The organism is Stenotrophomonas sp. ZAC14A_NAIMI4_1 (genome assembly GCF_003086915.1).
In the GTDB taxonomy this organism is placed as follows: Bacteria; Pseudomonadota; Gammaproteobacteria; order Xanthomonadales; family Xanthomonadaceae; genus Stenotrophomonas.
In genome coordinates this window covers 794,211-849,686 of record NZ_CP026002.1, presented here as the reverse complement: position 1 = coordinate 849,686, position 55,476 = coordinate 794,211, and the positions used below count along the sequence as shown (strand labels likewise).

The following is a 55,476-nucleotide window of genomic DNA, read 5'->3' as shown; positions in this document are numbered from 1 at the left end:
TAGTCGGGCACCGGTGGGCGTCGCAGCTGCTGCCGGTGCGGCCGGCTCAGCAGTTTCGGCCCTTCCTCGGTCTGGTCGTAGCCGCCGCCGATGTTGGCATGCACGCCGGGCAGCACGATCTCGGCATGCGTCGGTGCCACCGTGGTCAGCGGGTAGTGCTGGCGGTGTTCATCGCGGGCCACCAGCTGCACCACGCGGCCGGCGATGCCGGCAGGCAGGGCCAGCTGCGGCCGCTCATCGGCACGGCCACCGCTGACCGCCACCACGGTGTCGAACAGGCCGATGAAGCGCAGCGCCGGGCGCTGTACCGCGAAATCCACCGCGCACACGAGGCCCGCCTGCTGCAGCAGCTGTCGCCAGCGCGCGCCGTCCCAGCCGTGCAGCTGGTTGGCGACATCGCGTGCGGCGGCCGCGCCACGCGAGTAGCCGAACAGGTCCACCTGCACGCTGTGCAGCGGGGTACGCCGCTGCGCGGCAAGCGCGGCCAGGGCCGCCGGCAGCAGCACCTGCAGCGCGCGCTGGACCTTGGCGCGCACGCCGCTGGCACCCACGCCGAAGGCCAGCCCGATCAGGTCGTCCTCGGCGTCATCGCGGGTGCCGACACCTTCGATGTAGATCGCCAGCGACGCACCGACGCCGGGCGTGCGCCGGCTGTCCGGGTACAGCTGGTACAGCCGCGTGATGTTGGTGGTGCCGTTGTCGTAGCTGCTGGTCAGCCGGCTCTGGTAAGTCGAGTCATCGTCGGCGCGGAGCAGGGCAGGGCGTGGCTGCGGCGACTGCGGCCGGCCGCGCGCGAGGTTGTGCGCGTTGTTGCGGGTGCCGTCGAAGAACAGGCCAATGCGCAGCACGCCGGGATCGGCGTCCGCATCTGCCTGGTGCTGTCCTGGTGCCATGTGCGTTCCCCGTCGTGGCCGCGTCACGGTGGCGCGAACGCCATGTGTTGGCGAAGTGTACTGGCGTTTTTGACCTGCCTGAACGCCGAGGCCGTGGATCACAGATCCGGATACCGACGCCTGTCCTCTATTGAATTCACATGCGCTGGACAGGCCGAATGGCCAGACCCGGCAAACCGGGTCGTGATGCATCAAGGCTGTCCACCTCACTTCCAGGAGCGACCAGAATGATGTCCAGATCGATGGGTAGAACGGCGGTTGGCGTGTTGTTGGGCCTTTCGGTGGCGGCGGCGGCCAGTGCCGCGCCGTTGTTCGAACCGGTGACCATCCTCAGCCGTGCTTCGGCCGGCAGCGATCCCGCACTGGCCCGGCTGCTGTCCACGCCGTCCACGGCCACGGTACAGGAAGTACGCATCGACGCGGCCGCCACCGCGCAGCCGCAGCTGGAATTCGAACTGCTGGGGCAGAAGGTGCAGGCGATCCGCAGCAGGGTCGAGGCGCTGCCTGACGGTGGCAGCATCTGGTACGGGCAGATCCGCGCGCCGTCGGACCGCCTGCAGAAGGCGACCTCCAATGGCCAGGACGATCCGGGCAATTCACTGATCGTGGTGCGCTCGGGCAACACGCTCACCGGCTCGATCCGCAAGGACGGCAAGCTGTACCGGCTGCGCCCGCTGGGCGATCGCCACATCCTGGTAGCGGTGGACGAAAGCCGGATGCCTGCCGACCACCCGGCCGACTACAACCAGCTGCCGAATATTCCGATGGCGGGCCAGGATCGCATCGGCATCGCCCAGGCATCGTCGGGCACGCCCGCGACCATCCGCGTGCTGGTGGTGGCCACCAATGCCGCCGTGGCGGCCTATGGTGGCAACATGCAATCGCTGGTGCAGCTGGCGGTGGCCGAATCCAACCAGGGGTATGCCAACAGCAACGTCGGCATCACCATGCAGCTGGCCGGGTATGAAACCACCAGCTATACCGAGTCGGGCAACTTCACCACCGACCTGGCCCGCTTCCGCACGACCAGTGACGGCTACATGGACAGCATCCATGCCAGCCGCAACAGCACGACGGCCGATGTCGGCGTCCTGCTGATCAACAACACCAGCTACTGCGGCCTGGCGTCGGGCATCGGCTCGACGGCGGCCACGGCGTTCGCAGCGGTGTACTGGGACTGCGCGACCGGGTACTACTCCTTCGCGCACGAGATCGGCCACCTGCAGAGTGCCCGGCATGACATCGCCAACGATCCGAGCACCTCGCCGTATGCCTTCGGCCACGGCTACCGCTACGAGCCGGCCACCGGTACCGGCTGGCGCACGATCATGGCCTATGACTGCACCCGCGGTTGCCCGCGCCTGAATTACTGGTCCAACCCGAACATCAGCTACAACGGCATCCCGATGGGCATTGCCAGTTCAGCCGACAACCAGCGCGTGCTGGTCACCACCAAGCACACGGTGGCCGGCTTCCGCTGAGGCGGTTACCGGATGGCACCCGCCGACCAGGGTCGGCGTCTACCGGCCTGCGCGCTCTGGTAGATGCCAACCTTGGTTGGCAGCCGGCAATCCGTCATTCGCGCTTGAGCGAATCCAGGCGCCAGCCGTCGGCATCCACGCGCAGCACCGAACCCTGCTCGTACCAGTCGCCCAGCACGATGCGGGTGCAGCTGCGGCCACCGGCCTGCAGCGTGTGGATGGCCGGGCGGTGGGTGTGGCCGTGGATCATCGTGTCCACGCCGTGGCGCACGAAGGTGGCCTCGACTTCGGCCGGGGCCACGTCGGTCACCGTTTCGAACTGCGCGCGGTCACCCTGTTTCATTTCCGACTGGCGTGCCTGGCTGGCATCGCGTGCCTTCTGCGCGAACGCAATGCGTGCGGCCAACGGCTGCGAGAGGAACTGGGCCTGGAACACCGGGTCGCGGGTCTGCGCGCGGAACTGCTGGTAGGGGATGTCGTCGGTGCACAGCAGGTCGCCGTGCTGCAGCATCACCGGGCGGCCGTACAGCTCGATCACGCAGGGGTCGGGCAGGATGCGCAGGCCCGCACGGCGCGCATAGTCCTCGCCCAGCAGGAAATCGCGGTTGCCGCGCATGAAGAACACCGGCACGCCGCTGTCGGACAGCACCTTCAGCGCATCGGCCACCGCATCGGCGGCCGGCGAGGGCGTGTCATCGCCGATCCAGGCTTCGAACAGATCGCCGAGGATGTACAGCGCGTCCGCGCCGGGCGCGTCCTCGCGCAGGAAGCGCAGGAACAGGTCGGTGATGGCTGGACGGCTGGGGTCCAGGTGCAGATCGGAAATGAACAGCGTCGTCATGCAGGCATTCTAGGGCATCGGCTTGCCGCGTCGGGCCGGGGTCAGAGCCCTTTCCGCAGGAAAGGGATCCGACCCCCCGGAGTTACACCGGCGCGTCGGGCTGGGGTCAGAGCCCTTTCCGCAGGAAAGGGATCCGCCCCCCCGGAATTACACCGGTAGCGGCAGCCAGGCCAGGCTGGCCGAGGCCAGCAGCGCGGCGATGCCGGTGGCCGCCAGCACGTCGCTGGGGTAGTGCAGGCCCAGCACGACGCGCGACAGGCCGACGCCGAAGGTGAAGGGCACTAGCAGCGGCGCCAGCCAAGGGTAGTACGCCAGCGCCACGATGGTGAAGGACACCGCATGCAGGGTGTGGCCGGAGGGGAAGCTGAACTCGTCCAGCGGTGCCACCCAGGCGCGGATGCGCAGGTCGGCCGCATACGGCCGCGGGCGCCGGGTCCAGCGCTTCAGGCCCTTGTAGAGCAGCAGTGCGGCCAGGCCGGTGGCGGCCATGTGCACCGATGCGCGCAGGCCGTCGAAACCATCGACCAGAACCAGCGCGCCCATGAGCACGTACCAGAAGACGCCATCACCCAGGCGGCTGATGATCGAGAACAGGCGACGCACGCGGCGGCGCCGGCAGTAGTGGTTGGCCCGGCGGCACAGCCGCGCTTCGCGGCCAGCCAGTCCTTCAAGCGGCGTTGTGCGCATGTCCGGTCCTCCGTGCCTGGGCCAGTTCGGCCAGCAGCGTTTCGAATTCGGCCACCACCTGCTGCGGGTGCAGGCGCTTCATCGCGCGGGCGGCGTTGCTGCCCAGCTCGCGCCGCAGTGCATCGTCGCTGGCCAGCTGCACGGCCGCTTCGATGAACTGTTCGTCGGTGTCCACAGCGGCCCCGTTCTCGCCGTTGCGCAGGTACTCGCGCGCAGCGCCGTAGTCGAAGGCCACGGTGGCCAGGCCGCAGGCCATGCTTTCAAGGGTCACGTTGCCGAACGTCTCGCTGCGGCTGGGGAACAGGAACAGGTCGCCGCTGGCGAAATGGCGGGCCAGGGCGTCGCCGCGCTGGATGCCGCAGAAAATGAAATCGGGGTTCTCGTGGGCCAGCTTCTCCCGCGCCGGGCCGTCGCCGACCCACACGAAGCGTGCCTTCGGCCGCACCTGCTGCAGGCGGCGGAAGGCCTTCACCGCCAGCCCGAGGTTCTTCTCGGCAGCGATGCGGCCCACGTAGATGGCGACCAGTCCGTTGCCGTCCACGCCCCATTCCTCGCGCAGTGCGGGATCGCGCCGGCTGGGATCGAACTGCTGGCTGTCCACCGCGCGCGCCAGCAGGCGCACGCGCTCGAAGCCCTGGTCGGTGAGGAAGTGCTGCAGTTCGCGGGTCGGCACCAGGGTGGCATCGGCCTGGTTGTGGAAGCGGCGCATCCAGCGCATCGCTGCCGTCTGCAGCCAGGCCACACCGTAGTCGGGCAGGTACTCGTCGAAGCGGGTGTGGAAGCCGGTCGCCACCGGAATGCCGAGGCGGCGGGCGGTGCGCAGCGCCGACCAGCCCAGCGGGCCTTCGGTGGCGATGTACACCGCGTCAGGGCGCTGCTTCTGCCAGTGGCGGCCCAGGCGGATCGGCGCGGGAAGGCCGAAGCGCAGGCCCGGGTAGCGGGGCAGGGCGGCGCCCGGCACCAGCAGCGTGCCGGGCGCCGATTCCAGTGCTTCACTGGCCTGTCGTGGACGGATCAGGTCGACCTCATGGCCGGCCGCACGCAGTCCCAGTTCCAGGCCCTGCACGGTGAGTGCGACGCCGTTGACTTCCGGCGGATAGGTCTCGGTGACAATGGCATGGCGCATGGCGGGCCTCCGGTTTTCCGGCATGCTCGGGCCTGCCCATGTAGTGCCTGTTACCGCTTTGCGACCGTCGGATGACGGCCGCGCCGTACGCAGAAGCACGGCCCCGAAGGGCCGTGCCGTGGATCAGAAGCGCTGCTGGTACTTCATGTAGATGAAGCGGCCGATGTCGTAGCCGCCGTAGTACGAGAAGTTCGCGCTCGGCTGGGTGTACATGATCGGACCGTACTTCTCGAACACGTTGTTCGCACCCAGCGATACCGTGGCGTCCCACGGCAGGCTGTAGCGCACCTGCACATCGTGGAAGGTGGTCGAGCCGCGGCGGTTGTAGTTGCGCACGCCGCTGTACCACGGGGCCTGCTGGCCAGGGTGCGAGCATTCGTCGGCATGCAGGCGCGGGCTGAAGCACTGTTCCTTCACTGCCGAGTAGTAGCGCACGCCCCAGTTGATGCCGAAATTGCCACGCTCCCAGTCCAGCGACAGGTTGGAGCGGGTGCGGAAGCCGATCCCGCCTGCGCCGGCCAGGCCGGTGCCGGGTGTTGGCACCACGCCGGCGTCATTGGTGCTGCGTTCCCGCGACGACACCACGTAGGTGCTCTTCCAGTCGGTGCGCAGGGTGCCCCAGTCGGTTTCCCAGCGATGGCTCAGTTCCAGGTCATAGCCTTGCGTTTCGCGGAAGCCGCTGTTGCGCACGCCGTACTTCAGCTGGTTGACGATGCCCAGCGCCGGGTCGCGGGTGAAGCCGGCGCAGCGCTCGGCGATGCCCAGTTCATAGCAGTCGCGCAGCATGTCGTTGGGATGGTCGGCCACGATGGTGTCGTCGATGCGGATCTTCCACCAGTCCAGCGCGATGTTCAGGCCGGGCGCGAAGCCCGGGCTCCAGACCACGCCCAGGGTGCGGCTGGTTGCGGTTTCCGGCTGCAGGTCGGGGTTGGAGCCGTTGGTGAACGGCAGCGGGGTCTGGCCACTGCTGCTTTCAATGGGTACGTTGCCCTGGCCCAGCTGGCGGTAGCTGTCGGCATTGGCGATGTCGGCCGCGCAGCGCGCACGCACCTCCGGGCTGCTGGCCGCCGCGCCGTACACGGTATCGCAGGGGTCGCGGAAGCCCGTGGTGAAGGTCTGCGAGCCGCCGCCATAGAGGTTGGCGATGGTGGGCGAGCGGAAGCCCTGCGCCCAGGTGCCGCGCAGCAGGACCTGTTCGATCGGCCTCCAGGTGAAGCCGAACTTGCTGTTGAGGGTATCGCCGAAGGTGCTGTAGTCCGAATAGCGGGTGGCCGCATTGACGGTGAGCTCGTGCGCCGCGGGCAGGTCGCGCAGCAGCGGCACGCTCAGCTCCAGGTACGCTTCGTCCACGCGGTAGCCGCCGCCGGTCGGCCCTGCAGCGAGGTTGGTGGTGGCGCCGGTCTGGGCCAGCGGGTCGGGAATGAAACGGCCATCCTCGCGGCGGCTCTCCACACCCACGGCCATGCCCAGGTCGCCGGCCGGCAGGGCCAGCACGGTGCCACTCACCGTGGCGAACAGGTTGCGGCTGGTGGTGCGGCCGCGGCTGATCTCCTCGGGGAACAACCAGTCCATCAATGCTGGATTGCCGGTCAGGCCATTGGGGTCGTGCTGGCCATAGGGCACCAGTGGGTTCCACGGCATGCAGCCTGCGATCGGCGCACCGGGTGTGCCGCATTCGACCTTGCCGGTGGCAGCGTTGTAGAACGAAGGGCCGGTGGCGTCTTCGACGCGCTGCTTGTGCAGATTGCCGGTCGCGCGCTGGGTCAGTTCGCTGCGGTTGTACTGGTAGCCCGCTTCCCAGTCGAAGCCGTGCGCACCCAGCTCGAAGCTGCCCTCGAAGGCGGCCACGCCCTGCCAGGTGGTGAGGTCGCTGACGCTCACGCGCGGGACTTCCCAGAGACGCCGGTTCCAGTTCACGTCGCTGGGAGCCTGGTAACCGTGGTGGCTGCCAAACGGATTGAACCAGCTGTCCTTCGACATCGGGTTGATGCCCGCGGCGCCGGACTGGAACGGATAGCCGGCGATCTGCCGGGTTGTCTCGCGTCGGTTGTAGGCCAGCTGGGTGTTGAAGTGCAGCGTATCGGTCAGCGCGACGCGACCATCGACGAAGATCGAGTCGCGCTTGATCGGCGTCTGCACATGCATCTGTTCGTTGCTGTTGCTGACATCGCCGGTGAACGGCGTGTCGTCGCTCAGGTGGACGCTGCCGGGGCCACCGGGCGCCACGCCACGATCCAGCGAGTAGCTGCAGCCGCGGCTGCTGCTGCAACCCGGGCCATTGAAGCCGGTGATGCGGCCCCACTGGCCCACCGTGGTCCAGCCATCGGCAGGATGACGGTCGGTGTTGGTGTAGGCGCTGAACCAGCGGTCGCGCGCCCAGACGCCTTTCTCCTCGACGTGTTCGGCAGCGAAGCTGATCGAGGCGCGGTCGTTGGACCAGCCGCCCACCACGTCGTACTGCGTGCGGTCGCCATCGCCCTGGCTGTACTGGCCCCGGTAGAGGCTGGCGCTGATGCCTTCGACGTTGCGGCGGGTGATGATGTTGACCACGCCGGCCATCGCATCGGACCCGTAGATGGCCGATGCGCCATCCTTGAGCACTTCCATGCGTTCGACGGCGGCGGCGGGCAGGGTGGAAATGTCCTGCAGGCCGCCGGTGGTCATGCCCATGCGCTTGCCGTTGACCAGCACGAGGGTGCGCTGCGCGCCCAGCCCGCGCATGTCCACGAAGCTGCCGCCGGCCGACTCGCCCGCTGACAACGGGCTGGCGCGGCTGGCGGCGGGGCTGCCCATCGCGGTCAGGTTCTGCAGGATATCGGCCACCGAGTTGAAGCCCTGCCGTTCGATGTCGGCGCGGCTGATGGTCAACACGGGCTGTGCGGTTTCCAGATCGACCTGGCGGATGCGCGAACCGGTGATCTCGATGCGGTCCAGCGTGGTCGGGGCGGGGGAATTCTGGGCCAGTCCGGCCGTGGCGGCGGAATCCTGCGCCAGTGCGGGCAGGGCGGCCGCGGTGCTGGCGGTGGCCAGCGCGCAGCGGATCGCCCAACCCAACGGGGAGGTGCTCGGCGTCATGCGGTTTCTCTCTCTGATGTGCGGAAACGGACGCCCGAAGCGCGGGCTTGTCCGGCCGCCACGACGTTCATCGCGACGGCACGCCACTAACGCGCAGCGTTCAAATTCCGTAAAGGCAGAAAGCGACCGGTGGCTGCATCGGCGCTGTCGTATTCCGCGTTACCTGCGGAGGTTCAAGAACTTGTGTGCGTTGCAGTGCAAAACGAGAGAGCGCCGGGAGACGCCACGCCGTCGATCTGGCGCGGCCGCCTTCTGTTCATTAGCGACAAAAAAACCACGGCCCCGAAGGGCCGTGGTTGTTCAACAGATGCGGCGGCGCGATGGATCAGAAGCGCTGCTGGTACTTCATGTACACAAAGCGGCCGATGTCATAGCCACCGTAGTAGGAGAACACCGAGTTCGGCTTGCTGTACATGTTCGGGCCGTACTTCTCGAACACATTGTTGGCACCGACCGAAACGGTGGCATCCCACGGCAGGTTGTAACGGAACTGCACGTCGTGGAAGGTGACCGAGCCGCGCTCGTTGTAGTTGCGCGAGCCCGGGTACCAGGGGGCACGCACGCCCGGATCGGAGCATTCGTCTGCGTGCTTGCCCACATCCAGGCACTGTTCCTTCACGCCGGAGTAGTAACGCGCGGTCCAGCTGATACCGAAGTCGCCCAGATCCCAGCCCAGGGTCAGGTTCGAGCGGACGCGGAAACCGCTGACGCTGTTGGTGGCGATGCCGTTGATCGGCGTCGGCACCACTTTGCCGTCGTTGGTCGAGCGGAATACGTTGGAGCTGACGTAGGTGGTCGACCAGTTGGTGGAGAAGGTACCCATCGAGTCGGTTGCCAGACGATGGGTCAGGTCCATGTCGTAACCTTCGGTTTCCAGGAAACCGGCGTTGCGATTGCCGTAGGTCAGCTTGTTGACGATGCCCAGCGCCGGATCACGAGTGAACTGCAGGCAGCGGGCGTCGATGCCCTGCTCGTAGCAGTCGATCAGGATCTGGTTCGGGCTGTCGGCGATGATGGTGTTGTCGATGCGGATCTTCCACCAGTCCAGCGAGACGTTGAAGTTCTGGATGAACTGCGGGCTCCACACAACGCCCAGCGTCTTGCTCTTGGAGGTCTCCGGCTGGAGGTTCGGGTTCGAGCCGTTGGTGAACGGCACCGGCGTCTGGTCAGTGCTGCTGGTGATCGGTACCAGGCCCTGCTTCAGCTGGCGGTAGGTATCGGCGTTGGCGATGTCGCGAGCGCAACGTGCGCGTACTGCTGCGCTGTCCTTGGACGGGCCGTAGACGGTATCGCAGGGATCGGCGTAGCCGGTGGTGAAGGTTTCCGAACCGCCGCCGTACAGATCGTTGATGGTCGGGGCGCGGAAGCCCTCCGCCCAGGTGCCGCGGACCAGCAGCTGGTCGATCGGACGCCACTTGAAGCCGAACTTGCTGTTCAGCGTGTTGCCGAAGGTGTCGTAGTCGGAGAAGCGCGTGGCGGCGTTGAAGCTCAGTTCCTTGGCGCCCGGCAGGTCCGCCAGGACCGGGACGTTGAGCTCCAGGTAGGCTTCCTTCACCTTGTAACCGCCACCGGTCGGGCCAGCGGCCAGGTTGGTGGTGGCGCCGGTCTGGGCCAGCGCGTCGGGAATGAATTCACCGGTTTCCTTGCGGTTTTCCAGGCCGAACGCAAAGCCCAGGTCACCGGCCGGCAGAGTGACGATGCTGCCGGCGATGGAGGCGAAGAAGTTCTTGCCAACGGTCTTGCCGGTGGAATTCTCAGCCGGCATCAGGTAGTCGATCAGGGCCTGGTTGCCGGTCAGACCGTAAGGATCAACCACGCCTGCGGCGATCAGCGGATTCCAGACCATGCAGTTGGCGATCGGTGCAGCGGCAGTACCGCATTCGACCTTGCCGGTGGCCGCGTTGTAGTACGACGGGCCGACGGCATCCTTGACGCGCTGCTTGTGCAGGTTGCCGGTAGCGTGCTGGCGCAGCTCGTTCTTGTTGTACTGGTAGCCCACTTCCCAGTCGAAGTAGCGTTCGCCGATATCGAACGAGCCACCGAAGGCGGCCACGGCGCGATAGGTCTTCAGCGAGCTGTCGCTGACGCGCGGCACTTCCCAGGTGCGGTGGTTCCACGCCACGGCGGTCGGGGTGGCATAGTTGTGCTGGCTGCCGAACGGGTTGAAGTAGCTGTTGACCGACATCGCACCGATACCAGCGGTGGACGACTGCAGCGGATAGCCGGCGATCTGGCGGCTGGAATCACGCTTGTTGTAGCCCAGCTGCGTGCTGAAGTGGATCGAATCGGTGATGTTCACGCGGCCATCGACGAACACCGAGTCCCGCTTCAGCGGATAGTTCAGGTGCATCTGCTCGTTGGTGTTGCTGACGTCGCCGTCGGGGGCACTGGCGTTGGTGATGTGGTAGTTGGCCGGGTTCAGCGGATCGCTGCCGCGGTTGAGCGAGTAGCCACAACCTGCAGCGGCACAACCCGGGCCCTTCAGGCCGGTGATCTGGCCGTACTGGCTGACCGTGGTCCAGGCTTCGGTCGGGTGGCGGTCGGTATTGCCGAAGGCGCTGAACCCGCGGTCCTTGGCCCACACGGCCTTTTCTTCGGAATGCTCCGCAGAAATGGTGATCGAGGCACGGTCGTTGGACCAGCCGGCGACCACGTCGAAGCGGTCACGGGCGCCGTCACCCTGGCTGTACTGGCCGTGGTAGACGTTGGCGGTCACGCCGTTTGCGTCATGGCGGGTAATGATGTTGACCACGCCGGCCATGGCGTCCGAACCGTAGATGGCCGAGGCGCCATCCTTCAGGACTTCGATGCGCTCCACCGCCGACACCGGCAGGGTCGACACGTCCTGGTAGCCGGAGGTGCTGATGCCCAAGCGCTTGCCGTTGACCAGCACCAGGGTGCGCTGAGCGCCCAGGTTGCGCATATCGATGTAGGTACCACCCGCATTTTCGCCCGCGCTGAGCACATTGGCGCGGCTGATCGCAGGGCTGCCCATGGCGGTGACGTTCTGCAGGATGTCCGACACCGAGCTGAAGCCCTGGCGCTCGATATCGGTGCGCGAGATGGCCAACACCGGGTTCGCGTTCTCCACGTCGACCTGGCGGATGCGCGAGCCAGTGATTTCGATGCGGTCCAGGGTCGTAGGGGCGCCGTCCTGGGCGAATGCAGGCAGCGCAATCGTTACGGTGCCGACGATCAGGGCGTGGCGGATCGCCTTGCCCAGCACGGTGGTGCGTGAAGTCATCGCGTCTCTCTCTCTCAGAAGCTTCGGGTGCAGGGCCAAAGGAGCCCCGGCAAATGTCGGCTCGCATCAAAGCGATTGAGCCGGCGACTTCGATTTATTCTCGTTCGTTAACCCGATGTAAAGGGCTTGCAGCAAAATATGTCGAAAGTTGTCCGCTGAATTTCATCTAAATTTAATAAAAGCAAGGCCTTAGCGTCACGGTGAAATCGCCAGATTCGGCACAGTGCCGGAGCCTGAACGCCCGTTCATTTTTCAGAATGCGCAAATGCGTACGCGAAGACGGCCCCGTCAGGGGCCGTCGTCAGGGCAGGCAGTGGCGGCTGGCCGGGGTCTCCCGGCAGCGCGGATCAGGCCACGAAGGGGCGGAACTGGATGCCCAGCCCGGCCAGGCCCTCGGTCTCGCCGATCAGGTCGGCGCGCAGCAGCGGCCGCGGGTCGATGAACGCCTGCGGCACGATCAGCGACAGGCGGGTGTCGTCGGCGGTCAATTCCAGCGCCGGCAGCGGTGCGTCTTCATGCGCGCGGTTGAGCAGCACGGCCAGCCGCAGCAGGGCGGTCAGGCGTCGCGCGGTCAGCAGCAGGCGCTCGGGCAGGGCATCGAAGGCCGACTTGCCCACGCTGCGCCGATGGCTGCGCACCAGTGCGGCCAGCATCTGCTGTTCCTGCCGCGAGAAACCGGCGATGTCGGAGTTCTCCAGCACATAGCTGCCGTGCACGTGGTAACCGCTGTGGGCGATCATCAGGCCCAGCTCGTGCAGGCGCGCGGCCCAGCCGAGCATGCGGGCGTCGTCGGCATCCAGCTTCCAGCGCTCCTGCACCTGCTCCAGCAGCGACAGGGCGGTGTCCTGCACGCGGTCGGCCTGCACGGTGTCGATGCCATAGCGCTGGGTCAGCGCCGCCACCGATTCGTCGCGCGGGTCGTTCTCGCCGGCGCGGCCGACGATGTCATACAGGATGCCCTCGCGCATGGCTGCCTTGCTGACCAGCAGCTTCTCCAGGCCCAGGGCCTGGAAGGCGGCTTCCAGCACCAGGATGCCACCGGCGATTATCGGGCGGCGGTCGGCGGACAGGCCGGGCAGCACGATGTCGTCGATCTTCTTGGCCTTCAGCAGTTCGTCGCGCAGCTGCGGCAGGGCCTCGGCGGTGATCGCGCCCTTGCTCAGCTTCATCGTGGCGCAGATTTCGCTGATTGCCTTGTGCGTGCCGGACGAGCCAAGGGCCTCCTGCCAGCCCAGCGCGCGGTACTTGCTGGCAAACGGCTGGAACTCACGGCCGATCTCGGCCAGTGCGTCCTTCCAGCGCTTGCGGCTGAGCTTGCCACCGGGGAAGAAGCGGCGCGTGCTGGCAATGCAGCCGGCCTGCAGGCTCTCGCGCTCCAGCGTCTGCATGCCCTTGCCGATGATGAATTCGGTGGAGCCGCCACCGATGTCGATCACCAGGCGGCGCTGGTCGGCCTTGGGCGGCTGTGCATGGGCCACGCCGAGGTAGATCAGTCGCGCTTCTTCACGGCCGCTGACCACTTCGATGGCGTGGCCCAGCGCGGTTTCAGCCGGCACCAGGAAGGATTGCGGCGAACGCAGCTGGCGCACGGTGTTGGTGGCCAGGGCGCGCACGCGGTGCGGGGGCACGTTGCGGATGCGCTGGCCGAAGCGGGCCAGGCATTCCAGCGCACGCTGCCGTGCGGCGCTGGACAGGCCGCCCTTGCCATCCAGGCCATCGGCCATGCGTACCGTTTCGCGCAGGCGGTCGATGACCCGCAACTGGCCGAGCGTGTAGCGCGCGATGACCATGTGGAAGCTGTTGGAGCCAAGGTCGATGGCGGCCAGCAGGTCGCCATCCTGCAATGCGGGCGGAGTCGTGGTGGTATGCGGCATGGACGAATGTTAGCCGAAGGGGCGGTGTGCTCGTCACCGCATCGCCTTCACATTTTGTAGGGGGAGTGCGGTAGTGCCGGCGGCTGGCCGGCACGGGGTCGGATCCCGTTGCTGCGCAACGGGCTCTGACCCCGCTGTTTCTGCATGGCCGCGTTGTGCCGACCAACGGTCGGCACCTACCGGATCACAGACCCTGCATTGTCCCGACCAACGGTCGGCACCTACCGGATCACAGACCCTGCATTGTGCCGACCAACGGTCGGCACCTACCGGATCACAGACCCTGCATTGTCCCGGGGCGGCCTACAGGCCCTGCATCAACGCCATCTGGGCCGAATGCGGCGCTTCGTCGTGGGCCGGGGTGCGCTTGTGGTAGATGCCCTCGGCATCCAGCTCCCAGGCGTTGAGGTTGTCGTCCAGGTAGTTCTGCAGCACTTCGCGGTACACGCGCTTGGCCAGATCCGGGTCGAGGATCGGGAAGCAGGTCTCGACCCGGCGCAGCAGGTTGCGTTCCAGCCAGTCGGCGCTGGCGCAGTACAGCTCCGGCGCGCCGTCGTTGCCGAACCAGTACACGCGGCTGTGTTCCAGGAAGCGGCCGACGATCGAGCGCACGCGGATGTTGTCCGAGACGCCCGGCACGCCCGGGCGCAGGGTGCACGCGCCGCGGATGATCAGGTCGATCTGCACCCCGGCCTGCGAGGCGGCGTACAGCGCGCGGATCACCTGCGGCTCGTTCAGTGCATTCATCTTGGCGATGATGCGCGCCGGGCGGCCGGCAGCGGCGATGCGCGTCTCGCGTTCAATGCGCGCGAGGATGCCGGTGTGCAGGGTGAAGGGCGACTGCAGCAGGCGCTTGAGCTTCATCTTCGAGGCCAGCCCGGACAGCTGCTGGAACAGCAGGTGCACGTCATTGCCGATGTCCGCATCGGCGGTGATCAGGCTGATGTCGGTGTACGCGCGGGCGGTGCCGCTGTGGTAGTTGCCGGTGCCCAGATGCACGTAGCGGCGCAGCTTGCGGCCCTCGCGGCGCACGATCAGCAGCATCTTGGCGTGGGTCTTGAACCCGACCACGCCATAGACCACCTGCACGCCGGCTTCCTGCAGGCGGTCGGCCAGGCCCAGGTTGGCTTCTTCGTCGAAGCGCGCGCGCAGCTCGACCACCACCGTCACGTCCTTGCCGTTGCGTGCGGCCTGGATCAGCGCATCGACGATCAGCGAATCCTTGCCGGTGCGGTACAGGGTCTGCTTGATGGCCAGCACGTTCGGGTCCACCGCCGCCTGCTTGATCAGGTCCAGCACGGCGGTGAAGGCATCGAAGGGATGGTGCAGCAGCAGGTCCTGGCGGCGGGTGATCTCGAAGATGCCGTCGCTGTCGCGCAGGGTGCGCGGGTTCATCGGCGGGTACTTCAGGTCCGGCTGCGGCACCAGGTCGTACAGCTGGATGATGCGGTTGAGGTTGACCGGGCCATCGATGCGGTACACCGCATTTTCGGTCAGGCCGAAGTTCTGCAGCAGGGTGCGCACGATGTCCTTCGGCGTGTCCTCGGCGATCTCCAGGCGCACCGCCGGCCGGTAGCCGCGGTCGACCAGTTCATCGCGCAGGGCCAGGGCCAGGTTCTCCACTTCTTCCTCGTCCACCACCAGCTCGGAATTGCGGGTGACGCGGAACTGGTAGGCGCCCTGGACTTCCATGCCCGGGAACAGCTCGTCGACGAAGGCCGACAGCACCGAGGAAAGGAACACGAAGTTCTGCCCGCCGCCCAGGCTTTCCGGCAGCTGGATGATGCGCGGCAGCGAACGCGGCGCACGCACGATGGCCAGGTGGCCGGCGCGGCCGAACGCATCGGTGCCCTTCAGCACGACGACGATGTTCAGCGACTTGTTGAGGATCTTCGGGAACGGATGCACCGGGTCCAGGCCCAGCGGCGACAGCACCGGCATGATCTCGTTGCGGAAGTACGCGCGCAGCCAGCGCTTCTGGCGGTGGTTCCACGAGTGGCGGCCGAGCACGCCGATGCCGGCCTCGGCCAGCGCCGGGCGCAGCGTCTCGTTCCAGCAGCGGTACTGCTGGTCCACCAGTTCGGCGGCGCGGTCGTGGATGGCGGTGAGGATGGTCTGCGGGCTCATGCCGTCCGGGGCCGGCGGCAGGCCGAATTCCTGCGCGTGGCGCACGGCAGCGGCGCGGATCTCGAAGAACTCGTCCAGGTTGGTGCAGGAGATGCACATGAAGCGCAGGCGCTCCAGCAGCGGCACCTGCGGATCCATCGCCTGTGCCAGCACGCGGAAGTTGAAATCCAGCTGGGACAGTTCGCGGTTGATGTAGAGCGCCGGGTCACGCAGTGGATCGTTGTCCGGGCTCACGGGGAGGGGGAGGGATCCGAGGCTGCTCATGGCTTCATTCTTCGATGGAGGTCAGGGGGGCGGACTCGCGCGGGCGCACGTGGTCGGCATCGAAATGACAGGAGAACACCGAGCCCTTGCCCACTTCGCTTTCGATCTCCAGCCGTGCGTGGTGCAGGCCGAGGATGTGCTTGACGATGGACAGGCCCAGTCCGGTGCCACCGCTCTCGCGTGAGCGGCTGCTGGACACCCGGTAGAAACGTTCGGTCAGGCGCGGCAGGTGGGTGGCGGGAATGCCGTAGCCGCTGTCACGCACGGCCAGCACGACGCCGTCGCCTTCGCGGCGGAACTCCACGGCGATGCGGCCATCGGCCGGGGTGTAGCGCACCGCGTTGGTGACCAGGTTGGAAAACGCGCTGTGCAGTTCCTTGGTCGAGCCCAGCAGGTCCACGCCGGCCAGGTCGTCGATGCTGATCTGGTGGCGGCCCTGGCTGTGCGCTTCGGCTTCGCGGCGCAGGGTGGCCAGCATCGGCTGCATCGCCACGGTCTCCGCTTCGCTGTGTTCCTGCGATTCCAGCCGCGACAGGGTCAGCAGGTCTTCCACCAGCTGGGCCATGCGCTGGCTCTGCTTGCGCATTTCTTCCAGCATCGGGCCGGTGCCGGGGAAGTCTTCCGGATCCATCATGTCCAGGTAGCCGTGCACCACGGTGAGCGGGGTGCGCAGTTCGTGGGACACGTTGGCGACGAAGTCGCGGCGCACCTGTTCCAGGCGCAGCAGCTTGCTGACGTCGCGGGCGATCAGCAGCCAGTAATCGGAGGAATACGGAATCAGGCGCAGGTTCAGCCGGATTGCCGGATCCACCGGCGAGGGCACGTCCAGGATCGGTTCGGCATTGCGGCCGCCGGCCAGCCAGTGCGCCAGCGGCATCGGCTGCAGGCGTTCGACCAGGGCTTCACCCAGATCGCCGGGATGATGCAGGCCGAGCAGGGCGGTGGCCGCTTCGTTGAACCACTGCACGCGCTGGCTGTTGCGGTCCAGCACCACCACTGCATCAGGCAGGGCCGCAGCAGCGGCGCGGTAACTGCGCAACATGTCCAGCAGGCGGCGCTTGCGCACGCGCATTTCCACCTGGTTGCGGTACAGCAGGCGGTCCAGCTCGTTCCACACGCCGGACCCTTCCTCGGCGGTTTCCCAGCGCTGGCGCGCGGTCAGCCGGCGCAGCACGCGGCGCAGGCGCCAGTAATGCCAGGTCAGCGTGGCCAGTGCGGCCAGCGCGATGCACAGCCACAGATGCCCACTGAACCACCCGACCACGCCGGCCAGCACCAATACCGCTGCCACGGAGGCCAGCGTCTTCAACCAGGCGGAGCGGATGTGGCGGGGCATTGCGGTCTCGTCGTTGGAGGCGGCGGTTCACGCGGTGAACCGAGGGTTATAGCAGAGTTGCCGACACCGGCACCGGCAGGTGCGCGGTGCCGGCACGACGAGGCTCAAGTCGCGTTGGAAAAGCGGTAACCGGCGCCGCGCACGGTCTGCACCATGTTCTCGGCATTGAACGGTTCCAGCGTCTTGCGCAGGCGGCGGATGTGCACGTCGATGGTGCGTTCTTCCACGTACACGCTGCCGCCCCACACATGGTCCAGCAGCTGGGCGCGGGTGTAGACGCGCTCGGGGTGGGTCATGAAGAAGTGCAGCAGGCGGTATTCGGTCGGGCCGATCGGCACCGGCTGGTCGTTGGCGAACACGCGGTGGGCGGCGCCGTCGATGCGGATCGGGCCGACCGCCACGCTGCCGTCCTCGTCATCGTCACGGGCGCGGCGCATGACCGCGCGGATGCGGGCCAGCAGTTCGCGTGCCGAGAAGGGCTTGACCACATAGTCGTCGACACCGGCTTCGAGGCCGCCGACGCGATCATTCTCTTCACCGCGCGCGGTCAGCATGATGATCGGCACTTCGCGGGTCAGGGTTTCCTTGCGCCAGCGGCGGGCCAGGTCCAGGCCACTGGTGCCGGGCAGCATCCAGTCCAGCAGGATCAGGTCGGGGACGCGGTCGGCGATCGCGGTCTGGGCCTCGCGGGCATCGCCGGCGTGGACAGGTTCGTAATCGCCCTTGCGGAGGGCGAAGGCGACCATTTCGCGGATCGCGGGCTCGTCATCGACGATCAGGATGCGTTTCTGCACGAGGACACCGTAGGGCTCGGTTACTGGAGTGGTGCCAGTAGACTACGGTTTGATGACATGTTTGTGACTACCTGGCCGGGATCGGCGCTGATTGCCATGCCCCGGTCATGCGGCGCTCAGCGCCGGTCCAGCTCCGGGTCCTGCACACCCTGGCGGCGCAGCTCCAATACGGTCGGGGTGATCGTCTCGATGCGGGCGTCCACCCGCGCGCGGCCGACATAGTCCAGCTCGGGGTTGCGCTTGAGGGCCTGCAGCTGCATCAGCGCCTGCTCCGGGCGGCCGCCGAGGAAGGCCGCCTCGGCATAGGCCTCGCTGGCCCGCACGCTGTCCCCGGCCAGCTCGCTGGCGCGGGCGTAACGCTGCTGGAATACCGGATCGTTACCGCTTTGCGACAGCAGCGGCCGCAGCATCGCCTGCGCGCGCTGGCCGGCCTCGCGACCACCCTGTTCATTCAGGATTTCGGCATAGGTCAGCGCCACTGGGCGGCTGTTGGGGTGCTCGCGCAGCATCTGTTCGAACCGCGCGTTGGCCTGGACCGGCTGGCCGGCACGGGATTCGGCTTCACCCAGGGCCAGGGCCACGAACAGGCTGTCCGGATGGGTCTGCAGCAGGCTGGCCAAGGCCTGCCGGGCCTGGTTGGCGCCGCTGGGGCCGCCGCGCATGGCGGCCAGGGCCTGGCCATAGCGCTGGGCGTCGGTCAGGCCGTCCTTCTGGCGCCGGGCCAGGTCGGCGTACTCGCGCTCCAGGTCCGGCGTGGTGTCGGCGCTGAGTACCCGCAGGCGCTCGCGTGCCCAGTCGAAATCACCGCTGGCGCCGCGGCTGAGCTGGCCGATCGGCAGGCGCAGCACGGTGCTGGGCAGCAGCGGGTTGCTGCCACGCAGCAGCGGCTCGCCCAGGCTGGGGTCGGCCGGGTTCACCCGCTCCTTGCGCTCGCCGGTGGGGGTGCTGGTGGTCAGCAGCACCGTGTCCTTCTTCATCTGCTGCGCGCGCGCCTTGGCCTCGCTGATGCGGGTGGTGTTGACCGGGTGGGTCTGCAGGAAGTCCGGTGCCTGGTAGCCGCCGTCGTTGCCGCGCATGGCCGCCGACATCCGCTCGAAGAAGCCGGCCATGGCGTCCACGTCGTAGCCGCTGCGGGACAGGGTACGGATGCCCAGCCGGTCGGCCTCCGATTCGTTGGAGCGGGTGTAATTGATCTGCCGCTGCTGCATCAGGCCCATGCCCGAGCTGATCGCGGCCATGGTCGCGTTGCCGGAGGAGGAGCTGTTGCTGGCCTGGGCGGCGACCACTGCTGCCAGCATGCCCAGCAGGATCGGGATCTGGTCGCGCTGGGCGCGCTCGACCCCGCGCAGCACGTGCTGCTGGGTGACGTGGGCGATTTCGTGGGACAGCACCGCTGCCACCTCGTCCTCGCGCTCGGCGGTCAGCACCAGGCCGGCGTTGACCCCGATGTAGCCGCCCAGGGTCGCAAAGGCGTTGATCTGGCGGTCCTTCATGATGAAGAACGTATAAGGCTGGCGGGGCTGGTCGCTGTTGGAACCCAGGCGGGTGCCCATGGTCTGCAGCCAGTCGTTGACCAGTGGGTCGTCCAGCAGGTAGCCGTAGTTGCGCAGCTCGCGCAGCATCATCGCGCCGTACTCGGCCTGCCGTGCCGGGGTCAGCAGCTCGCCGGCCGACGAGCCGATGTCCGGCAGCTTCTCCTGGGCCTGGGCCAACGGCATGGCCAGGGCCAGGGTGACGGCGGTAGACAGCAGCAGGGCTCGCAAGCGGGAGGTCCTCGGGCAGGGCGCGCCAAGCGTGGCAGGGCAGGGGGCAACCATTCGTTAATCCACAGTGTTGCGGTCGTGGCGTGGAAATTCCAGCACACCGGTACCATATATGGACCGTCGATCCATCGTGGAGTTTCCCGTGACAGCCCAGCCCGCTGGCGGTTCGCCCGCCATCACCATCTATTCCACCGCCGTCTGCCCGTACTGCGTGGCCGCCAAGAACTTCCTCAAGAGCAAGGGCCAGCAGTGGACCGAGGTCCGCATCGACCTGGACCCGGTCGAGCGCGAGAAGATGATGTCCCTGACCCGCCGCACCAGCGTGCCGCAGATCTTCGTCGGTGACGTCCATGTCGGCGGCTACGACGACATGATGGCCCTGCACCGTGAAGGCAAGCTCGAGCCGCTGCTGGCCGGGCAGGGCCAGGCATGAGCGCGGCCGACGACGGCAGCAAGGACCGCATCGCCGAATTCACCGATTTCCGCAAGCGCATGAACGAGCGCATCCTGGGCGAGCCGAACCAGGTAGTGCGGCGCTTCTTCGCCCTGGACACGCAGACCTACCAGGCCGGCGCGCTGGACGTGAAGACCAAGGAACTGCTGGGCCTGGTGGCCTCGATGGTGCTGCGCTGCGACGACTGCATCAGCTACCACGTGGCCCAGTGCAAGGACGCCGGGGTGACCCGCGAGGAGTTCTTCGAGACCTTCTCGGTCGGCCTGGTGGTCGGCGGTTCCATCGTGATCCCGCACCTGCGCCGCGCGGTCGACTTCCTCGACCAGCTTGAAGGCGGCACCGCCGCCCCGGAAGCGCACGAGCACTGAGGTAGCGCCGGGCCATGCCCGGCGGACACCTGAACAAACGGCCGCCGGGCATGGCCCGGCGCTACCGTGTTCTGGTCTGCGCGCGGGGCCTTTCCCGCGATCTCTCAGCCCAAGAGCCCCTTCTTGTTGAAGGGGCGCGCCGACAGGCGGGGGTAGAGGAGGAATGCGCGGGCAATTCTGCCTTACCCGGCTCGGACTAATTGCCTATTTGGGGTCTCCGAGCCGGGTAAGGCATAATTGCGGGTGAAACTTCCTTAGCGCCGGCGTTTCCGGGCACGTCCGGACGGCGTATTCCCCCCTGTTCGGAACATCGATCAATGACGCAGAAAATTACGGTCATCCGCGGCGACGGCATCGGCCCGGAAATCATGGACGCCACCCTGTTCGTCCTCGACCAGCTCAACGCTGGCCTGGAGTACGAAGATGCGGACGCCGGCCTGGCGGCCCTGGAAAAGCACGGCGACCTGATGCCGGCGGTGACCCTGGAATCGATCGCGCGCAACAAGGTCGCGCTGAAGAGCCCGCTGACCACCCCGGTCGGTGGTGGCTTCACCTCGATCAACGTCAGCCTGCGCCGCCACTTCGACCTGTACGCCAACGTGCGTCCGGCCCACACCTTCCCGAACACCAAGTCGCGCTTCGACAAGGTCGACCTGATCACCGTCCGTGAGAACACCGAAGGTGCGTACCTGGCCGAAGGCCAGGAAGTCTCGGCTGACGGCGAGACCGCCTTCTCCGGCACCCGCATCACCCGCAAGGGCTCCGAGCGCATCGTGCGCTACGCCTTCGAGCTGGCCCGCAGCGTCGGCCGCAAGAAGGTCACCGCCGTGCACAAGGCCAACATCATCAAGTCGACCTCGGGCCTGTTCCTGAACGTCGCCCGTGAAGTGGCCGCGCAGTACCCGGAGATCGAGTTCCAGGAAATGATCGTCGACAACTGCTGCATGCAGCTGGTGATGCGTCCGGAACAGTTCGACGTGATCGTCACCACCAACCTGTTCGGCGACATCATCTCCGACCTGTGCGCCGGCCTCGTCGGCGGCCTGGGCCTGGCCCCGGGTGCCAACATCGGCAAGGACGCGGCGATCTTCGAAGCCGTGCACGGCACCGCGCCGGACATCGCCGGCCAGGGCAAGGCCAACCCGTGCGCGCTGCTGCTGGCGGCCGCACAGATGCTGGACCATATCGGCCAGCCGGAAAACGCCGAGCGCCTGCGCAAGGCCATCGTGGCCACCATGGAAGCCAAGGATTCGCTGACCGGCGACCTCGGCGGCACCGGTACCACCATGAGCTTCGCCCAGGCCATCGCCAGCCGCCTGTAAGCGGCCGGCCAACCTCGGTAGATCCACAGCGGGGCGCCTTCGGGCGCCCCGTTGCGTTTACGGGCAGCGGTGCGTTTCCCGCACAGATCATGTGCCCGGACGCGGCTGGTTCGTGCGCCATGCACTCCGCATCCTGTGCCTACTTCCCACCGCACAGGAGCTGTTCCATGAACCTTTCCGCCTTCGGCCTGGCCAGCCTGATCGGCATGGCCGCCACCGCACCGGTCGCCGCCGCCGAGCCGGCCCATCCCACCATCCGCCACATGGCCGGTGCCCCCTCGACCACATCTCTCGATGCGGCGAAGACCGCGCTGCTGGTCATCGATTTCCAGAACGAATACTTCGATGCCAGCGCCGCGCCGGGCTTCGCCGGTGGGCGCATGGTCGTTCCCGATGGCGTGGCTGCACTGCACCAGGCCGCGCGCGCGGTGCAGTTCGCCGACGCCCATGGCATCCGGGTGATCCACGTACAGCACGTGCTGCCGGCCGGCGCGCCGCTGTTCGCGCAGGGCAGCGTCAATGCCGCATTCCATCGCGATCTGCTGCCGCGCCAGGGCGAGACGGTGGTGCAGAAGGACAATGTCAGCGTGTTCGCCGGTGCTTCGGCCGCCGTGCTCGACACGGTGCTGAAAGACGCTGGCATCGATACCTTGATCGTCACCGGCCTGCAGACCCATGCCTGCGTGGTGGGGGCGGCGCGCGATGCCGCTGCGGCGCCGCGCGGTTACCGGGTGATCGTGGCCGGTGATGCCACCGCCAGTCGCGACCTGGATCTGGCCGGCGGCCAGCGCATCGGTCATCGCGCGCTGCACGACGCCTCGCTGGCACAGATCGAAGATGCCTTCGGTGAGGTCATCAGCACCGAGGCGCTGCTGGCGCTGCCGGTGCGCAGGGCCGGCGACGGCGCTTGATAAGCTGGCGGGGCCCGCAGATCGCGGGCTCCGCTACCGGGAGCTGCCCTCGATGGACCACTTCGCCGCCCTGCGCGCGCTGCGCACCATCGTCGAAGCGGGCAGCTTCACTGCCGCTGCCGAGCGCCTGGGCACCACCCATTCGGCGATGTCGCGGCAGCTGCGGCAACTGGAAGAACACCTGCAGGTGCGCCTGCTCGACCGCAACAGCCGCCGCCTGTCGCTGACGGAAGCCGGGCGTGACTACTACCGCGATGCCGTAGGCCTGCTTGATCGCCTGCAGACCGCCGATGACCGCGCGCGCGCTGGGCAGGCCGAGCCCAGCGGCCGCCTGCGCATCAGCGTGCCGCAGGTGGTGGCCAGCCAGGAACTGCCGCACTGGCTGCCCGGCTTCCTCGCCCGCTACCCGCAGGTCTCGCTGGACCTGTCCGCCGACGATCAGCTGGTCGACGTGGTCGGCGGTGGCTTCGACCTGGCCCTGCGCATCGCGCCGTCGCTGCCGGACAGCCAGCTGGTGGCGCGCGAGCTGGCCCGTTGCCCGCGCATCCTGGTTGCGGCACCGGCCTATGTGGCCCGGCACGGCCTGCCGCGTCAGGCCACCGACCTGCAGCAGCACACGCTGCTGGGTTTCAGCCCGACCGCCGCCAGTGCGCCGTGGCAGCTGCAGGGTCCGCGCGGTGCCAGCGCCAGCATCGAGGCCGGCCAGCGCCTGCGCGTGGATGCCACGCCGGCCCTGCACGCAGCGGTGATGGCCGGCATGGGCATCAGCCTGTTCACGGCGTTGACCGTGCAGGAGGATCTGCGCGCCGGCCGCCTGATCCGCGTGCTGCCGGCCTGGAATGCTGGCCAGCGCTGCTACTTCGCGCTGTACCCGCATGCCCGTGCACTCGCACCGAAAGTGCGCGCGCTGGTCGATCACCTGGCGGCGCACTACGCTGCATGGACGGGCGGGGCAGGGTAGCCACCCCGCGGCAACGAGGAACGTGATGGATCCGGTCTATCTGCTGGTGGCGGTCGGCGCGATCGTCGCGGGTTTCGTACAGGGGCTGGCCGGGTTCGCCTTCGGGATGGTGGCGATGTCCTTCTGGGCGTGGGGATTGGACCCGCGTCTGGCTGCGGCGCTGTCAGTATTCGGTGCGCTCACCGGCCAGCTGCTGGCGGTGTTCACCGTGCGGCGCGGCTTCAACCTGCGCCTGCTGCTGCCGTTCGTGCTGGGCGGCTTGGCCGGCATTCCGCTGGGCGTGCTGGTGCTGCCGCAGTTGGACATGGCCTGGTTCAAGGCGCTGCTGGGTGGTTTTCTGGCGGTCTGGTGCCCGGTGATGCTGATGGTGCGCCGGCTGCCGCCGATCACGGTCGGTGGGCGCATCGGCGACGCGGTGGCCGGCATGGCCGGCGGCGTGCTCAGTGGCATCGGCGGGTTCGCCGGGCCGGTACCGACGCTGTGGAGCACGCTGCGCGGCTTCGGCAAGGATGAGCAGCGCGCGGTCATCCAGAACTTCAACCTGGCCATGCTGGCGGTGACCATGGCCACCTACGTGGGTAATGGCATGGTCACCCGGCAGATGCTGCCGTACTTCGCCATCGTGGCCCCGGCCATGCTGGTGCCGACCCTGCTCGGTGCGCGCCTGTACATCGGCATCAGCGAGGCGCGCTTCCGGCAGATCGTGCTGGGCCTGCTGACCGCGTCCGGCATCGCCCTGCTGTGCTCGGCGCTGCCGGTGTTGCTGTCGCGCTGAGGCTCAGGCCGGGCGGAACATGCGGAAGCGCTGTTCGGCGCTGACCCGGAAGTAATCGGCCGGGCCGCCACCGCGCAGGATCGGGTCGGCAGCGGCGGTGTCATAGATGCCATCGACCAGCAGCCGCGCATCGATATGCACCGCCACCACCTCGCCCAGCACCAGCCAGCCGTTGGTGTCCTGGCCGGCGGCATCGCGCAGGCGCACGATCTGCGTGCAACGGCATTCCATGCTGACCGGGCTCTGCGCCACGCGCGGCGGGCGCACCTGGGTGGATGCCAGCGGCGCCAGTCCCGCCAGGCTGAACTCATCGACCTCCGGCGCGACCGCGCGGCAGCTTTCGTTCATCGCCTCGGCCAGGTCGAAGGTGGCCAGGTTCCAGACGAATTCGCCGGTGGCCTCGATGTTGTGCAGCGAGTCTTTGCGGCCCTGGCTGGAGAAGCCGATGATCGGCGGGGTGTAGTTGAAGGCGTTGAAGAAGCTGTACGGCGCCAGGTTCAGGGTGCCCTCGGCATCGCAGCTGGAGATCCAGCCGATCGGGCGCGGGCCGATGATGGCGTTGAACGGATCGTGCGGCAGGCGGTGGCCGTCGGCCGGGCGGTAGCTGTGGAAGGTGTCGGACATGGGGTGGGGGTTCCGTAGAGTCGAGCTTGCTCGACTGGATTGGAGGCAGTCGAGCAAGCTCGACTCTACCGCGTGAGACCCACGAAAAAGCCGCGACCCTTGCGGATCGCGGCGTGTCGTTTACAGCCTGATTGGACTCAGCGCTGCTGGATCTTCGACAGCAGGCGCAGGAATTCCACGTACAGCCAGACCAGGGTCACCATCAGGCCGAATGCGCCATACCACTCCATGTACTTCGGCGCGCGCTGGGCCACGCCGGTCTCGATGAAGTCGAAATCCAGCACCAGGTTCAGCGCGGCCACCACCACCACGAACAGGCTGAAGGCGATGCCCAGCAGGCTGGCGTCATGGATCATCGGCACGTTGATGTTGAAGAAGCCCAGCACGAACGAGGCCAGGTAGAGCAGAGCGATGCCACCGGTGGCGGCGACCACGCCCAGCTTGAAGTTCTCGGTGACCTTGATCAGGCCGCTGCGGTAGGCGAACAGCAGGGCGAACAGGGTACCGAAGGTCAGCAGCACGGCCTGGAACACGATGCCCGGGAACTTCATGTTGAACAGGGCCGAGATGGCGCCCAGGAACAGGCCTTCCACCAGCGCGTACATCGGCGCGGTGACCGGCGACCATTCCTTCTTGAAGACGGTCACCAGTGCCAGTACCAGGCCGCCGATCGCGCCGCCCATGGCGTACAGCTTGGCGCCGGCCATCACCTGGCCGTAGTCGTTGATCGACTGGTTCCAGGCGAAGGCGGCGGTCAGCACGGTCAGCAGCAGCAGGATGCCGGTCTTGTTGACGGTGCCGTTGAGGGTCATCGCCTGGTCGGGGTGGGTCACCACCGAGCCGCTGGCCAGATCGAGGAAAGTCGACTCGGAAAGAGCCGGGTTGCCGCTGCGCATGCGAGATCTCCGTGCGAAAGGGGTGGTTACGGCCATCCGGCCGATTGCCGCGAGCATAGCCCATGGCCGGGTAAGGTGGCGTAGCGGTGGCACGTGGCCGGGCCGGCCGCGTTGACAGGCTGGACCGCGCTTGTTCACAATGACCAGCTCCCCGGGCCTCTGCCCGAGGGGATTGCAACACCGGGGTATAGCGCAGTCTGGTAGCGCGCCTGCTTTGGGAGCAGGATGTCGGGGGTTCGAATCCCTCTACCCCGACCAATCCCACTACGTCGGATTGGACGCCGTTCCGGTTCGGGCGCCCGTAGCTCAACTGGATAGAGCACCGGCCTTCTAAGCCGGCGGTTACAGGTTCGATTCCTGTCGGGCGCGCCATTGCAGGGAAGCTTTCCTGACTTCCGGCGCATGGCCCACTTCATGTCCGCCCGTTACAGTCATTGCTCGGACAAGGCCGTCCGGGGCAGCGCGTTGTCCGCATTTCGTGCCCCATCAAAGGAGTGAGACGCATGACGAAACAGGCAGCCCGGGACAACGACCTCGCCGCGGAAGTGCAGCGCCTGCGCAGCAGCCAGCGGCGGCTTTCGCTGTACTGCGGCGGCGTCACCCTGCTGGCGGTGGCCGGCCTGCTGATGGGGGCCAGCGCCCATCGCGATGCCTCGTTCGATGTCATCGATGCGCAGCGCATCAACATCCGCGAACCTGACGGCACCCTGCGCCTGGTCGTGTCCAATCGCACGCGTTTCCCCGGTGGCTTCATGAAGGGCGAGGAGATCACCGCGCACAAGCGGCCCATGGCCGGGATGCTGTTCCTCAATGACGAGGGCACCGAGAACGGTGGCCTGATCTTCAACGGTGCGCTGGGCAAGGACGGGCGCCCGGACAGCGGGATGAGCCTCACCTTTGATCGTTACCAGCAGGACCAGCAGCTGCAGTTGCTGGGTCTGGACGGTCCGGAGGGCAGTTACGCGGGGTTGATGTTCAACGACGTGGCCGATGGCCTGAAGCGCCCGATTTTTTCGGCCGATGACGAGCGCCTGGCCAAGGCGGGCGAGGCGGCGATCACCCGTCGCGTCTTCCTCGGCAAGTCCGGTTCGCGCAACGCGATGCTGCAGTTGCTGGATGCAAAGGGGAATCCGCGCCTGCAGTTGCAGGTCACGCCGAAGGGCGAGGCGACGCTGGCGTTCCTGGATGAAGCAGGCGAAACGACCCGGGTCATCTCGGCCAGCGATCCCTGAGTGGCGGGTGCCGTCGGCCCCTGGCAGGCCCCTGCACATCAATGTGAAGAAGTGCTTGCAATTCCCGCGCGACTCCCGGAAAATGCCGGACTCGCTTCGGGGGACGGAACTTCTGCTTCCGCCCACTCAAGGCAACGTATCAGGCTTCAGCGCCAGCCGCATCGGTGATGAAGCAAAGTTTCAGTGGTGGCTGTAGCTCAGTTGGTTAGAGTACCGGATTGTGATTCCGGTGGTCGGGGGTTCGAATCCCCTCAGCCACCCCACTGTTTCAACCGCATCGGCAACGCCGACACGGTATTGCAATAAACAGAATGCACGCTACAATGTGCGTCTGAGTTTCACGGGCTGTTAGCTCAGTTGGTAGAGCAGTTGACTCTTAATCAATAGGTCCAAGGTTCGAATCCTTGACAGCCCACCAAGACGGAAGCCACCTGGTATGCCAGGTGGCTTTTTTCTTCAGATAGTGCGGTACCCGGAGCAGTGCGGACGTCAACGATGTTGAACGAAGCGCTTGCATCCCCCAGGCGGATGGGGTCATAATTCGCGCCCCGATTTCGGGCTGTTAGCTCAGTTGGTAGAGCAGTTGACTCTTAATCAATAGGTCCAAGGTTCGAATCCTTGACAGCCCACCAGATGAAAGCCACTTGGTTCGCCAAGTGGCTTTTTTCTTGCCTGTGATCAGGTGATCGGCTGCCGGCGCGCATCCACGCATGGCGTGGATCTACTGAAGCGATGCTTAAAACTGGGTTACATGCGTCATCAGTGTTTTCAATGCTGTGCACTGCATCTCACCGATCGCACTTCGCATCATTCCCAATGAATGTTCCGCGCCAGTGGCGCATGCAGGTGGAGTGAGTGTTGATGATTGCAATGAAACGGAATGCAGGGCTGATCGTGTCTGGCGCGCTGCTGCTCGCGCTGGTGGGCTGCACGGCGGGCGAGCCGCCTGCGACTGCTGAAAATCACGCGCAGACGGTGGAGCGTGATGCCGACACGGCAAGTGTGGCGGCACAGCCGGCAGTGCCATCGGAAAAAGACGGCGCAACGCCCGAGGCGGTCGAGGTCACCCGCGCAGCGGACGGTTCCTCGGCCGAGCTGCGTAAAGCCGATCCTGCAGCGACGCCGTCCTCGCCTGCGCCGGCCCAGCCAGCGCACTAATCCCGCCGGGCCCGTGGTGGCTCAGGCCATCCGGGCCCGGATCGGTGCCGCACGCAGTCGCGGCAGGCGGCGTCCCGTTTCGTAGGCCAGCAGCGGCAGCGCCCAGCTCAGCACCAGCAGGCTGGGCACCATCACCAGCGGCGATGCCAGCTGCATCAACGCCGGTGCCAGCAGGAACAGGCGGAAAACCGCCGGCGACAGGGTCACCAGGTAGCTGCGCAGCATCCAGCGCCGATGGGCGTCGATGTCGCCGCGGCGGATCGTGCGGTAGCCGCGCAATGACGTGATCAGCCAGGCAAGGCCGGTGGCAGCAAACGCGAGCTTCAGTGCCAGCCAGCCCTGGGTCGTGATGAGCAGCCCGACCACGGCGGCACTGCCCAGCAGGATGCCCAGCAGGTAGGTGCGCCCCAGCCAGCGGTGCAGGGCGGGCCAGCGCCGGCGCAACGCCGCCACGAACTGGCTGGCCCCCGCCAGCATGGCCAGGCTGCCGCCGGTGATGTGCAGCCACAGCCAGCTGCGCCGGTCCCAGAACATGCCGTAGGCCTCGGGCGTCACCTGCACATAGCGCTGCGCGGTGGCCCACAGGAAGTGCCCGGCCACGGCCAGGCCCAGAAGCCAGAAGGTGGCCTTCCACCAGGCGTTCCAGGTGCGCGGGGAGGGCGGGGCAGTGCTGATGTGCTCCATCGGGATGTCCGGCCAGGGCAATCCGGCGAGTCTGCGCGAAACACGGGGTAATTCGCATTCAGCTTTGTCACGCCTTTCGCTTTCCAGTCCCGCCTGCGACAATGAACCCCTGTGCCGGCCACGCGAAAGTGGCGGAATTGGTAGACGCCCTGGATTTAGGTTCCAGTGTCGCAAGGCGTGGGGGTTCGAGTCCCCCCTTTCGCACCAGTGCCGGCCTGTCCCCGCCCTGATCGGGCTCCCTGCGGCCCCTTGACCGCCACGCGCTGGCAGTGCAGGCCGAATTGGGCGAAACTAAAGGGCTGCGGCAAGCAGGCGCGTCCCAGACGTCGTGTCCTTACAACCGTTTCATCCCAATCATCGAGCCGGGGGCGTGGGCCACCGGTGGCAGGAGTCAACATGCAAGCTTCGATCGAAACCATCGGCAACCTGGAACGCCGCCTGAGCTTCTCGCTGCCGGAAGACCGTCTGCAGAGCCACATCAACGGCCGCCTGGGCGAAATCGCCCGTACCACCCGCATCAAGGGCTTCCGTCCGGGCAAGGTGCCGGCCAAGGTGATCGAGCAGCGCTTCGGCGCGCAGGTCCGTGGCGAGGCGCTGGACGGCCTGCTGCGCGAAACCTTCGATGCCGCCGTGCGCGAGCACGACCTGCGCATCGTCGGCAGCCCGCGCATCGACAAGGGCGAGGAAGGTGAATTTTCCTTCGTGGCCACCGTCGAAGTGGTGCCGGACTTCGGTGACATCGACGTCAGCAAGCTGACCGTGGTGCGCCACACCGCTGAAATCAGCGACGCCGACATCGACCAGATGATCGAGAACCTGCAGAACCAGCGTCGTACCTGGGCCCCGGTCACCCGTGGCGCGCAGGACGGCGACCTGGTCGCACTGGAAACCTGGTCGCAGGCCGGCGAAGAGCGCCTGCCGGCCGAAGGCACCGAGAAGGGTTCGATCGTGCTCGGCCAGGGCATGATGTTCGAAACCATCGAGAAGGGCCTGGTCGGCCTGGCCAAGGGCGAAGAAAAGACCCTGGACGTCGAGTTCCCGGCTGACTGGCGCGTGCCGGTGCTGGCGGGCAAGACCGTGCAGGTCACCGTCAAGGTCGTCGAGCTGTCCGAGCCGGTCGTGCCGGCCGTCGATGAAGCCTTCATCAAGAGCTTCGGCGTGAAGGGCGGCGACGTCGAGCAGTTCCGCAGCGACATCCGCGCCAACCTGGAGCGCGAGCTGAAGGGCGCCCTGATGAACCGCCTGCGCCGCGAAGTGGGCGAGCAGCTGATCGCCGCTTACGCGTCGGTGGAAATGCCGCCGCGCCTGGTCGAGAACGAAGCCCGCGCCATGCTGGCCCAGCAGGTCGAGCAGGCCCGCCGCAACGGCCAGAACGTCGGTGACGTCCCGGCCGATGCCCACGAAGGCTTCAAGGATGCCGCCGCCAAGCGCGTGCTGGTCGGCCTGGTGGTGGGCGAAGTGGCCCGCACCAACGACCTGCGCCTGGAGCCCAAGCGCCTGAATGAAACGATGCGTCTGATCGCTTCGACCTACGAAGAGCCGGAGCAGGTCATTGAGATGTACCGCAACGACCCCCAGCTGATGTCTGGCCTGCAGAACCGCGTGATGGAAGAGCAGGTGATCGACTGGATCGCCGAGCGTGCCCAGCACACCGAAGAAAAGCTGTCGTTCCAGGACGCGATCCGCCAGTAATACGGCGCGGATCTCCCCATACCCCGCGCCTGCCCTGGCGCGGGGGTGTTTCCCCCAAGACAGGTACCTCACGAAATGGACAACCGGACCAAAGCCCTGAACATGGTTCCCATGGTGGTCGAGCAGACCAGCCGCGGCGAGCGTGCCTACGACATCTATTCGCGCCTGTTGAAGGAGCGCCTGATCTTCCTCGTGGGCCCGATCGATGATCACATGGCCAACGTGGTGGTGGCGCAGCTGCTGTTCCTGGAAGCGGAAAACCCGGAAAAGGACATCAGCATCTACATCAACTCGCCGGGTGGCGTGGTCACCGCCGGCATGGCGATCTACGACACCATGCAGTACATCAAGCCGGACGTGAGCACCATCTGCGTCGGCCAGGCCGCCTCGATGGGCGCCCTGCTGCTGGCTTCGGGTGCTGCCGGCAAGCGTTATGCGCTGCCGAACTCGCGCGTGATGATCCACCAGCCGCTGGGCGGCTTCCAGGGCCAGGCCACGGACATCGACATCCATGCCCGTGAAATCCTGACCCTGCGTTCGCGCCTGAACGAAGTGCTGGCCAAGCACACCGGCCAGTCGCTGGAGACGATCGCCCGCGACACCGAGCGCGACAACTTCAAGAGCGCGGTCGACTCGGTGGCCTACGGCCTGGTCGACCAGGTGCTGGAGCGTCGTCCGGAAGAGTCGATCCAGGCCGGTTGATCGGCCTTCACGGGGCCAGGGAGGCCCCGTTCCTGCAGGGTCGGACCGGGACTGGTGTCCCTCCGGCCCTGTGCTATTCTCGAATCGAACCCCCGTTCAGCGGGTGGGGTAACTGGGTAAGCGAAGCATGAGCGAAGACCGCCAAGGTCGTTCCACGGACACCGGCAAGATCCTCTACTGCTCTTTCTGCGGAAAGAGCCAGCATGAAGTGCGCAAGCTGATTGCCGGTCCGAGCGTGTTCATCTGCGATGAGTGCGTGGAGCTGTGCAACGACATCATCCGTGAAGAACTCGAGGAAAAGGCGCAGTCGGCGCGCAGTTCGCTGCCCAAGCCGCGCGAGATCCTCGAGGTGCTCGACCAGTACGTGATTGGCCAGAACCGGGCCAAGCGCACCCTGGCCGTGGCTGTCTACAACCACTACAAGCGCATCGAGAGCCGGCAGAAGAACGATGAGGTCGAACTGGCCAAGTCGAACATCCTGCTGGTCGGCCCGACCGGTTCGGGCAAGACGCTGCTGGCCGAAACCCTGGCCCGCCTGCTCAACGTGCCGTTCACCATGGCCGACGCCACCACGCTGACCGAAGCCGGTTACGTGGGCGAGGACGTGGAGAACATCATCCAGAAGCTGCTGCAGAAGTGCGACTACGACGTCGAGAAGGCGCAGCAGGGCATCGTCTACATCGATGAAATCGACAAGATCTCGCGCAAGAGCGAGAACCCGTCGATCACCCGCGATGTGTCCGGCGAAGGCGTGCAGCAGGCCCTGCTGAAGCTGATCGAAGGCACCGTGGCCAGCGTTCCGCCGCAGGGCGGCCGCAAGCACCCGCAGCAGGAATTCCTGCAGGTGGACACCAAGAACATCCTGTTCATCTGTGGCGGTGCGTTTGCCGGCCTGGACAAGGTGATCCAGCAGCGTTCCAACGACGCCGGCGGCATCGGCTTCGGTGCCAAGGTCAAGAGCGCCGAGCGCAAGGTGGAAGTGGGCAAGGTGCTGGCCGAAGTCGAGCCGGAAGACCTTATCAAGTTCGGCCTGATCCCCGAGTTCGTCGGCCGCCTGCCGGTGGTGGCGACCCTGGAGGAGCTGGACGAGCCGGCCCTGATCAAGATCCTGACCGAGCCGAAGAACGCCATCACCAAGCAGTTCAAGAAGCTGTTCGAGATGGAGAACGTCGAGCTGGAGTTCCGTCCGGACGCGCTGTCGGCCATCGCCAGGAAGGCGCTCAAGCGCAAGACCGGCGCCCGTGGCCTGCGCACCATCGTCGAATCGGTCCTGCTGGACACCATGTACGACCTTCCTTCGCAGGAAAACGTCAGCAAGGTGGTCGTGGATGAATCGGTGATCGAGCACAAGTCCGAGCCGTACCTGATCTACCAGACCCCGGCGGCCCCTGAACAGAAGGCCGCAGGCGCCGAGTGATCCTTTCAAATCCTTGATTTGAAAGGAGTTTAAACGAACGCCTTGCATCTGAAAGCCGATGGCCCCATAACGGGGCCATCGGCTTTTTTTGTCTCCGGAAGATGCCCTCCCGGAGGCGGTTTTCCCCTTCCCTGGAGCCCCCATGGCCCGTTCCCCAAGTGAAACCCTCGACCTGCCGGTCCTGCCGCTGCGCGACGTAGTGGTGTTCCCGCACATGGTCATCCCGCTGTTCGTCGGCCGTGACAAGTCCATGCACGCGCTCGAACAGGCAATGGAGGCAGACAAGCGCATCCTGCTGCTGGCGCAGAAGTCGGCCGAGACCGATGACCCGCATGCGGCCGACCTCTACCAGGTCGGTACGCTGGCGCAGGTGCTGCAGCTGCTGAAGCTGCCCGACGGCACCATCAAGGTGCTGGTCGAAGGCCTGTCGCGCGTGCAGGTCACCCAGGTCGACGAGCGTGATGGCTCGCTGCACGGCCAGGCCGTGGAGATCGACGCGGCCGACCCGCGCGAACCGCGCGAAATCGAGGCCATCGCCCGCTCGCTGATGTCGCTGTTCGAGCAGTACGTCAAGACCAACCGCAAGCTGCCGCCGGAGCTGCTGCAGACCCTGGCCGGCATCGATGAGCCGGCACGCCTGGCCGACACCATCGCCGCGCACATCAGCGTGCGCCTGGCCGACAAGCAGCGTCTGCTGGAAACGCTGGCCGTGGGCGAGCGCCTGGAGATGCTGGTGGGCCTGGTCGACGGCGAGATCGACGTGCAGCAGATGGAAAAGCGCATCCGCGGCCGCGTGAAGTCGCAGATGGAAAAGAGCCAGCGCGAGTACTACCTCAACGAACAGATGAAGGCCATCCAGAAAGAACTGGGTGACCTCGACGACGCGCCGGGCGAGCTGGAAGAACTGGCCCGCAAGATCGCCGAAGCCGGCATGCCCAAGCCGGTGGAAACCAAGGCACGCAACGAGCTGAACAAGCTCAAGCAGATGTCGCCGATGTCGGCCGAAGCTGCCGTCGTGCGCAACTACCTGGAGTGGCTGCTGGGCGTGCCGTGGAGGAAGCGCACCAAGGTGCGCAAGGACCTGAAGGCCGCGCAGGACACCCTGGACGCCGATCACTACGGCCTGGACAAGGTCAAGGACCGCATCCTGGAATACCTGGCGGTGCAGTCGCGCGTGAAGCAGATGAAGGGCCCGATCCTGTGCCTGGTCGGCCCGCCGGGCGTGGGCAAGACCTCGCTGGGCCAGTCCATCGCCAAGGCCACCAACCGCAAGTTCGTGCGCATGTCGCTGGGCGGCGTGCGCGACGAGGCCGAGATCCGTGGCCACCGCCGTACCTACGTCGGTTCGATGCCGGGCCGCATCGTGCAGAACCTCAACAAGGTCGGCAGCAAGAACGCACTGTTCGTGCTCGATGAGATCGACAAGATGTCGATGGACTTCCGTGGCGATCCGTCCTCGGCGTTGCTGGAAGTGCTCGACCCCGAGCAGAACAACGCGTTCAACGACCACTACCTGGAAGTGGATCTGGACCTGTCCGAAGTGATGTTCGTGGCGACCTCCAACTCGCTCAACATTCCGGGCCCGCTGCTGGACCGCATGGAAGTGATCCGCATCCCCGGCTACACCGAGGATGAGAAGCTCAACATCGCCACCCGTTACCTGTCGCCGAAGCAGATCAAGGCCAATGGCCTGAAGCCGGAGGAACTGGAAATCGGCAGCGATGCCATCCAGGACATCGTGCGCTACTACACGCGCGAATCCGGCGTGCGCAACCTGGAACGCGAGATCGCCAAGATCTGCCGCAAGGTGGTGAAGGAAATCGCCCTGGCCGGCCCGCAGCCGGTGAAGGCGAAGAAGGGCGCGAAGAAGTCCAAGGCCCTGGTCAGCGTCACCAGCAAGAACCTGGACAAGTACCTGGGCGTGCGCCGCTTCGATTTCGGCCGCGCCGAAGAAGCCAACGAGATCGGCCTGGTCACCGGCCTGGCCTGGACCGAGGTGGGCGGCGACCTGCTGCAGATCGAATCGACCCTGGTGCCGGGCAAGGGCCAGCTGATCCTGACCGGCCAGCTCGGCAACGTGATGAAGGAATCGGCGTCGGCAGCGCTGTCGGTGGTGCGTTCGCGCGCTGTCGGCTTCGGTATCGATGCGGATTTCCTGCAGAAGCACGACGTGCACGTGCACGTGCCCGATGGCGCCACGCCGAAGGACGGCCCCAGTGCCGGTGCGGCGATGGTCACCTCGCTGGTGTCGATGCTGAGCAAGGTGCCGGTGCGTGCCGACGTGGCGATGACCGGCGAGATCACCCTGCGCGGTCGCGTCACCGCCATCGGTGGCCTGAAGGAAAAGCTGCTGGCGGCACTGCGTGGCGGTATCCGCACGGTCATCATCCCCGAGGAGAACCGCAAGGACCTGGCCGACATTCCGGCCAACGTCACCCGCGATCTGCAGATCGTGCCGGTGAAGTACATCGAGGAAGTGCTGGACCTGGCGCTGGAGCGTCCGTTGGCACCGAAGAAGGCGCGCAAGAGTGCGCAGCGCGTCACGGTGCGCAGCAAGGCCAAACCGAGTGGAAACGCGCGCGTCAAGCATTGACGCGCGCTGTCGAAATGCCTGAAACCCGCGTCGTTGCTGGCTTTCCACCTTGCGTGGGGGTAGGGGCGCTGGTATAAAAGCAGCACCCGCGAATGAGTGATCGCAGTCTGGTGATCACTGAATTCGGCGAACAGTTTCCACATGGCGGCCGTGCGCGCATCGCGTGCGGTTGCTTCCCTGTCGAATAAGCGGAACCCACCGCCAAAGGAGTTGTAGAGAATGAACAAGACCGAATTGATCGATGCCGTTGCTGAAGCCGCCGACCTGACCAAGGCCGAGTCCAGCCGCGCTGTCGATGCCGTCGTTGCTGCCGTCACCAAGGCGCTGAAGGACGGCGATGCGGTCACCCTGGTTGGCTTCGGTACCTTCCAGGTCCGCGACCGTGCTGCCCGCACCGGCCGCAACCCGAAGACCGGCGACACCATCAAGATCGCTGCTTCGAAGAATCCGTCGTTCAAGGCTGGTAAGGCCCTGAAGGATGCTGTAAACTAAGCGGCTCGCTGGGGTGCTTAGCTCAGCGGTAGAGCGTCTCCTTTACACGGAGAGGGTCGGGGGTTCGAAACCCTCAGCACCCACCACAGCACCGCAGTAAAAGTTAAGTGTGGAGCGGTAGTTCAGCTGGTTAGAATGCTGGCCTGTCACGCCGGAGGTCGCGGGTTCGAGTCCCGTCCGCTCCGCCACTTTGACGCGAGGCCCCCGGGCAACTGGGGGCTTTGTTTTCTTCAAGGGTTCGCCCTGCGGGAAAACAGCAACACAACTGGAGCGGTAGTTCAGCTGGTTAGAATGCTGGCCTGTCACGCCGGAGGTCGCGGGTTCGAGTCCCGTCCGCTCCGCCAGTTTCAAAGGCTTCCGGGCAACCGGGCGCCTTGTTTCAACCGGCCTCGGCCGGAAGAAACAGAAAGGTTTGCAGCAAACGTGGAGCGGTAGTTCAGCTGGTTAGAATGCTGGCCTGTCACGCCGGAGGTCGCGGGTTCGAGTCCCGTCCGCTCCGCCAAGTTGCAAGCAGGGGTATCTGGAAGTGCTGTGGAGCGGTAGTTCAGCTGGTTAGAATGCTGGCCTGTCACGCCGGAGGTCGCGGGTTCGAGTCCCGTCCGCTCCGCCATCCCGGATCCCAAAAAGTTCTGCCCATGTGGAGCGGTAGTTCAGCTGGTTAGAATGCTGGCCTGTCACGCCGGAGGTCGCGGGTTCGAGTCCCGTCCGCTCCGCCAGCAGAGTTTGAAGTGTCAACGAAGATGCCCGTCGGTCCTGGACCTGCGGGCATTTTGCTTTTTCGGGGTCGATCTACGCCGGGCGTGGCCCGGCGCTACCGCTCGAGCGATGCGACGCGGTCGAGCACCGCTTCCACCGCCAGATGCCGCTGCACCGATGCCTGCAGGGCCGCCAGCCCCGGGAACGCATCGGCCTGCAACGCGCGCGCGAACAGCGCCGGCAGCTGGTCCAGATCACGCAGCCACAACCCCGCGCCTGCGGCCTGCAGGCGTGCGGCGTGGTCGAACTGGTCGTAATCCAGCGGAAATACCAGCGACGGCACGCCCGCGCGCAGCGCGTGGTACATCACGCCGGCGCCACCGTGGTGCAGCACCCGGTCATAGCGGTGCAGGTGGCGCGCGTAATCGACGAAGGGCAGCCGGTGCAGGTTCGGCAGCGGCTGCGGTGCGCTGCGCGTTTCATCTGCGTGCCCATCACTGACGTGGATCTGCCACTGCGGATGCAGCGCCGCCAGCGTCGCCGCCGCCTCGGCCAGGCGCGGTTTGATCCAGTCCTGGTGGGTGCCGGCGGTGACCAGCAGATGCCGCGCATCCTGCACGAACGGCGGCGGCGCATGGGTGCCGGGTGGGGTGTGCAGCATCGGCCCGATGAACTGCAGCGCCCGTGGCCAGGTGCGGGGGAATTCCAGTTCCGGCACGCCCAGCGCGAGGATGCAGTCATCTGAATAGACCCGCTCGCTGCCATCGGCGCGATAGATCGACGGCACCCCCAGCCGCTGCATGGCCGAGCGCTGCCACGCGTGTACGCCGCGCTTGAACACGCGGGTCAGCTGCCGGCCGCAGGCGTGCTGCAGCGCCTGCCAACCCGTGCGCGCCGGGCTGAGGCCGCCCAGGTACGGCGGCGGACCGTCACTGCAGTCCAGCACGCAGGGCGAGGGCAGGCTGGTCCACCAGCGGATGCCGAGCTCGGCTGCCAGCAGGCCTGCCGGTGGCAGGGTGAAATCAACAATGACCAGGTCCGGGCGTGCGTGCTGCCAGCGCTGCTGCAGCGCCTGTCGCATTTGTTCCATCAGGCGCAGCGCCTGGGTCAGCTGGGCGTGCAGCCGCAACGGGTTGGCCTTGACCGGCGTGGGCGGGTTGGCGATCTGCCACAGCGCCGCTTCCTGGTCCGCCGACAGCAACACGCCACCGTTGAGTCCGCTGGCGGAGATCGCGGCCTGCGCGCCGGGCGTACTCAGCACCGTCACCTCATGCTGCGGCTGCAGTTGGCGGGCGATGGCGAGGATCGGATGCAGGTGGCCGCTGTAGGGCGGGGCGAGCAGTTCGATCTTCATGCCGGTTCCTTCTGCAGGCGCGCAGCAAGTTCGCGGGCGATGGCGAGCACCGCTGGCTGCTGCAGGTAGTCCATGTGGCCGCTGTCGATCCACTGCCGCGCGCCGCGCCAGCCCAGCCGCGAGACCCAGTCCTGCCGCCCGACCAGCACCTGCAGCTGCGCCACCCGCGGTGCACGGCGCGCCACCGGCCCGTAGGCCAGCACGCTGCAGCGCTGCGACAGGGCCGGCGGCAGCTCCAGGTTGGCCAGCACCTCCAGCCCGCAGCTGCCGGCCAGCAGCAGGGTGTGCGGTGCGGCCTGCAGCAGCTGGGCCAGCGCGGGGCCGTGGGCCGCTGCGAAGCCTGGGTGGCGCGAGCGCAGGTAATGGCGGGTGTTGTGCCAGCTGGCGGCCAGCAGTGTGGCCGGCTGGTGATCGGGCGTGGCGGCGTCGTAAGGAAAATTGCAGGGGTGCAGCACCCGCCCCGGGGCCAGCAGGGCCTGGCCGAAGGCGCGCTGCTGCGGGCTGAGCGCGCAGCGCGCCGGATCGCTCTGCCCGGTCAGGAAGGCCAGCTGCAGCGGCGTGCGGGTGCCCGGCATCGACTCAACCCCCCTGGAAATCATCGTTGGCTCGCACCTGGTACAGCCGGGTGCGCCAGCGGATGCGGCGCACGCAGGCCGCATGCAGCAGGTGCAGCGGCTGCAGCAGTTCGGCCAGCAGCGAGGCCAGCGGGCGATGCCGGGCGCGCCCACCGGCGCGGCGCTGCAGCTGCCGCAGCAGGCAGGTGCGCAGCAGCACGACCAGCGCGGCCACGAGGGCCGGCAGTCCGATCGGCGGCACTGCGGCCAGTATCAGCAGCGCCCACAGCAGCAGCGGCGGAAGACCATGCAGTACGCCGATCAGCAGGCGCAGGCGTGGTGATTCATCGCGCAGCAGCAGCACGGCGAACAGCATCCAGCGGTGCATCTGCTGGCGATAGCGCTGCAGGGTGGGCACATGCGTCTGCACCTCCACCGGCGCGGTGGACTGGAACAGGCGCGCACCCTGCCGGCGCAGCGCGCGGGCCAGCGCCAGGTCATCGGCCAGCATCCGCAGCAACGGGGTGAATCCGCCCAGCGCGCGCAGTCGCTCGCTGCGCAGCGCGTAGCACATGCCGTTGATCGACAGCGGTGCCAGCCACGGCAGCAGGCCGAGGTAGGTCAGCACGGCATTGTTGTTGACGAACTGCGCCATCAAGCGCGCACCGGCGGCGCCGTCATCGCGGTAGCACGGCAGGGCGGTGACCAGATCGGCGTCGGCCGCGTCCAGTTCATCGACCAGCTGCGCCAGCGCCGCCGCTGACAGGCGCGCGTCGTCGTCCAGCACCAGCAGCACCGGCTCGCGCACCTGCGGCAGCACGGCATCCAGCTTGAAGGTCTTCGGGTTGGTGCCCTCCGGCGCGGCCGGGCAGCGCAGGCAGGTGATGTGGTGGCCGGGATGCGCCGCGCACAGCGCGGCGGCGGTGGCCAGCCCGATGCTGTCGGCGTCGTCCAGCAGCCAATGGAAATGTGCGCCGGGCAGCACCCGCAGGTTGTGCTGCAGCACCTGCGCCAGCAGCGGGTCGCCGCCGAGGATGGGCTGCAGGATGGCCACGCCACTGCCGTCGTACCCGGCGGGTGCCTGCGGCCGGGGCGGGCGCTGGCCCAGGATGCGCAGCGCGCCGGCTGCCTTCAGGCCCATCAGCAGCAGGTACAGGGCCGCCAGCACCAGGCTGGCCAGCGGTACCCCGTTCAGGCTCAGGCCGCCCATTGCGCACGCTGCTCGTCGATGAAACGTTCGATACCGTCTTCCATCGACACCCGTGGCGGCCCGAGGTCGGCCAGCATGCGCTGCGGATTGAAGGTCTTTGAATAGGCGAAGGCGGCCACCCCGAAGCGGGTGATCGGCGGCTCGCTGCGCAGGCGCAGGGCGCGCCAGCCGGCTTCGACCACGCTGGCGGCACGCAGCGCCAGGGCGGTCGGTACGCGGCGGTGCGGCGGTGGCAGCTGCAGGGCGGCCAGCAACCGCTGCAGCAGGGCATGCAGGTCCACCGGCTGCGCGCTGGTCAGGTTGTAGGCCGGGCCCAGCCGCGGCGCCTGGGCAGCGCGCAGCAGGTACTCCACCAGGGTGTCGATGTGGATCAGGTCCATCTGCGGTGGACCGCCGGGGCTGACCAGCAGCGGCACGCCGCCGCGACGCGCGGCCGCCAGCAGGCGCGGCAGCAGCACCGTATCGCCGGGGCCGAACACGGCGCGCGGGCGCAGGATGCACGACGGGCCGTCGTAGCCGGCCAGCAGGCGTTCGGCGGCGGCCTTGCTGCGCGCGTATTCATTCAGGAAGGCGGGGCCGATCGGGCTGTCTTCGTCCAGATCGTACTGGTGCGCCTCGCGGTAGAACACGGCGGTGCTGGACACCAGCAGCAGGCGCGGATGGCCGGCGCGGCGGCAGAAGTCGATCACCTGCGCGGTGGTGTCCACGTTCTGCTGCCGGAACTGCGCGGGGCTGCCCCAGGGGCTGACCCGCGCGGCGGCATGGACCACCACGTCGGGCCGGAACGGCAGCTCGAACGGCTGCGACAGGTCCAGCGCGGCGTAGTGGGGCAGGGGCAGCGGCCGGCGGGCGACACCCAGCGCCTCCACCCCGGGCACGTCGGCGAGGCGGCGCAGCAGGGCGCCCCCCACGAAGCCGGAGGCGCCGGTGACCAGGATGCGCATGGACGTATTCCTCCTTGTGCCTGTGACGCGCCGCAGCCGGGACAGGACGCCCACATGACCGCCCAGTATGCGCCGGCTGCTGCGCGTGCGGCCATCGCAGGCGCGGCGTGGACAGCGCGCATGGGGCGCAGATCCTTGCCCTGCCTGCCTCCGCGCCGTTTTTGGTGCGGGCCGCGAAGCGGGTTACACTGCCGGGCTCGCCAATCAGGCCATGTGATTCCTCACCATGCTGCAGAAACTCCGCGACAAGACCTCAGGCTGGATCGTCACCGTGATCCTGGGGCTGCTGATGATTCCGTTCCTGTTCGTGATCGACAACAGCTACCTCGGTGGTGTCGGCGCACAGAACGTGGCCAAGGTTTCGGCACCGCCGACCTGGTGGCGCTCGGCGCCGTCGTGGTGGCCGGTGCGCATGCTGTGGCAGCACCACGAGATCAGCGCGCAGGATTTCCGTACCCGCTTCGAGCAGGAGCGCATGCGTGAGCGCCAGCAGCAGGGCGAGAACTTCGACCCGCGCGCGTTCGAGAGCACCGAGAGCAAGCTGGCCGTGCTCGACCAGCTGATCGACGAGCAGGTCGTGCGCCTGGTGGGCGAACAGGCCGGCGTGGTTGTCGGCGATGGTGCCGTGCGCGATTACATCCTGACCATCCCGGCCTTCCTCGGCAGCGATGGCAAGTTCAATGAAAACAACTACCGGCTGGCGCTGGGCGGTGGCAATCCGCCGCGTACCCCGGCGCAGTTCCAGGAAGAAGTGCGTGCCAGCCTGCAGCAGTCGGTGATCCCGGCCGGCCTGCAGAACTCCGGCTTCGTCACCCAGGCCGAGACCGAGCGCCTGCTGAAGCTGCTGGGCGAAACCCGTGACGTCGAGCTGGTCGCGCTGCCGGAAGTGCCGGCCGATACCGCGCCGGTCACCGATGCGCAGATCAAGCAGTGGTACGACAGCCACGGCAAGGATTTCCGCCAGGCCGAGTCGGTCACGCTGGAATACGTCGAGCTCAATGGTGCCAACCTGCCGGCGCCGGTGCCGGCTGATGAGGCGACCCTGCGCAAGCGCTACGAGGAAGAGAAGGCGAAGTTCGCGACCCCGGAACAGCGCCAGGCCTCGCACATCCTGATCACCGGCGACGGTGCCGAAGCCAAGGCCGCCAAGCTGGCGACCGAAGCCAAGGCGGCCGGTGCCGACTTCGCCGCGCTGGCCAAGGCCAACTCGGAAGATCCGGGTTCCAAGGACCAGGGCGGTGACCTGGGCTGGGTCGAGCGTGGCGCGATGGTCAAGCCGTTCGAAGACGCGCTGTTCGCTGCCAAGGCGGGTGACGTGATCGGCCCGGTCAAGACCGACTTCGGCTACCACATCATCAAGGTCGCGGCCGTGCGCGGTGGCGAAGGCAAGTCGTTCGAGGAAGTGCGCGACACGCTGGCCGCCGAACAGCTGAAGGCTGACGGCGAGCGTGGCTTCAACGATCTGGCCGGCCGCCTGGTCGACGCCATCAACAAGAGCCCGAGCGACCTGGTCGCCGCAGCCAAGTCGGTGGACCTGCCGGTGCAGACCCTGGGTCCGATCACCCGTGTCACCGCCAGCGGCATTGCTGCTGACCCGGCGGTGCTGCGTTCGGCCTTCTCCGACGTGATGGTGCAGGACGGTACGTCCAGCGATCCGATCGCCCTGGGCGGCAGCACCAACCACAGTGTCGTGATCCGCGTGGCCGCGCACACCCCGGAACAGGCGCTGCCGCTGGACAAGGCCCGCGAGCAGGTCATCGCCGCGATCCGTGCCGACCGCCAGCGCCAGGCCAGCGACAAGGCCGCGGATGCCCTGCTGGCCAAGCTGAAGGGCGGTGCCAGCCTGCAGTCGCTGGTGGCCAGCGACAAGCTGCAGGTCAGCCCGATGCCGGGCCTGCCGCGCAGCCAGCCGGTGCCGACCCCGGAAATCAACCGCGCCATCTTCGGTGCGCCGGTGCCGGCCGAAGGCAAGCCGAGCTACGGCAAGGTTGACGTCAACGGTCACGCACTGGTCTTCGTGGTGAACAAGGTCACCCCGGGCAACATCAAGGAAGTGACGCCGGAACAGCAGAAGCAGCTGAAGGACCAGCTGAGCCAGATCGACGGCATGGCTGCGGCCAAGGCCTACATCGATGCGATGCGCAAGAAGTTCCTGGTGCAGACCACCGAAGCGAACCTGTAAGCCACACGGCGAGCAGGACGAAAAAGGCCCGGCAATGCCGGGCCTTTTTTGTTGGCGCGTCCGCTGTATGTAGAGTCGAGCTTGCTCGACTGTTTTTGTAGAGTCGAGCCATGCTCGACTGGGCATCCAAGAGCAGTCGAGCTACAAAGAGCGATGGAGCCGTCGAGCATGGCTCGACTCTACAAAGAGCGATGGAGCAGTCGAGCAAGCTCGACTCTACAAGTGCAGAAGATCGGTCGAGCAGGCTCGACCTCTACAGAGAGCGGAGTGCCGCGGTCAGTCTTCGATGCGCAGCACGGCGCCCGGCTTCAGTACGGCGCTGCCGCTCAGGCCGTTCAACGACAGCAGCGCCTTGACCGGCATGCCGTAGCGGCGGGCGATGGTCCACGCCGATTCGCCGTTGCGCACGGTGTGGCGACGGCTGCGCGGGCGGTCAGCGGCGCTGGCCACGACCTTGGCGACCTGCGGGGCCGGCTGCAGGCTTGCAGTGGCGGTGGCCGCGCCCGCGGCGGTGGCCACCGAGGCAATATCGGACACCGGCGCGGAGGCCGCGGCGACCGGGGCCAGCACGCGGGTGGTGCCCGACGGGCGGCCGCTGCCGGCCAGGGCCGGGTTCAGGCGGGCGATGCGTGCCGGGTCCAACGCGCGCTGCGCGGCCCACTGCTGCACGCTGGTGCCGGCCGGCAGGGTGTGGTCCTTCAGCACCGGCACCGTGCGGTCCAGCGAGGCCATCACGCTGGGCTTGTCTTCCACGTCTTCCAGCACGCAGGCCAGGGCATGCAGCTTCTCGACGTAGGCATGGGTGACCGGCGACAGTCCGGGCAGGGCGGCCGGCTTGGCGTTCTGGGCGTTCATCCCCGCCTTGCGCATCGACTGCAGCACGCGGTACTCGCCGGCGTTGTAGGCCATGGTCGCCAGGCGCCAATCGCCGCCGAACATGCCGTGCAGGGTCTTCAGGTAGCGCACCGCGGCCTGGGTGGAATCGACCGCCGAGAGGCGGCCGTCGTAGCCGTTGGCCATCGGCACGCGGTGGTTGCGCGCGGTGGTGGCGATGAACTGCCACAGGCCGGTGGGGCCGCTGCCGTTGCGGGCGTTGGGGCGGTAGCCGCTCTCCACGAACGGGATGAGCGCAAATTCGGTGGGCAGGCTGGCCTTGCGCAGTTCTTCGACCACATAGCCGAACAGCACCAGCGCATCGTCATCCTGGTTGGCCAGGCGCGAGGGGGCGTGGGCAAACTGCTTCTGCCAGCGCGGGCTGGTTGCGTCAGCGTCACAGGTCGGCTCGGCCAGGCCCTCGCGGAAGCTGGCGAAGATCTCCTGGCCGTTGCGGACCGACGCGGCCGGCAGCAGGGCCGGGTCCATCGGCACGGCCGACGCGGCGGTCAGGTTCTGGCTGATGCCGGCGCCCAGCGACTGCGCGCCCGCGTTTCCGGCCAGCCCCAGGACAAGGCCCAGGGCCAGCGGCAGACTTCGGCGCATCATGCGCGGAAGCCGTCTTTCCAGTGCCGGAGACCGGCCATGACATCGACGTCGTCAACGACATCGCGCCCCAGGTGCGCCGACACCGCCGCGCGGATCGGCGCGGTGTGCACACGCAGGAACGGATTGCAGTCCAGTTCGTTGGCCAGGGTTACCGGCAGGGTGGAACGGTCATCGCGGCGCATGGCCAAAGCCTCCTCTTGGCGCTGCCACAGGGCAGCGTTGGCGGGGTCGACATGCCGCGCGAAGACGGCATTTGACACGGTGTACTCATGGGCGCAACAAAGCAGCAGTTGCACGGGCAAGGTACCCAGCTTGCGCATCGACGCCAGCAGCTGGGACGGCGTACCTTCGAACAGGCGTCCACAGCCCAGGCTGAACAACGCATCTCCGCTGAAAAGATGTTCAGCAGTGTGAAACGCGATGTGGCTGCGGGTATGCCCGGGCACGGATAGTACGTGGAACATCCGGCCTAGTGCCTGAACGCGTTCACCTTCGCCCACCCGCTCGGTGGCAGTCGGGATCCGCTCCTCGACCGGAGCGATGACCCGCGCGCTGGGAAAACGCGCCTGCAGCGCGGGTACGCCGCCGATGTGGTCGTCGTGGTGGTGGGTCAGCAGGATGGTGTCCACGCGCAGGCCTTGGTCGGCCAGGGCCAGCACGGGCGCGGCATCGCCGGGGTCGACGACCACGGCGGCGCCATCGTCGGCGATCAGCATCCAGATGTAGTTATCCGCAAATGCGGGCAGGGCAGTCAGTCGCATAGAATTGGACCATGCCCCTGCTGCAGAGCCACCGTCAAGCGAGCCTGGTGCCGTGGTTCGACAGCGAGCCGGCGGCGGCCCTGCGCGTGCTCGAGCGTCAGCTGCTGCTGCCGCGGCTGGCCACCCTGCCGTCCCAGCCCTGGCTGTGGATCGCCCCCACGGCATCCTGGCTGGAGGATGCGCAGCTGGGCGGCCGCGGCCTGCGCCTGTACCGCGACGGCGCCGGCTATGCCGGTGATACCCGCTGCGCGCTGCCGCTGCCGCTGGCCAACGAGAGCGTCAACGCCATCGTGCTGCAGCACGTGACCGCCGCCGATGCCGATTACCTGCTGGATGAGTGCTCGCGCGTGCTGATGCCCGGCGGCCAGCTGTGGCTGAGCAGCCTCAACCCGTTCAGCCCGTACCGCACCCGCTGGCGCCAGCATGGGCTGGTGGTGCGCACGCCGCAGCGGCTGCGCCTGCTGCTGGCCCGCCATGGGCTGGAATGCGATGACACCCGCTACCTGGGCCCGCTGTGGCAGGGGGCTGGCAGCCGCCGTCGCGCGGGCTGGGCGCCGCTGCGCGCGGCCTGCCTGTTCCATGCCGAAAAACGTACGCTGGCCCTGCCCGGGCCGACCCCGCTGCCGGTGCGCTGGCACGGCACCGTTGCTACCTGATCTGGAGTTGTATTGAAAACCATTGAAATCCACACCGACGGTTCCTGCCTCGGCAATCCCGGCCCCGGTGGCTGGGCCGCTCTGCTGCGCTACAAGGGCCACGAGCGCGAACTGAGCGGCGGCGAAGCGCACACCACCAACAACCGGATGGAGCTGATGGCAGCCATTTCCGGGCTGGAGACGCTGACCGAGCCGTGCGACATCGTGCTCTACACCGATTCGCAGTATGTGCGGCAGGGCCTGACCCAGTGGATGCCGGGCTGGATCCGCAAGAACTGGAAGACGGCCGGCGGCGACCCGGTGAAGAACCGCGAGCTGTGGGAGCGCCTGCATGCGGCCACGCTGCGGCACCAGATCGACTGGCGCTGGGTGAAGGGCCACTCCGGCGACCCGGACAATGAGCGGGTCGACACCCTGGCGCGTAATGCCGCGATCCAGATCCGCGACGGCAGCCCGGTAAACTGAGCCCATGCGTCAGATCATCCTCGATACCGAAACCACCGGCCTGGAATGGAAGAAGGGCAACCGCATCGTTGAAATCGGCTGCGTGGAGCTGTTCAAGCGCCGCCCGACCAACAACAACTACCACCAGTACATCAGGCCCGACGTCGACTTCGAGCAGGGCGCGCAGGAAGTCACCGGCCTGAGCCTGGATTTCCTGGCCGACAAGCCCGAGTTCGCGCAGATCGCCGATGAGTTCCTGGCGTTCATCGATGGCGCCGAGCTGATCATCCACAACGCGGCGTTCGACCTGGGCTTCCTGGATTACGAGCTGTCCCTGCTGGGGCCGCAGTACGGCAAGATCACCGACCGCTGCACGGTGATCGATACCCTGGCGATGGCGCGCGAGCGCTTCCCCGGCCAGCGCAATTCGCTGGACGCCCTGTGCCGGCGCCTGGGCGTGGACAACTCGCACCGTGCGCTGCACGGCGGCCTGCTCGATGCGCAGATCCTGGGCGATGTCTACATCGCGCTGACCTCGGGGCAGGAAGAGATCGGCTTCGGCCTGGAAGACGACAGCGGGGCCGACGGTGCCGCGCTGCTGGCCTTCGATACCAGCGCGCTGCTGCCGCGCCCGCGCGTGGTGGCCACGGCATCGGAGCTGGAGGCGCACACCGCGCGCCTGGAACGCCTGCGCAAGAAGGCCGGCCACGCCTTGTGGGATGGCCCGAAGGTGGAAGAGGCCGCAAGCGCGTAAGTAGTGGTAGTGCCGGCCGCTGGCCGGCATCCACGGCGCGTCATCCACGCATGGCGTGGATCTACTGTAGCAACTGTCTTGTTAGGCGGAGGCCATCTGGGCCTCCGCGTCCCGCTTGCGGGCGTTGAGGATCACCAGCATCTTGCGCATCACCGCGACCAGGGCCACCTTGCCTGGCTTGCCTTGGTTGACGAGGGATTCAAAGAATTCCTTGAGCCGGGGCTCATAGCGTTTGGCGGTCAGCGCTGCCATGTAGAGCGCTTCGCGTACAACGGCACGGCCACCGGTGATACTCCGTCGTCCTTTCCAGGTGCCGCTTTCGCGGCTCATGGGGGCAACCCCTACCAACGCCGAGATGGCTTTCCCACTGAGCCTTCCCAGCTCCGGCAGCTCGCAGGCCAGGGTTGCCATCAGCACCGGGCCAGCGCCTTTGAGCTTGGCAAAATCACGCCATCCATCCTGCTCGGCCAAGAGCGCTGCGATGATGGAATCGAGCTGCTTGATGCTCCTCTGGATCTCGCGCAGATGCTGATTCAGCATGGAAATCAGGCTGGGTTCGCTGAACGCGCGCATGCGCTGATGCTCGCTCACCCGCATCTGCACCAGATGGCGCCGACGCTGGCAGAGCTCACCCAGACGGCGCTGCCAGGCCGCTGGCGGGACGTAGCGGGTCAGCTTGAGAGCGTCGGCCATGTGAGCCAAAACCATGGCGTCAATGCGATCGGTCTTGGCCTGCTTCCCGGTGGCTGAGGCGAAGCTGCGGCCACGGCCTGGGTTGATCCGCACCATCGGCAAGCCAGCTCCGTGCAAGGCGTCCAGCGCCTTCTGTTCATAGCCGCCGCTGGCCTCCAGCACGACCTGCTTGGCTGGCCACTGCTGCAGCCACCTGATCAGACTGGCCCAGCCCCGCTTGTTGTTCTTGAACTGACGGAAGGCCTGTTCATGGACGGCTACATCCAGATTCTCACCGCTGACGTCGATTCCGATCCCAAACATGAGGCAACTCCGCTAGGCTGACAGGGTCGAGAGCTCCCCCCGCTTGCCCAGTCTTATCAGTACGAGTGCCAGCTCGATCAACTGTTCGGGCGGATCAGGGAGAAACCGGCGCGGAGATCCTTGCTACAGAGCGATCGAAAAGACCTAGAGCCGAACGGTCGTCCGCGCCGGGCTCTCGGCACCTAAGGTGCCAGACTCGGAAGAGATAAGAGCCGAGCCCATGCTCGGCTCCAGGATCAGTGGCAGCGCACCAGGATGACGGTGATGTTGTCCGACCCGCCGCCGTCCAATGCCGAGGCGACCAGGCTGTCCACGCATTCCTGGGCGCTGGCGTCGTCGTAGGCCAGGGTACGGGCGATGTCGCGGTCGTCGACGTCTTCGGTCAGGCCGTCGCTGCACAGCAGCAGCTGCATGCCCGGGCGCAGTTCGCCGCTGGTGGTGGCCACGTTCAGATGGTTCGGGTCGGTCACGCCCAGGGCCTGGGTGACCACGTTGCGGTGCGGGTGGGCGCGCGCCTGTTCGGCGGTCAGGTTGCCCTGCGCCACCAGTTCCTGCACCACGCTGTGGTCCTGGCTGAGCTGGGCCAGCTGGCCGTCGCGCCACAGGTAGGCGCGGCTGTCGCCCACCCAGGCCACTTCATAGCGGTTGCCCTGCACGCGCGCGGCGACCACGGTGGTGCCCATCGGCAGGGTGTCGTTGCGCCGCCGCGACGCGCGGATGATCTCTTCATCGGCGGTGCGGATGGCGTGCGCCAGCGGCGCGCCGCGGCGGATCTCGCGGACGATGGTCTCGCGTGCCAGGGCGCTGGCCACCTCACCGCAGGCGTGCCCGCCCATGCCGTCGGCCACCAGCCACAGGGCCAGCTCGCTGTCACCGTAATAGGTGTCCTCGTTGAGCTCGCGGCGCAGGCCAGGGTGGGTGAGGTGTCCGAATTCAATCATGGTGGTTGCTGGGCGGGGTCATGCCGGGGAGAACGGCATCATCACGGCCAAGCGGACATCCGGCAAGGCGTTCAGTCAGAAAATTTTCACATGATGGGCCGCAATGGCTTGTGGTCTGCCGCGCTTCCTCGTATGATGCGCGTCCCCGGTTCGCCGGGGAACACCTGGAGAGGTGGCAGAGCGGTTGAATGTACCTGACTCGAAATCAGGCAGGCGTTTATAGCGCCTCGGGGGTTCGAATCCCCCCCTCTCCGCCAGATTAAAAAAAACGGGCTGCCTCAGGGCAGCCCGTTTTTTTTGATCTGGCGCGGGACAGTCCTCCGGCAGGTCAGTAGATCCACGCCGTGCGTGGATGCCGTTCGCACACTGCGGGTTACCATGTGCCATTACCTGCTGGAGCGCTGCCATGACCGCTGAAATCCTTGTGCCTGTTTCCTTCGGCGAGCTGCTGGACAAGATCTCGATCCTGCAGATCAAGTCCGAGCGCATCAGCGATGAAGGCAAGCTGGCCAACGTGCGCCGCGAACTGTCCGCGCTGGATACCACCTGGATGGGCCACCCGGCCGCGGTGAAGGACATCGCCAAGCTGCGTGCCGATCTGAAGGCGGTCAACGAGCAGCTGTGGGACATCGAGGACGAGGTCCGCCTGAAGGAAAAGGCGCAGGCCTTCGACCAGGCGTTCGTCGACCTGGCCCGCAGCGTCTACCTGCGCAACGACGAGCGCGCGCGCATCAAGAAGGCGATCAACCTGGCGCTGGGCTCGGCGTACGTGGAAGAGAAGTCCTACAAGTAACCCCACGCCCTGCGTGGAGGGTGCGGGCCATGGGCGGCCCGCACCGGTCGCTCAGCCGAGGTGATCGGCGACGTAGCGCTCGAAGGCGGCGATGCCGTCCTCGACGGTGATCAGTTCCATCACATCGTCGAACTCGATCTTGGTGCCCCACTTCAGATCGGCAGCGGTCTTGCCCAGGTACTTGCGCGCGGCATCGTCGTAACGGTCCACGCAGTAGCGCCGGTCGGAATAGGGGCCGCTGCGGTGCGGGTTGCTGGCCGCATGCAGGCCCAGCACCTTGGCGCCCATCGCGTTGGCGATATGCATCGGGCCGGAATCAGGCGTCATCACCAGGTTGGCGCGGGCCAGCAGGGCCGGCAGCTGCTTCAGCGTGTCCCTGCCCACCAGGTCCAGCGCCGGCGTCGTCAGCTGGGTCAGGATGGCATCGGCCATGCTGCGCTCCAGCTCGCTGCGGCCGCCGCACAGCACCACCTGCCAGCCACGCGCGCTGGCATGGTTGGCCACGGCGGCATAGCGGTCGGCGTACCAGTTGCGCATGACGTGGCTGGAGCACGGCGAGATCATCAGCACCGGTCGGCCATCATCGGCCCACTGCGCTGCCGCCCATTCGTAGGCCGACGGCGGTACGGCCAGGTCCCAGCTCACTTCGGTCTGGCGCAGGCCCAGGGGTTCGCAGAAGCTGCCGATGGCATCGAGCACGTGGATGCCCGGGCGGTCGGGAATGCGTTCGTTGATGAACAGTCCGTGCAGGTCCTTGGAACGGCTGCGGTCGTAGCCGATGCGGCGCTCGGCTGGAATGAAGGCCGAAAGCAGGTTCGCGCGGAAGGCGACCTGCATCTGCAGCAGCGCTTCAAAGCGGCCCGGCGGCAGCTGCGTGCGCAGCTCCTTGACCCCGGCCATGCCGGTCTTCTTGTCGTACGCATGGAACACCACGCCAGGCAGGCCATCCAGCAGCTTGTGGCCGACCTTGTCGATGATCCAGTGGATCGGCGTGTCCGGGCGCGCGGCCTGCAGGGTGCGCACCAGGGGAACAACGTGGGTGACATCCCCCAGGGCAGACAGGCGCAGGAGGCACAAGGATGAGGACGCTGATGCCATGTGTTGTTAGACTCAATGGAATGGTCGTATTTGACGCCAATGAAGCGCTGACGCCATGCCGCGAGGGTCGCGGCATCGGGGCCATTCTGTTCGACCGCGAGCGGCTGCGGCAAGCCGACGTCGGCCTGTTCTCGCCCCAGCACTGGGGCAGCAAGGCCCGGCCGGTGGGTGAAGGCGGGCGGGGCAGTGCCTGGTTCGTCGATGCCTCCTTTGGTCCCGGGGTGCTGCGCCACTACCTGCGCGGCGGCCTGGCAGCCAAGCTCAGCCGGGACCAGTACATCTGGCGCGGCGCCGACCGTACCCGCAGTTTTGCCGAATTCCGGCTGATGCGCGCCCTGCGCGCGCAGAAGCTGCCGGTGCCCCGGCCGATAGCGGCCTTCTACATGCGTGAAGGCATGCGCTACCGCGCGGCCATCCTGATGGAACGCATCGAGGGCGTGCGCTCGCTGGCCGACCGCGCGCTGGTGGCCGGCCGTGGCGCGCCGTGGGAAGAGGCGGGCCGGCTGATCGCGCGCTTCCATCGCGCCGGCCTGGACCATGCCGACCTCAACGCCCACAACATCCTGTTCGATGGCAATGGCCACGGCTGGCTGATCGACTTCGACCGCGGGGTCATCCGCATCCCGGCCACGGCCTGGCGCGAGCGCAACCTCAAGCGCCTGCTGCGCTCGCTGGTCAAGCTGCGCGGCGAGCGCAGCGTGGAAGACGTGCAGAAGGACTACGCGCGGCTGCGTCGCGCCTATGACATGGCCTGGAACCGGGGCACCTGATGGACTGGTCGTTGCGTTTTCTCGGGGTCGGCAATGCGTCGGCGGTCGAGCTGGGTTCCCCCATGTCGGTCATCGAGCGTGATGGCCGCCCGTGGCTGACCATCGATTGCGGTGGCGAGGGCCTGACCGCCTTCAAGGCGCACTACGGGCACCTGCCGCAGGCGCTGTTCGTCACCCACGTCCACCTGGACCACGTGGCCGGCTTCGAGCGGCTGTTCGTGGATACCTTCTTCAACACGCACCGGCGCGGCAAAGTGCGCCTGTACGTGCCGGCCACCGTGGTGCCGCTGCTGCACAAGCGCGTGGGCGATTACCCCAACGTGCTGGCCGAAGGCGGTGCAAACTTCTGGGATGCCTTCCAGCTGGTCGTGGTGGGCGATGCGTTCTGGCATGAGGGCGTACGCCTGGAAGTGTTCCCGGCACGCCACCACTGGCCGGAGACCGCCTATGGCCTGCGCCTGCAGGGCGCGTTGACCTGGAGCGGCGATACCCGGCCGATTCCGGAGATGCTGGCGCGCTTTGCCAACGACAACGAACTGATCGCCCACGACTGCGGACTGCATGGCAATCCTTCGCACACCGGCGTGGATGACCTGGAGCGCGAGTACAGCGCCGAGCTGCAGTCGCGGATGATGCTCTACCACTACGCCAGCGCGGCCGATGGCCAGGCGCTGGCCGCGCGTGGGCACCGCGTGGCGCAGCCGGGGCAGTGCGTGCCGCTGGCGACCCCGACGGCGCCGCACGTGCTGGCGCAGGATCCGCCGTGACGGCCATGGGCCAGTCCATCTGCCTGGAATGCATCAGAACGAGTGCCCGGTAGCGCCGGGCCGTGCACGGCGAAGCGCGCCAACCAAGGTTGGCATCTACCAGAGTCTGAGCGATGGGCGTCGGTAGCGCCGGGCCATGCCCGGCGAAGCGCGGGCGGGCGGGGCATCGCCCAAAAAGGCGGTGGCCCCGCCGGCTGACCTCGGCGCCCGCGTCGATCGATACCGTTGCTGCCTTCCGGCCCTGGCGGGATTTTCGACCTAGCGTCGCGAGGGGCCGACGGGGCCACCATAGAGACGTTGGCCGCCCAAGGGCGGCCGGTTCACGGATCAGGGGAAGCAGCGCGTCGCGCGCCGGAGACCACAGCCGGACTGCACATCGGCTGGCCGATGGCAGGCGCGCATTCTAGCGCAGGCGGGCAGGTACGCGCCAGCGTCACGCGCGGTTTTCAATCCCCGCGTTGCCACAGCAGGTGCAGGTCGCCGTCCACGAAGCCCAGGCCGACGCCCTGGGCCATGCGCAATGGCGCACCGGGCGTGCCTTCCTGCACCAACGGCAACAGCAGCCCGCGCATGTTTTCCAGGCAGCTTTCCCAGTCCGGCCCGGTGAACGCAGTGGCGATTTCCAGTGGCGGATGGCTGGGGCGCCAGCACTCGTCGCATGGCCAGTCCGGGTCATTGGCATCGAAGCGCTCGCAGCCGACCAGTTCCAGGGTAAAGCTGGCTTCGTCGGCGGCCGCACCGTCCACCAGGTTGAAGCAGTAGCCGCGCAGCGATGCCGGGCGTGGTTCGCGCAACGTTGCAGCCAGCCACGTCGTCAGATCCTCTTCAACGCTCATGCAGCACCCCGGACGAAAGCGCCATCATGGCATGGCCGCTCCGCCTGAACCCTGTGTAATCACAGTGCGCGCAGCACGGCCCCGCGCATCCGGCGTTGCTAGAATGCGGCCGCAGGAGGAACGACCTCCCCCGCATCGGGAATCAATGACCAGGACGGCCTGGCCCTACCAAGAGGAGGGCCGTCATGGCCTGGATCTATCTGTTGTTTGCCGGCCTGCTGGAAATCGTCTGGGCCGTGGCGATGAAGCAGTCCGAGGGCTTCACCCGTCTTGCTCCCAGCGTGATCACCCTTGTCGGCATGATCGCCAGCTTCTGGCTGCTGGCCGTGGCCATGCGCACGCTGCCACTGGGTACCGCCTACACGATCTGGACGGGCATCGGCGCGGTCGGTGCCTTTGTGGTCGGCATCGTGTTCCTCGGCGAACAGGTCAGCGCGATGCGCATCGGTGCGGCCGTGCTGATTGTTTCCGGCCTGGTGCTGATGAAGCTCTCCAGTAGTTGAAGCTGCGGCGGTCAGGCGGAAATGCCTGCCAGTGCCGCATACATCACCACTACGTTGACCAGGAAGAAGTAGACGCCGCCGATGAGGGCGTAGCGCAGCAGGGTCAGCAGTTTGTTGCCGCCATAGACGCGCTGCTGCATCCACAGCAGGTAGACCGGCACCGACAGCCACAGCAGCGCGAGCAGCCATGGGCTGAGCGTGGTGATCAGGGGTGAGGCCAGCGCGTTGCTGATGCTGGCGACCAGGAAGGTCGCCAGTACCACCATCATCAGCCAGCAGTGGCTGTACAGCGCCACCACCAGGTGTTCGAGGTAGCCCATCGGGCGCGGGATGTAGGCGATGCGCAGGACCAGCGCAAACACCGGCATCAGGAAGAACAGCGCACCGGGCAGGGCGGTGAGGATCGCCTGCATGTACAGGTCGGTCTTGCCGCCCATGCGCTGGATGTTGGCGTTGCCGTTCTGCAGGCGCCGGTTGAGCCAGTTGTTGGCGAACTGCGGCAGGCCGGCCAGCACGATGGGATTGCTGTCTGCATCCCAGGGCTTGCCGTTGATGCTGTAGTTGAAGAACGTGCCGGGGTCGTCGCCGGCCGTGGGTGCGGTGGCGTCAGCGGGCGTGCCGAGTTCGGCCTTGCGCTGCGCCGCGGCTGCATTGACGGCAGCCCTGGCAATGGCCAGGCCGGGGTTGCCGGCATTGGCCGTGCCGGCCTGCTGGTCGATCAGTGCCATCTGCTGCGCGCGCACCGCCTCGACCTGCTCGGCGGTGGTGGCTTTGCCGAACAGCGAATTGCCGCTGGCGCCCACGCTGAAATCGTCAACGTGCACGAACATCTTGCCGATGAAGAACGTGAACAGCGTGAGGATGACGAACAGCCGCAACGGCTGCACGTAGCCCACCCGGCGGCCCTTGAGATAGTTCAGTGCAATGCGGCCGGGCACCCACAGGTCGCGCAGCGTGCGGAAGATGCGCCCGTCCAGGTGCCAGAACGATTCGAAGACTTCCTCGATGGCGTGGCCGACATGCTTGAGCGGGTTGTGCGCGGACTGCCCGCACTGGTGGCAGTAGTGGCCATGCAGGGCGGTGTTGCAGTTCTCGCAGGTGCCATGCGCCGGAGAACCGGCGTCGGGCAGGGCGGCGTGCACGCTGTCGGTCGAGTTCATCGGGCGAAGGGCCGGGTATTGGTTGAAGTCGCCTACGATAGCGATTTTTCAGGTTTCGTTCAGCTTTTGGGGCAGGGGTGTTTGTGGGTGCGCCATCCACGCATGGCGTGGATCTACCGAAGGCGTGCTTCCATGTGAACGGCGTGGATTCCTGGGCCGTGGCCGTCCGTCACCCGCTTGGTGACGCGGAAGCCCAGCGCGGTGTAGAAGCCCTCGGTGTGCTGGCTGGTGCTCAACGCAACGCGCTCCACGCGGGGATCGGTGGCGGCCTGCTGCAGGCGCATCCGTGCAAGATGGCGGCCGAGACCTTGTCTGTGCCGGGATTTTTCGACCATCCCCCAGCAGAACCCGGCGGTGCCGTTTGCGGGTGGCGACAGCCCCCCGCAGGCGACGATGCTGCCGTCGAGCTCGATGACCTGATAGGTGTGTTCCTCCGCCAGGTCGCGCAGGAACGACTCGAAATCCGGGCGTTCTTCCGGGGCGAAATAGGTCGGCAGATTGCTGTCAAAGATCGCCAGGCAGGCGGCCAGATCGTTGTGGTGGTAGGGGCGGGTCTTCATGGCGTGACCATAGCGCGTAGGGCCGGGTGGGGAAGGGCTGCCGGGCGGCGCGCCATCCACGCATGGCGTGGATCTACTGCCTTCGGGGGGAGAGGCAGGCAAAGGGAGGGGCCCATTCGTTGCGCAGCAACGCATGGGGCGAAGCGCGCAGCGCACTTCGCGTCCCGCGCCAGGTAAATAAAAAAGGCCGCCCGAAGGGCAGCCTTTTTTATTTATCTTGACCCGTCCT

The 55,476-nt window shown here is 67.0% G+C and carries 48 protein-coding genes, 13 tRNA genes and 1 other RNA gene (1 of these 62 cut by a window edge); 35 read left to right on the top strand and 27 right to left on the bottom strand.

What is annotated here, in order from left to right:
* On the bottom strand, positions 1–893 hold the 5' portion of the coding sequence (locus tag C1926_RS03860) for a DUF2235 domain-containing protein (RefSeq protein WP_108758307.1). The gene continues 574 nt to the left of window position 1, outside the view; only the first 893 of its 1,467 coding nucleotides appear in the window; its start codon is at positions 891–893; the stop codon falls past the left edge of the window.
* Positions 894–1,120: 227 nt separating this feature from the next.
* Between C1926_RS03860 and C1926_RS03855 the strand changes: the two genes are divergently transcribed.
* Positions 1,121–2,374: a zinc-dependent metalloprotease gene (locus tag C1926_RS03855; protein ID WP_108758306.1), complete on the top strand. Its 1,254-nt coding sequence runs from the start codon at positions 1,121–1,123 to the stop codon at positions 2,372–2,374.
* 94 nt (positions 2,375–2,468) lie between these two features.
* Here the strand turns inward: C1926_RS03855 and lpxH are convergent, their stop codons facing one another.
* The 10 genes from lpxH to C1926_RS03805 all read right to left on the bottom strand — a co-directional run bounded on the left by lpxH (position 2,469) and on the right by C1926_RS03805 (position 19,559).
* Entirely contained in the window at positions 2,469–3,215 is a 747-nt protein-coding gene (gene lpxH / locus C1926_RS03850; protein WP_108746038.1) for a UDP-2,3-diacylglucosamine diphosphatase, read from the bottom strand.
* A 147-nt stretch (positions 3,216–3,362) separates the two neighbouring features.
* Positions 3,363–3,902, bottom strand: coding sequence for a phosphatase PAP2 family protein (locus C1926_RS03845; RefSeq protein ID WP_079220791.1), 540 nt, complete (start codon positions 3,900–3,902; stop codon positions 3,363–3,365).
* Positions 3,883–5,028, bottom strand: coding sequence for a glycosyltransferase family 1 protein (locus C1926_RS03840; protein WP_079220792.1), 1,146 nt, complete (start codon positions 5,026–5,028; stop codon positions 3,883–3,885). The genes C1926_RS03845 and C1926_RS03840 overlap by 20 nt, the downstream gene beginning before the upstream one ends.
* 123 nt (positions 5,029–5,151) lie before the next feature.
* Positions 5,152–8,103: a TonB-dependent receptor gene (locus C1926_RS03835; RefSeq protein WP_108758305.1), complete on the bottom strand. Its 2,952-nt coding sequence runs from the start codon at positions 8,101–8,103 to the stop codon at positions 5,152–5,154.
* 325 nt (positions 8,104–8,428) lie between these two features.
* Positions 8,429–11,347: a TonB-dependent receptor gene (locus C1926_RS03830; RefSeq protein WP_108758304.1), complete on the bottom strand. Its 2,919-nt coding sequence runs from the start codon at positions 11,345–11,347 to the stop codon at positions 8,429–8,431.
* Between the two features lie 347 nt (positions 11,348–11,694).
* Positions 11,695–13,221 (bottom strand): exopolyphosphatase, encoded by a 1,527-nt coding sequence (gene ppx / locus C1926_RS03825; RefSeq protein WP_079220795.1) that lies wholly within the window; start codon positions 13,219–13,221, stop codon positions 11,695–11,697.
* A 303-nt stretch (positions 13,222–13,524) separates the two neighbouring features.
* Positions 13,525–15,612 (bottom strand): polyphosphate kinase 1, encoded by a 2,088-nt coding sequence (ppk1, locus tag C1926_RS03820; RefSeq protein ID WP_108758303.1) that lies wholly within the window; start codon positions 15,610–15,612, stop codon positions 13,525–13,527.
* A 4-nt stretch (positions 15,613–15,616) separates the two neighbouring features.
* Positions 15,617–16,948, bottom strand: a complete 1,332-nt coding sequence (gene phoR / locus C1926_RS03815; RefSeq protein ID WP_108758302.1) for a phosphate regulon sensor histidine kinase PhoR — start codon at positions 16,946–16,948, stop codon at positions 15,617–15,619.
* 104 nt (positions 16,949–17,052) lie between these two features.
* Positions 17,053–17,742, bottom strand: a complete 690-nt coding sequence (gene phoB, locus C1926_RS03810) for a phosphate regulon transcriptional regulator PhoB (RefSeq protein WP_108758301.1) — start codon at positions 17,740–17,742, stop codon at positions 17,053–17,055.
* A gap of 116 nt (positions 17,743–17,858) precedes the next feature.
* The gene (locus C1926_RS03805) at positions 17,859–19,559 is read right to left on the bottom strand and encodes a M48 family metalloprotease (RefSeq protein WP_174214076.1); all 1,701 of its coding nucleotides are present in this window, start codon (positions 19,557–19,559) and stop codon (positions 17,859–17,861) included.
* 88 nt (positions 19,560–19,647) lie between these two features.
* Here C1926_RS03805 and grxC point away from each other — a divergent pair, with 88 nt between their 5' ends.
* From grxC to C1926_RS03775, 6 genes are all read left to right on the top strand, one after another.
* On the top strand, positions 19,648–19,938 hold the full coding sequence (gene grxC / locus C1926_RS03800; RefSeq protein ID WP_079225103.1) for a glutaredoxin 3: 291 nt from the start codon (positions 19,648–19,650) through the stop codon (positions 19,936–19,938).
* Positions 19,935–20,327, top strand: a complete 393-nt coding sequence (locus C1926_RS03795) for a carboxymuconolactone decarboxylase family protein (RefSeq protein WP_108758299.1) — start codon at positions 19,935–19,937, stop codon at positions 20,325–20,327. The genes grxC and C1926_RS03795 overlap by 4 nt, the downstream gene beginning before the upstream one ends.
* 317 nt (positions 20,328–20,644) lie before the next feature.
* Complete coding sequence (locus C1926_RS03790; protein WP_079220800.1) at positions 20,645–21,649, top strand: isocitrate dehydrogenase; 1,005 nt, start codon at positions 20,645–20,647, stop codon at positions 21,647–21,649.
* Between the two features lie 167 nt (positions 21,650–21,816).
* Positions 21,817–22,560 carry a cysteine hydrolase gene (locus C1926_RS03785; protein WP_108758298.1) on the top strand — a complete coding sequence of 248 codons (744 nt, stop codon included), beginning with the start codon at positions 21,817–21,819 and terminating at the stop codon, positions 22,558–22,560.
* Between the two features lie 52 nt (positions 22,561–22,612).
* Positions 22,613–23,521: a LysR family transcriptional regulator gene (locus tag C1926_RS03780; RefSeq protein ID WP_108758297.1), complete on the top strand. Its 909-nt coding sequence runs from the start codon at positions 22,613–22,615 to the stop codon at positions 23,519–23,521.
* 25 nt (positions 23,522–23,546) lie between these two features.
* Positions 23,547–24,296: a sulfite exporter TauE/SafE family protein gene (locus C1926_RS03775; protein ID WP_108758296.1), complete on the top strand. Its 750-nt coding sequence runs from the start codon at positions 23,547–23,549 to the stop codon at positions 24,294–24,296.
* A gap of 3 nt (positions 24,297–24,299) precedes the next feature.
* On the opposite strand, the gene C1926_RS03770 is transcribed toward C1926_RS03775, so the two are convergent.
* Positions 24,300–24,920, bottom strand: a complete 621-nt coding sequence (locus C1926_RS03770; RefSeq protein ID WP_108758295.1) for a flavin reductase family protein — start codon at positions 24,918–24,920, stop codon at positions 24,300–24,302.
* 137 nt (positions 24,921–25,057) lie between these two features.
* Positions 25,058–25,816 (bottom strand): Bax inhibitor-1/YccA family protein, encoded by a 759-nt coding sequence (locus tag C1926_RS03765; protein WP_108758294.1) that lies wholly within the window; start codon positions 25,814–25,816, stop codon positions 25,058–25,060.
* A 181-nt stretch (positions 25,817–25,997) separates the two neighbouring features.
* Here C1926_RS03765 and C1926_RS03760 point away from each other — a divergent pair.
* From C1926_RS03760 to C1926_RS21410, 7 genes are all read left to right on the top strand, one after another.
* A tRNA-Pro gene (locus C1926_RS03760) sits at positions 25,998–26,074 on the top strand.
* 37 nt (positions 26,075–26,111) lie between these two features.
* Positions 26,112–26,188 (top strand) — tRNA-Arg (locus C1926_RS03755).
* Between the two features lie 131 nt (positions 26,189–26,319).
* Entirely contained in the window at positions 26,320–27,048 is a 729-nt protein-coding gene (locus C1926_RS03750; protein ID WP_108758293.1) for a hypothetical protein, read from the top strand.
* Positions 27,049–27,234: 186 nt separating this feature from the next.
* A tRNA-His gene (locus C1926_RS03745) sits at positions 27,235–27,311 on the top strand.
* 79 nt (positions 27,312–27,390) lie between these two features.
* Positions 27,391–27,466: transfer RNA gene (locus tag C1926_RS03740), tRNA-Lys, on the top strand.
* A 138-nt stretch (positions 27,467–27,604) separates the two neighbouring features.
* A tRNA-Lys gene (locus tag C1926_RS03735) sits at positions 27,605–27,680 on the top strand.
* Between the two features lie 229 nt (positions 27,681–27,909).
* Positions 27,910–28,206 carry a hypothetical protein gene (locus tag C1926_RS21410; protein ID WP_216822042.1) on the top strand — a complete coding sequence of 99 codons (297 nt, stop codon included), beginning with the start codon at positions 27,910–27,912 and terminating at the stop codon, positions 28,204–28,206.
* 21 nt (positions 28,207–28,227) lie between these two features.
* Here C1926_RS21410 and C1926_RS03730 read toward each other — a convergent pair whose 3' ends face one another.
* Entirely contained in the window at positions 28,228–28,890 is a 663-nt protein-coding gene (locus C1926_RS03730) for a DUF2306 domain-containing protein (RefSeq protein ID WP_108758292.1), read from the bottom strand.
* A 122-nt stretch (positions 28,891–29,012) separates the two neighbouring features.
* Between C1926_RS03730 and C1926_RS03725 the strand changes: the two genes are divergently transcribed.
* From C1926_RS03725 to C1926_RS03670, 12 genes are all read left to right on the top strand, one after another.
* Positions 29,013–29,097 (top strand) — tRNA-Leu (locus C1926_RS03725).
* A 189-nt stretch (positions 29,098–29,286) separates the two neighbouring features.
* Entirely contained in the window at positions 29,287–30,582 is a 1,296-nt protein-coding gene (tig, locus tag C1926_RS03720) for a trigger factor (RefSeq protein ID WP_108758291.1), read from the top strand.
* Between the two features lie 75 nt (positions 30,583–30,657).
* Entirely contained in the window at positions 30,658–31,284 is a 627-nt protein-coding gene (clpP, locus tag C1926_RS03715) for an ATP-dependent Clp endopeptidase proteolytic subunit ClpP (RefSeq protein ID WP_079220811.1), read from the top strand.
* Between the two features lie 127 nt (positions 31,285–31,411).
* Positions 31,412–32,701 carry an ATP-dependent Clp protease ATP-binding subunit ClpX gene (gene clpX / locus C1926_RS03710; RefSeq protein WP_108758290.1) on the top strand — a complete coding sequence of 430 codons (1,290 nt, stop codon included), beginning with the start codon at positions 31,412–31,414 and terminating at the stop codon, positions 32,699–32,701.
* 142 nt (positions 32,702–32,843) lie between these two features.
* Positions 32,844–35,294, top strand: coding sequence for an endopeptidase La (gene lon, locus C1926_RS03705; RefSeq protein ID WP_108758289.1), 2,451 nt, complete (start codon positions 32,844–32,846; stop codon positions 35,292–35,294).
* Between the two features lie 219 nt (positions 35,295–35,513).
* A complete protein-coding gene (locus tag C1926_RS03700) occupies positions 35,514–35,786 on the top strand; it encodes an HU family DNA-binding protein (RefSeq protein ID WP_004146343.1) in 273 nt (90 codons plus the stop codon).
* An 11-nt stretch (positions 35,787–35,797) separates the two neighbouring features.
* A tRNA-Val gene (locus C1926_RS03695) sits at positions 35,798–35,872 on the top strand.
* Between the two features lie 25 nt (positions 35,873–35,897).
* Positions 35,898–35,974, top strand: a tRNA-Asp gene (locus C1926_RS03690).
* Positions 35,975–36,053: 79 nt separating this feature from the next.
* Positions 36,054–36,130: transfer RNA gene (locus C1926_RS03685), tRNA-Asp, on the top strand.
* A gap of 81 nt (positions 36,131–36,211) precedes the next feature.
* Positions 36,212–36,288, top strand: a tRNA-Asp gene (locus C1926_RS03680).
* Positions 36,289–36,319: 31 nt separating this feature from the next.
* Positions 36,320–36,396 (top strand) — tRNA-Asp (locus tag C1926_RS03675).
* Between the two features lie 29 nt (positions 36,397–36,425).
* A tRNA-Asp gene (locus tag C1926_RS03670) sits at positions 36,426–36,502 on the top strand.
* A 95-nt stretch (positions 36,503–36,597) separates the two neighbouring features.
* Here C1926_RS03670 and C1926_RS03665 read toward each other — a convergent pair.
* Genes C1926_RS03665 through C1926_RS03650 form a run of 4 tightly spaced genes read right to left on the bottom strand, consistent with a single transcriptional unit; the run spans position 36,598 to position 40,544 of the window.
* The gene (locus C1926_RS03665) at positions 36,598–37,836 is read right to left on the bottom strand and encodes a nucleotide disphospho-sugar-binding domain-containing protein (RefSeq protein WP_108758288.1); all 1,239 of its coding nucleotides are present in this window, start codon (positions 37,834–37,836) and stop codon (positions 36,598–36,600) included.
* Positions 37,833–38,411 carry a hypothetical protein gene (locus C1926_RS03660; protein WP_108758287.1) on the bottom strand — a complete coding sequence of 193 codons (579 nt, stop codon included), beginning with the start codon at positions 38,409–38,411 and terminating at the stop codon, positions 37,833–37,835. The genes C1926_RS03665 and C1926_RS03660 overlap by 4 nt, the downstream gene beginning before the upstream one ends.
* Positions 38,412–38,415: 4 nt before the next feature.
* A complete protein-coding gene (locus C1926_RS03655) occupies positions 38,416–39,600 on the bottom strand; it encodes a glycosyltransferase (protein WP_108758286.1) in 1,185 nt (394 codons plus the stop codon).
* Positions 39,588–40,544: an NAD(P)-dependent oxidoreductase gene (locus tag C1926_RS03650; protein WP_108758285.1), complete on the bottom strand. Its 957-nt coding sequence runs from the start codon at positions 40,542–40,544 to the stop codon at positions 39,588–39,590. The genes C1926_RS03655 and C1926_RS03650 overlap by 13 nt, the downstream gene beginning before the upstream one ends.
* Positions 40,545–40,770: 226 nt before the next feature.
* Here C1926_RS03650 and C1926_RS03645 point away from each other — a divergent pair, with 226 nt between their 5' ends.
* The gene (locus C1926_RS03645; protein ID WP_108758284.1) at positions 40,771–42,726 is read left to right on the top strand and encodes a peptidyl-prolyl cis-trans isomerase; all 1,956 of its coding nucleotides are present in this window, start codon (positions 40,771–40,773) and stop codon (positions 42,724–42,726) included.
* 276 nt (positions 42,727–43,002) lie between these two features.
* Here the strand turns inward: C1926_RS03645 and C1926_RS03640 are convergent, their stop codons facing one another.
* Positions 43,003–44,208: a lytic transglycosylase domain-containing protein gene (locus C1926_RS03640; protein ID WP_108758283.1), complete on the bottom strand. Its 1,206-nt coding sequence runs from the start codon at positions 44,206–44,208 to the stop codon at positions 43,003–43,005.
* Positions 44,205–44,969 (bottom strand): hydroxyacylglutathione hydrolase, encoded by a 765-nt coding sequence (gene gloB, locus C1926_RS03635; RefSeq protein WP_108758282.1) that lies wholly within the window; start codon positions 44,967–44,969, stop codon positions 44,205–44,207. The genes C1926_RS03640 and gloB overlap by 4 nt, the downstream gene beginning before the upstream one ends.
* 11 nt (positions 44,970–44,980) lie before the next feature.
* On the opposite strand from gloB, the gene C1926_RS03630 reads away from it, so the two are divergent.
* From C1926_RS03630 to dnaQ, 3 genes are read left to right on the top strand one after another with little or no spacing between them, the layout of a single operon-like run.
* On the top strand, positions 44,981–45,625 hold the full coding sequence (locus tag C1926_RS03630; RefSeq protein WP_079220821.1) for a class I SAM-dependent methyltransferase: 645 nt from the start codon (positions 44,981–44,983) through the stop codon (positions 45,623–45,625).
* A 12-nt stretch (positions 45,626–45,637) separates the two neighbouring features.
* Positions 45,638–46,090 (top strand): ribonuclease HI, encoded by a 453-nt coding sequence (rnhA, locus tag C1926_RS03625; protein WP_079220822.1) that lies wholly within the window; start codon positions 45,638–45,640, stop codon positions 46,088–46,090.
* Between the two features lie 4 nt (positions 46,091–46,094).
* Positions 46,095–46,823: a DNA polymerase III subunit epsilon gene (gene dnaQ, locus C1926_RS03620; protein ID WP_108758281.1), complete on the top strand. Its 729-nt coding sequence runs from the start codon at positions 46,095–46,097 to the stop codon at positions 46,821–46,823.
* An 81-nt stretch (positions 46,824–46,904) separates the two neighbouring features.
* Here dnaQ and C1926_RS03615 read toward each other — a convergent pair whose 3' ends face one another.
* Both C1926_RS03615 and C1926_RS03610 read right to left on the bottom strand, forming a co-directional pair.
* A complete protein-coding gene (locus C1926_RS03615; RefSeq protein ID WP_108758280.1) occupies positions 46,905–47,819 on the bottom strand; it encodes a transposase in 915 nt (304 codons plus the stop codon).
* Positions 47,820–48,055: 236 nt separating this feature from the next.
* A complete protein-coding gene (locus C1926_RS03610; protein WP_079220824.1) occupies positions 48,056–48,760 on the bottom strand; it encodes a protein phosphatase 2C domain-containing protein in 705 nt (234 codons plus the stop codon).
* A gap of 166 nt (positions 48,761–48,926) precedes the next feature.
* On the opposite strand from C1926_RS03610, the gene C1926_RS03605 reads away from it, so the two are divergent.
* Positions 48,927–49,017, top strand: a tRNA-Ser gene (locus C1926_RS03605).
* Between the two features lie 149 nt (positions 49,018–49,166).
* Positions 49,167–49,553: a DUF6165 family protein gene (locus C1926_RS03600; protein ID WP_079220825.1), complete on the top strand. Its 387-nt coding sequence runs from the start codon at positions 49,167–49,169 to the stop codon at positions 49,551–49,553.
* Between the two features lie 51 nt (positions 49,554–49,604).
* Here C1926_RS03600 and C1926_RS03595 read toward each other — a convergent pair whose 3' ends face one another.
* Positions 49,605–50,651 carry a glycosyltransferase family 9 protein gene (locus C1926_RS03595; RefSeq protein WP_108758279.1) on the bottom strand — a complete coding sequence of 349 codons (1,047 nt, stop codon included), beginning with the start codon at positions 50,649–50,651 and terminating at the stop codon, positions 49,605–49,607.
* Between the two features lie 20 nt (positions 50,652–50,671).
* Here C1926_RS03595 and C1926_RS03590 point away from each other — a divergent pair, with 20 nt between their 5' ends.
* On the top strand, positions 50,672–51,421 hold the full coding sequence (locus tag C1926_RS03590; RefSeq protein WP_108758278.1) for a 3-deoxy-D-manno-octulosonic acid kinase: 750 nt from the start codon (positions 50,672–50,674) through the stop codon (positions 51,419–51,421).
* The gene (locus C1926_RS03585) at positions 51,421–52,188 is read left to right on the top strand and encodes an MBL fold metallo-hydrolase (protein WP_079220827.1); all 768 of its coding nucleotides are present in this window, start codon (positions 51,421–51,423) and stop codon (positions 52,186–52,188) included. The genes C1926_RS03590 and C1926_RS03585 overlap by 1 nt, the downstream gene beginning before the upstream one ends.
* Positions 52,189–52,372: 184 nt before the next feature.
* Here C1926_RS03585 and ffs read toward each other — a convergent pair.
* Both ffs and C1926_RS03575 read right to left on the bottom strand, forming a co-directional pair.
* Positions 52,373–52,469: signal recognition particle sRNA small type (ffs, locus tag C1926_RS03580), an RNA gene on the bottom strand.
* A gap of 165 nt (positions 52,470–52,634) precedes the next feature.
* Positions 52,635–53,024, bottom strand: coding sequence for a hypothetical protein (locus C1926_RS03575; RefSeq protein ID WP_108758277.1), 390 nt, complete (start codon positions 53,022–53,024; stop codon positions 52,635–52,637).
* A gap of 185 nt (positions 53,025–53,209) precedes the next feature.
* Between C1926_RS03575 and sugE the strand changes: the two genes are divergently transcribed.
* The gene (gene sugE, locus C1926_RS03570; protein WP_079220830.1) at positions 53,210–53,527 is read left to right on the top strand and encodes a quaternary ammonium compound efflux SMR transporter SugE; all 318 of its coding nucleotides are present in this window, start codon (positions 53,210–53,212) and stop codon (positions 53,525–53,527) included.
* A gap of 11 nt (positions 53,528–53,538) precedes the next feature.
* Here the strand turns inward: sugE and C1926_RS03565 are convergent, their stop codons facing one another.
* Both C1926_RS03565 and C1926_RS03560 read right to left on the bottom strand, forming a co-directional pair.
* Positions 53,539–54,687 carry a DUF3667 domain-containing protein gene (locus C1926_RS03565; RefSeq protein ID WP_108758276.1) on the bottom strand — a complete coding sequence of 383 codons (1,149 nt, stop codon included), beginning with the start codon at positions 54,685–54,687 and terminating at the stop codon, positions 53,539–53,541.
* 113 nt (positions 54,688–54,800) lie between these two features.
* Entirely contained in the window at positions 54,801–55,247 is a 447-nt protein-coding gene (locus tag C1926_RS03560; protein ID WP_108758275.1) for a GNAT family N-acetyltransferase, read from the bottom strand.
* Positions 55,248–55,476 lie beyond the last annotated feature (229 nt).

What these genes read in the sequence shown, in the direction of transcription:
- C1926_RS03855 (WP_108758306.1), top strand. Translation starts at nt 1,121, where the DNA reads ATGATGTCCAGATCGATGGGTAGAACGGCGGTTGGCGTGTTGTTGGGC.
- lpxH (WP_108746038.1), bottom strand. Translation starts at nt 3,215, where the DNA reads ATGACGACGCTGTTCATTTCCGATCTGCACCTGGACCCCAGCCGTCCA.
- C1926_RS03845 (WP_079220791.1), bottom strand. Translation starts at nt 3,902, where the DNA reads ATGCGCACAACGCCGCTTGAAGGACTGGCTGGCCGCGAAGCGCGGCTG.
- C1926_RS03840 (WP_079220792.1), bottom strand. Translation starts at nt 5,028, where the DNA reads ATGCGCCATGCCATTGTCACCGAGACCTATCCGCCGGAAGTCAACGGC.
- C1926_RS03835 (WP_108758305.1), bottom strand. Translation starts at nt 8,103, where the DNA reads ATGACGCCGAGCACCTCCCCGTTGGGTTGGGCGATCCGCTGCGCGCTG.
- C1926_RS03830 (WP_108758304.1), bottom strand. Translation starts at nt 11,347, where the DNA reads ATGACTTCACGCACCACCGTGCTGGGCAAGGCGATCCGCCACGCCCTG.
- ppx (WP_079220795.1), bottom strand. Translation starts at nt 13,221, where the DNA reads ATGCCGCATACCACCACGACTCCGCCCGCATTGCAGGATGGCGACCTG.
- ppk1 (WP_108758303.1), bottom strand. Translation starts at nt 15,612, where the DNA reads ATGAGCAGCCTCGGATCCCTCCCCCTCCCCGTGAGCCCGGACAACGAT.
- phoR (WP_108758302.1), bottom strand. Translation starts at nt 16,948, where the DNA reads ATGCCCCGCCACATCCGCTCCGCCTGGTTGAAGACGCTGGCCTCCGTG.
- C1926_RS03805 (WP_174214076.1), bottom strand. Translation starts at nt 19,559, where the DNA reads ATGGTTGCCCCCTGCCCTGCCACGCTTGGCGCGCCCTGCCCGAGGACC.
- C1926_RS03795 (WP_108758299.1), top strand. Translation starts at nt 19,935, where the DNA reads ATGAGCGCGGCCGACGACGGCAGCAAGGACCGCATCGCCGAATTCACC.
- C1926_RS03790 (WP_079220800.1), top strand. Translation starts at nt 20,645, where the DNA reads ATGACGCAGAAAATTACGGTCATCCGCGGCGACGGCATCGGCCCGGAA.
- C1926_RS03785 (WP_108758298.1), top strand. Translation starts at nt 21,817, where the DNA reads ATGAACCTTTCCGCCTTCGGCCTGGCCAGCCTGATCGGCATGGCCGCC.
- C1926_RS03780 (WP_108758297.1), top strand. Translation starts at nt 22,613, where the DNA reads ATGGACCACTTCGCCGCCCTGCGCGCGCTGCGCACCATCGTCGAAGCG.
- C1926_RS03775 (WP_108758296.1), top strand. Translation starts at nt 23,547, where the DNA reads ATGGATCCGGTCTATCTGCTGGTGGCGGTCGGCGCGATCGTCGCGGGT.
- C1926_RS03770 (WP_108758295.1), bottom strand. Translation starts at nt 24,920, where the DNA reads ATGTCCGACACCTTCCACAGCTACCGCCCGGCCGACGGCCACCGCCTG.
- C1926_RS03765 (WP_108758294.1), bottom strand. Translation starts at nt 25,816, where the DNA reads ATGCGCAGCGGCAACCCGGCTCTTTCCGAGTCGACTTTCCTCGATCTG.
- C1926_RS03750 (WP_108758293.1), top strand. Translation starts at nt 26,320, where the DNA reads ATGACGAAACAGGCAGCCCGGGACAACGACCTCGCCGCGGAAGTGCAG.
- C1926_RS21410 (WP_216822042.1), top strand. Translation starts at nt 27,910, where the DNA reads ATGATTGCAATGAAACGGAATGCAGGGCTGATCGTGTCTGGCGCGCTG.
- C1926_RS03730 (WP_108758292.1), bottom strand. Translation starts at nt 28,890, where the DNA reads ATGGAGCACATCAGCACTGCCCCGCCCTCCCCGCGCACCTGGAACGCC.
- tig (WP_108758291.1), top strand. Translation starts at nt 29,287, where the DNA reads ATGCAAGCTTCGATCGAAACCATCGGCAACCTGGAACGCCGCCTGAGC.
- clpP (WP_079220811.1), top strand. Translation starts at nt 30,658, where the DNA reads ATGGACAACCGGACCAAAGCCCTGAACATGGTTCCCATGGTGGTCGAG.
- clpX (WP_108758290.1), top strand. Translation starts at nt 31,412, where the DNA reads ATGAGCGAAGACCGCCAAGGTCGTTCCACGGACACCGGCAAGATCCTC.
- lon (WP_108758289.1), top strand. Translation starts at nt 32,844, where the DNA reads ATGGCCCGTTCCCCAAGTGAAACCCTCGACCTGCCGGTCCTGCCGCTG.
- C1926_RS03700 (WP_004146343.1), top strand. Translation starts at nt 35,514, where the DNA reads ATGAACAAGACCGAATTGATCGATGCCGTTGCTGAAGCCGCCGACCTG.
- C1926_RS03665 (WP_108758288.1), bottom strand. Translation starts at nt 37,836, where the DNA reads ATGAAGATCGAACTGCTCGCCCCGCCCTACAGCGGCCACCTGCATCCG.
- C1926_RS03660 (WP_108758287.1), bottom strand. Translation starts at nt 38,411, where the DNA reads ATGCCGGGCACCCGCACGCCGCTGCAGCTGGCCTTCCTGACCGGGCAG.
- C1926_RS03655 (WP_108758286.1), bottom strand. Translation starts at nt 39,600, where the DNA reads ATGGGCGGCCTGAGCCTGAACGGGGTACCGCTGGCCAGCCTGGTGCTG.
- C1926_RS03650 (WP_108758285.1), bottom strand. Translation starts at nt 40,544, where the DNA reads ATGCGCATCCTGGTCACCGGCGCCTCCGGCTTCGTGGGGGGCGCCCTG.
- C1926_RS03645 (WP_108758284.1), top strand. Translation starts at nt 40,771, where the DNA reads ATGCTGCAGAAACTCCGCGACAAGACCTCAGGCTGGATCGTCACCGTG.
- C1926_RS03640 (WP_108758283.1), bottom strand. Translation starts at nt 44,208, where the DNA reads ATGATGCGCCGAAGTCTGCCGCTGGCCCTGGGCCTTGTCCTGGGGCTG.
- gloB (WP_108758282.1), bottom strand. Translation starts at nt 44,969, where the DNA reads ATGCGACTGACTGCCCTGCCCGCATTTGCGGATAACTACATCTGGATG.
- C1926_RS03630 (WP_079220821.1), top strand. Translation starts at nt 44,981, where the DNA reads ATGCCCCTGCTGCAGAGCCACCGTCAAGCGAGCCTGGTGCCGTGGTTC.
- dnaQ (WP_108758281.1), top strand. Translation starts at nt 46,095, where the DNA reads ATGCGTCAGATCATCCTCGATACCGAAACCACCGGCCTGGAATGGAAG.
- C1926_RS03615 (WP_108758280.1), bottom strand. Translation starts at nt 47,819, where the DNA reads ATGTTTGGGATCGGAATCGACGTCAGCGGTGAGAATCTGGATGTAGCC.
- C1926_RS03610 (WP_079220824.1), bottom strand. Translation starts at nt 48,760, where the DNA reads ATGATTGAATTCGGACACCTCACCCACCCTGGCCTGCGCCGCGAGCTC.
- C1926_RS03600 (WP_079220825.1), top strand. Translation starts at nt 49,167, where the DNA reads ATGACCGCTGAAATCCTTGTGCCTGTTTCCTTCGGCGAGCTGCTGGAC.
- C1926_RS03595 (WP_108758279.1), bottom strand. Translation starts at nt 50,651, where the DNA reads ATGGCATCAGCGTCCTCATCCTTGTGCCTCCTGCGCCTGTCTGCCCTG.
- C1926_RS03590 (WP_108758278.1), top strand. Translation starts at nt 50,672, where the DNA reads ATGGTCGTATTTGACGCCAATGAAGCGCTGACGCCATGCCGCGAGGGT.
- C1926_RS03585 (WP_079220827.1), top strand. Translation starts at nt 51,421, where the DNA reads ATGGACTGGTCGTTGCGTTTTCTCGGGGTCGGCAATGCGTCGGCGGTC.
- C1926_RS03575 (WP_108758277.1), bottom strand. Translation starts at nt 53,024, where the DNA reads ATGAGCGTTGAAGAGGATCTGACGACGTGGCTGGCTGCAACGTTGCGC.
- sugE (WP_079220830.1), top strand. Translation starts at nt 53,210, where the DNA reads ATGGCCTGGATCTATCTGTTGTTTGCCGGCCTGCTGGAAATCGTCTGG.
- C1926_RS03565 (WP_108758276.1), bottom strand. Translation starts at nt 54,687, where the DNA reads ATGAACTCGACCGACAGCGTGCACGCCGCCCTGCCCGACGCCGGTTCT.
- C1926_RS03560 (WP_108758275.1), bottom strand. Translation starts at nt 55,247, where the DNA reads ATGAAGACCCGCCCCTACCACCACAACGATCTGGCCGCCTGCCTGGCG.